The 57,671-nt window shown below is 69.8% G+C and carries 52 protein-coding genes (1 of these 52 running past the window's edge); 51 read left to right on the top strand and 1 reads right to left on the bottom strand.

Translation table 11 applies throughout. The features are described from left to right. The first annotated feature begins 223 nt into the window (after positions 1 to 223). The 44 genes from recJ (at position 224) to VMJ70_04740 (ending at position 49,214) form a co-directional block, all read left to right on the top strand. Positions 224 to 1,936: a single-stranded-DNA-specific exonuclease RecJ gene (gene recJ / locus VMJ70_04525; GenBank protein HTO90373.1), complete on the top strand. Its 1,713-nt coding sequence runs from the start codon at positions 224 to 226 to the stop codon at positions 1,934 to 1,936. Next, positions 1,933 to 4,125 carry a bifunctional (p)ppGpp synthetase/guanosine-3',5'-bis(diphosphate) 3'-pyrophosphohydrolase gene (locus tag VMJ70_04530; GenBank protein ID HTO90374.1) on the top strand — a complete coding sequence of 731 codons (2,193 nt, stop codon included), beginning with the start codon at positions 1,933 to 1,935 and terminating at the stop codon, positions 4,123 to 4,125. The genes recJ and VMJ70_04530 overlap by 4 nt, the downstream gene beginning before the upstream one ends. Next, positions 4,122 to 4,583, top strand: coding sequence for a D-aminoacyl-tRNA deacylase (gene dtd / locus VMJ70_04535; GenBank protein ID HTO90375.1), 462 nt, complete (start codon positions 4,122 to 4,124; stop codon positions 4,581 to 4,583). Before VMJ70_04530 ends, dtd begins: the two co-directional genes overlap by 4 nt. Next, positions 4,580 to 5,173: a Maf family protein gene (locus VMJ70_04540; GenBank protein ID HTO90376.1), complete on the top strand. Its 594-nt coding sequence runs from the start codon at positions 4,580 to 4,582 to the stop codon at positions 5,171 to 5,173. The genes dtd and VMJ70_04540 overlap by 4 nt, the downstream gene beginning before the upstream one ends. A 160-nt stretch (positions 5,174 to 5,333) precedes the next feature. Beyond that, positions 5,334 to 5,768 (top strand): 50S ribosomal protein L13, encoded by a 435-nt coding sequence (rplM, locus tag VMJ70_04545; GenBank protein HTO90377.1) that lies wholly within the window; start codon positions 5,334 to 5,336, stop codon positions 5,766 to 5,768. An 11-nt stretch (positions 5,769 to 5,779) separates the two neighbouring features. Then, complete coding sequence (gene rpsI / locus VMJ70_04550) at positions 5,780 to 6,178, top strand: 30S ribosomal protein S9 (GenBank protein HTO90378.1); 399 nt, start codon at positions 5,780 to 5,782, stop codon at positions 6,176 to 6,178. 139 nt (positions 6,179 to 6,317) lie between these two features. Then, a complete protein-coding gene (gene rpsB / locus VMJ70_04555) occupies positions 6,318 to 7,070 on the top strand; it encodes a 30S ribosomal protein S2 (GenBank protein HTO90379.1) in 753 nt (250 codons plus the stop codon). An 82-nt stretch (positions 7,071 to 7,152) separates the two neighbouring features. Continuing rightward, positions 7,153 to 7,746, top strand: coding sequence for a translation elongation factor Ts (gene tsf / locus VMJ70_04560; protein ID HTO90380.1), 594 nt, complete (start codon positions 7,153 to 7,155; stop codon positions 7,744 to 7,746). 7 nt (positions 7,747 to 7,753) lie between these two features. Next, positions 7,754 to 8,467: a UMP kinase gene (pyrH, locus tag VMJ70_04565; protein HTO90381.1), complete on the top strand. Its 714-nt coding sequence runs from the start codon at positions 7,754 to 7,756 to the stop codon at positions 8,465 to 8,467. Next, on the top strand, positions 8,464 to 9,027 hold the full coding sequence (gene frr / locus VMJ70_04570; GenBank protein ID HTO90382.1) for a ribosome recycling factor: 564 nt from the start codon (positions 8,464 to 8,466) through the stop codon (positions 9,025 to 9,027). Before pyrH ends, frr begins: the two co-directional genes overlap by 4 nt. An 86-nt stretch (positions 9,028 to 9,113) precedes the next feature. Next, on the top strand, positions 9,114 to 9,857 hold the full coding sequence (locus tag VMJ70_04575) for an isoprenyl transferase (protein HTO90383.1): 744 nt from the start codon (positions 9,114 to 9,116) through the stop codon (positions 9,855 to 9,857). Further along, on the top strand, positions 9,854 to 10,747 hold the full coding sequence (locus tag VMJ70_04580) for a phosphatidate cytidylyltransferase (protein HTO90384.1): 894 nt from the start codon (positions 9,854 to 9,856) through the stop codon (positions 10,745 to 10,747). The genes VMJ70_04575 and VMJ70_04580 overlap by 4 nt, the downstream gene beginning before the upstream one ends. Then, positions 10,744 to 11,910 carry a 1-deoxy-D-xylulose-5-phosphate reductoisomerase gene (dxr, locus tag VMJ70_04585; GenBank protein ID HTO90385.1) on the top strand — a complete coding sequence of 389 codons (1,167 nt, stop codon included), beginning with the start codon at positions 10,744 to 10,746 and terminating at the stop codon, positions 11,908 to 11,910. The genes VMJ70_04580 and dxr overlap by 4 nt, the downstream gene beginning before the upstream one ends. Further along, a complete protein-coding gene (locus VMJ70_04590) occupies positions 11,907 to 12,317 on the top strand; it encodes a hypothetical protein (GenBank protein ID HTO90386.1) in 411 nt (136 codons plus the stop codon). Before dxr ends, VMJ70_04590 begins: the two co-directional genes overlap by 4 nt. Beyond that, positions 12,314 to 13,354: a glycosyltransferase family 9 protein gene (locus VMJ70_04595; protein HTO90387.1), complete on the top strand. Its 1,041-nt coding sequence runs from the start codon at positions 12,314 to 12,316 to the stop codon at positions 13,352 to 13,354. The genes VMJ70_04590 and VMJ70_04595 overlap by 4 nt, the downstream gene beginning before the upstream one ends. Further along, a complete protein-coding gene (locus tag VMJ70_04600; protein ID HTO90388.1) occupies positions 13,311 to 14,078 on the top strand; it encodes a glycosyltransferase family 2 protein in 768 nt (255 codons plus the stop codon). Before VMJ70_04595 ends, VMJ70_04600 begins: the two co-directional genes overlap by 44 nt. Beyond that, the gene (locus tag VMJ70_04605) at positions 14,075 to 15,139 is read left to right on the top strand and encodes a glycosyltransferase (GenBank protein ID HTO90389.1); all 1,065 of its coding nucleotides are present in this window, start codon (positions 14,075 to 14,077) and stop codon (positions 15,137 to 15,139) included. The genes VMJ70_04600 and VMJ70_04605 overlap by 4 nt, the downstream gene beginning before the upstream one ends. Then, positions 15,136 to 16,239, top strand: a complete 1,104-nt coding sequence (locus VMJ70_04610) for a glycosyltransferase (GenBank protein ID HTO90390.1) — start codon at positions 15,136 to 15,138, stop codon at positions 16,237 to 16,239. The genes VMJ70_04605 and VMJ70_04610 overlap by 4 nt, the downstream gene beginning before the upstream one ends. Before the next feature lie 132 nt (positions 16,240 to 16,371). After that, positions 16,372 to 17,751, top strand: coding sequence for an RIP metalloprotease RseP (rseP, locus tag VMJ70_04615; GenBank protein HTO90391.1), 1,380 nt, complete (start codon positions 16,372 to 16,374; stop codon positions 17,749 to 17,751). Positions 17,752 to 17,902: 151 nt separating this feature from the next. Then, the gene (locus VMJ70_04620; protein HTO90392.1) at positions 17,903 to 19,750 is read left to right on the top strand and encodes a BamA/TamA family outer membrane protein; all 1,848 of its coding nucleotides are present in this window, start codon (positions 17,903 to 17,905) and stop codon (positions 19,748 to 19,750) included. Beyond that, on the top strand, positions 19,751 to 23,866 hold the full coding sequence (locus VMJ70_04625; GenBank protein ID HTO90393.1) for a translocation/assembly module TamB domain-containing protein: 4,116 nt from the start codon (positions 19,751 to 19,753) through the stop codon (positions 23,864 to 23,866). Positions 23,867 to 23,969: 103 nt separating this feature from the next. Beyond that, positions 23,970 to 27,167 carry a hypothetical protein gene (locus tag VMJ70_04630; GenBank protein ID HTO90394.1) on the top strand — a complete coding sequence of 1,066 codons (3,198 nt, stop codon included), beginning with the start codon at positions 23,970 to 23,972 and terminating at the stop codon, positions 27,165 to 27,167. A gap of 167 nt (positions 27,168 to 27,334) precedes the next feature. Further along, complete coding sequence (locus tag VMJ70_04635; protein HTO90395.1) at positions 27,335 to 29,560, top strand: UvrD-helicase domain-containing protein; 2,226 nt, start codon at positions 27,335 to 27,337, stop codon at positions 29,558 to 29,560. Continuing rightward, the gene (gene gatC, locus VMJ70_04640) at positions 29,544 to 29,843 is read left to right on the top strand and encodes an Asp-tRNA(Asn)/Glu-tRNA(Gln) amidotransferase subunit GatC (GenBank protein HTO90396.1); all 300 of its coding nucleotides are present in this window, start codon (positions 29,544 to 29,546) and stop codon (positions 29,841 to 29,843) included. Before VMJ70_04635 ends, gatC begins: the two co-directional genes overlap by 17 nt. After that, entirely contained in the window at positions 29,840 to 31,315 is a 1,476-nt protein-coding gene (gene gatA, locus VMJ70_04645) for an Asp-tRNA(Asn)/Glu-tRNA(Gln) amidotransferase subunit GatA (protein ID HTO90397.1), read from the top strand. The genes gatC and gatA overlap by 4 nt, the downstream gene beginning before the upstream one ends. Then, positions 31,297 to 32,754: an Asp-tRNA(Asn)/Glu-tRNA(Gln) amidotransferase subunit GatB gene (gatB, locus tag VMJ70_04650; GenBank protein HTO90398.1), complete on the top strand. Its 1,458-nt coding sequence runs from the start codon at positions 31,297 to 31,299 to the stop codon at positions 32,752 to 32,754. Before gatA ends, gatB begins: the two co-directional genes overlap by 19 nt. A gap of 52 nt (positions 32,755 to 32,806) precedes the next feature. Further along, a complete protein-coding gene (gene purD, locus VMJ70_04655; protein ID HTO90399.1) occupies positions 32,807 to 34,108 on the top strand; it encodes a phosphoribosylamine--glycine ligase in 1,302 nt (433 codons plus the stop codon). 1 nt (position 34,109) lies between these two features. Further along, entirely contained in the window at positions 34,110 to 34,604 is a 495-nt protein-coding gene (gene purE, locus VMJ70_04660; GenBank protein ID HTO90400.1) for a 5-(carboxyamino)imidazole ribonucleotide mutase, read from the top strand. Position 34,605: 1 nt separating this feature from the next. Next, complete coding sequence (locus tag VMJ70_04665) at positions 34,606 to 35,253, top strand: L-threonylcarbamoyladenylate synthase (protein HTO90401.1); 648 nt, start codon at positions 34,606 to 34,608, stop codon at positions 35,251 to 35,253. A gap of 59 nt (positions 35,254 to 35,312) precedes the next feature. Continuing rightward, positions 35,313 to 35,804 (top strand): hypothetical protein, encoded by a 492-nt coding sequence (locus VMJ70_04670; protein HTO90402.1) that lies wholly within the window; start codon positions 35,313 to 35,315, stop codon positions 35,802 to 35,804. Positions 35,805 to 35,844: 40 nt separating this feature from the next. After that, on the top strand, positions 35,845 to 36,792 hold the full coding sequence (locus tag VMJ70_04675; protein ID HTO90403.1) for a branched-chain amino acid transaminase: 948 nt from the start codon (positions 35,845 to 35,847) through the stop codon (positions 36,790 to 36,792). A gap of 7 nt (positions 36,793 to 36,799) precedes the next feature. Next, positions 36,800 to 37,264 (top strand): ribose 5-phosphate isomerase B, encoded by a 465-nt coding sequence (rpiB, locus tag VMJ70_04680; protein HTO90404.1) that lies wholly within the window; start codon positions 36,800 to 36,802, stop codon positions 37,262 to 37,264. Beyond that, on the top strand, positions 37,261 to 38,517 hold the full coding sequence (gene glyA / locus VMJ70_04685; GenBank protein HTO90405.1) for a serine hydroxymethyltransferase: 1,257 nt from the start codon (positions 37,261 to 37,263) through the stop codon (positions 38,515 to 38,517). The genes rpiB and glyA overlap by 4 nt, the downstream gene beginning before the upstream one ends. Before the next feature lie 211 nt (positions 38,518 to 38,728). Beyond that, complete coding sequence (locus VMJ70_04690) at positions 38,729 to 39,127, top strand: hypothetical protein (protein ID HTO90406.1); 399 nt, start codon at positions 38,729 to 38,731, stop codon at positions 39,125 to 39,127. Positions 39,128 to 39,302: 175 nt separating this feature from the next. Then, a complete protein-coding gene (locus VMJ70_04695; protein ID HTO90407.1) occupies positions 39,303 to 40,286 on the top strand; it encodes a MoxR family ATPase in 984 nt (327 codons plus the stop codon). After that, the gene (locus VMJ70_04700) at positions 40,283 to 41,176 is read left to right on the top strand and encodes a DUF58 domain-containing protein (GenBank protein HTO90408.1); all 894 of its coding nucleotides are present in this window, start codon (positions 40,283 to 40,285) and stop codon (positions 41,174 to 41,176) included. Before VMJ70_04695 ends, VMJ70_04700 begins: the two co-directional genes overlap by 4 nt. Then, the gene (locus VMJ70_04705; protein ID HTO90409.1) at positions 41,173 to 42,207 is read left to right on the top strand and encodes a hypothetical protein; all 1,035 of its coding nucleotides are present in this window, start codon (positions 41,173 to 41,175) and stop codon (positions 42,205 to 42,207) included. Before VMJ70_04700 ends, VMJ70_04705 begins: the two co-directional genes overlap by 4 nt. Then, a complete protein-coding gene (locus VMJ70_04710; protein ID HTO90410.1) occupies positions 42,207 to 43,184 on the top strand; it encodes a VWA domain-containing protein in 978 nt (325 codons plus the stop codon). The genes VMJ70_04705 and VMJ70_04710 overlap by 1 nt, the downstream gene beginning before the upstream one ends. A gap of 7 nt (positions 43,185 to 43,191) precedes the next feature. Next, positions 43,192 to 44,973, top strand: coding sequence for a VWA domain-containing protein (locus tag VMJ70_04715; protein ID HTO90411.1), 1,782 nt, complete (start codon positions 43,192 to 43,194; stop codon positions 44,971 to 44,973). After that, positions 44,973 to 47,234, top strand: a complete 2,262-nt coding sequence (locus VMJ70_04720) for a BatD family protein (protein ID HTO90412.1) — start codon at positions 44,973 to 44,975, stop codon at positions 47,232 to 47,234. Before VMJ70_04715 ends, VMJ70_04720 begins: the two co-directional genes overlap by 1 nt. Then, positions 47,231 to 47,818, top strand: a complete 588-nt coding sequence (locus VMJ70_04725; protein HTO90413.1) for a phosphatase PAP2 family protein — start codon at positions 47,231 to 47,233, stop codon at positions 47,816 to 47,818. The genes VMJ70_04720 and VMJ70_04725 overlap by 4 nt, the downstream gene beginning before the upstream one ends. Before the next feature lie 56 nt (positions 47,819 to 47,874). Further along, on the top strand, positions 47,875 to 48,339 hold the full coding sequence (locus tag VMJ70_04730) for a PTS sugar transporter subunit IIA (protein ID HTO90414.1): 465 nt from the start codon (positions 47,875 to 47,877) through the stop codon (positions 48,337 to 48,339). Beyond that, a complete protein-coding gene (locus VMJ70_04735) occupies positions 48,336 to 48,674 on the top strand; it encodes a hypothetical protein (GenBank protein HTO90415.1) in 339 nt (112 codons plus the stop codon). The genes VMJ70_04730 and VMJ70_04735 overlap by 4 nt, the downstream gene beginning before the upstream one ends. Before the next feature lie 120 nt (positions 48,675 to 48,794). Next, positions 48,795 to 49,214 (top strand): hypothetical protein, encoded by a 420-nt coding sequence (locus VMJ70_04740; GenBank protein ID HTO90416.1) that lies wholly within the window; start codon positions 48,795 to 48,797, stop codon positions 49,212 to 49,214. 9 nt (positions 49,215 to 49,223) lie between these two features. Here the strand turns inward: VMJ70_04740 and VMJ70_04745 are convergent, their stop codons facing one another. Beyond that, complete coding sequence (locus VMJ70_04745) at positions 49,224 to 49,559, bottom strand: hypothetical protein (protein HTO90417.1); 336 nt, start codon at positions 49,557 to 49,559, stop codon at positions 49,224 to 49,226. Between the two features lie 65 nt (positions 49,560 to 49,624). Between VMJ70_04745 and VMJ70_04750 the strand changes: the two genes are divergently transcribed. The 7 genes from VMJ70_04750 to VMJ70_04780 all read left to right on the top strand — a co-directional run. Then, positions 49,625 to 51,040 (top strand): HDIG domain-containing protein, encoded by a 1,416-nt coding sequence (locus tag VMJ70_04750; GenBank protein HTO90418.1) that lies wholly within the window; start codon positions 49,625 to 49,627, stop codon positions 51,038 to 51,040. A gap of 88 nt (positions 51,041 to 51,128) precedes the next feature. Next, positions 51,129 to 52,103: a polyprenyl synthetase family protein gene (locus VMJ70_04755; GenBank protein ID HTO90419.1), complete on the top strand. Its 975-nt coding sequence runs from the start codon at positions 51,129 to 51,131 to the stop codon at positions 52,101 to 52,103. A 26-nt stretch (positions 52,104 to 52,129) separates the two neighbouring features. Further along, on the top strand, positions 52,130 to 52,513 hold the full coding sequence (rsfS, locus tag VMJ70_04760; protein HTO90420.1) for a ribosome silencing factor: 384 nt from the start codon (positions 52,130 to 52,132) through the stop codon (positions 52,511 to 52,513). Further along, a complete protein-coding gene (argS, locus tag VMJ70_04765) occupies positions 52,491 to 54,212 on the top strand; it encodes an arginine--tRNA ligase (protein HTO90421.1) in 1,722 nt (573 codons plus the stop codon). The genes rsfS and argS overlap by 23 nt, the downstream gene beginning before the upstream one ends. Continuing rightward, on the top strand, positions 54,209 to 55,138 hold the full coding sequence (locus VMJ70_04770) for a PfkB family carbohydrate kinase (GenBank protein HTO90422.1): 930 nt from the start codon (positions 54,209 to 54,211) through the stop codon (positions 55,136 to 55,138). The genes argS and VMJ70_04770 overlap by 4 nt, the downstream gene beginning before the upstream one ends. Before the next feature lie 120 nt (positions 55,139 to 55,258). Beyond that, positions 55,259 to 56,143, top strand: a complete 885-nt coding sequence (locus tag VMJ70_04775; GenBank protein ID HTO90423.1) for a hypothetical protein — start codon at positions 55,259 to 55,261, stop codon at positions 56,141 to 56,143. 236 nt (positions 56,144 to 56,379) lie between these two features. After that, a protein-coding gene (locus VMJ70_04780) for an HD-GYP domain-containing protein (GenBank protein HTO90424.1) crosses the window boundary here: on the top strand, positions 56,380 to 57,671 show its 5' portion. Its footprint extends 34 nt past the window's final position; the window shows 1,292 of its 1,326 coding nt (coding positions 1–1,292); the start codon lies at positions 56,380 to 56,382; the stop codon falls past the right edge of the window.

Here is a 57,671-nt window from a genome sequence, read left to right on the forward strand (position 1 = left end):
CCAGCGCCAGCCGATCCCGCTAGTGCGGTGGTGGCAACAGGATGGGTTGGGGCAGAATGGGGGCGAGAAGCGACCCGCTGGCGACATGCAGGGTCAGTCCCTGCACGTCCTGCACCATCACCAATCTTCGGAGCATGACCCAAGTCTTGCTTCACCCTGGGGCCGCTGTTAGCGTGGCCAATCACGTGTCCCCCACTCCATACCCCTTCCCCCGGGGAGAATCGTGATCATTCCCACCCAGGTGCCTCAATGGGTTCACCATCCGCGCCGTGATCCCGAGCGGGCGGCGGGCCTGGCGCGCGCCCTCGGCGCGCCGCTACCGGTGGGGCACGCTCTCGTGCACCGCGGGGTTTCCGATCTCGAGGACGCGCGCCGCTTCCTCGACCCGGCGCTCGAGGACCTGCACGATCCGCTTCAGCTTCTCGACCTCGAGCTGGCGGTGCAGCGCATTCGCGCCGCGCTCGACAACGAGGAGCCGATTCTGATCCACGGCGACTACGATGTGGATGGCATCACCTCGACTTTTCTCCTCTTTTCCGTGCTTCGCGAGCTGGGCGGGCGCGTCGAATGCCGGATTCCGCACCGCACCCGCGACGGCTACGGGCTCTCGCTCGGCGCGATCGATGAAGCCGAGCGGCGCGGCTGCCGGCTGATCGTCACGGTCGACTGCGGGATTACCGCCGTCGAGCCGGTGCGCGTGGCGCGCGAGCGCGGCATCGAGACGGTGATCATCGATCACCACGAAGTCCCCGCGGCGCTGCCCGAAGCCGCGGCGGTCGTGAATCCGCTGCGCCGCGGCTGTCCCTACCCGTTCAAGCCTCTGGCCGGCGTGGGCGTCACCTTCAAGCTGGTCGAGGCGCTGCTGCGCCGGCGCGGCGGGCTCGATCGCGCGCGAGACTTTCTCGACGTGGTGGCGCTCGGAACGATTGCCGACGTGGTGCCGCTGGTCGGAGAGAATCGCGTGCTGGCGCGCCTCGGCCTCGAGCGCCTCAATCAGTCGCCGCGGCTCGGGCTGAGGGCGCTCATCGAGGTGGCGGGACTGGCCGGCCGTCGCATCAGCAGCGGACAGGTGGCGTTCGTGCTGGCGCCGCGCATCAATGCCGCCGGCCGCATGGGCAACGCCGAGCAGGGGCTACGCCTGCTGCTGGCGCGCGAACCGGGCGAGGCGCGCGTTTGCGCCGAGAGCCTCGAAGAAGACAACGACACGCGCCGCCGGTACGACGAAGCCGCGCTGCTCGAAGCCTCGCAGCGAGTCGAGAGCGAGCTCGACTGGCCCAATTGCTCGTCGATCCTGCTGTGGTCCGAGCAGTGGCATCCCGGGGTGATCGGGATCGTCGCGTCCCGCCTGGTGGAACGCTATCAGCGGCCGACCATCCTGGTGGCGGTGGACGGGGATCGCGGGCGCGGTTCGGGACGGAGTCTGCCCGGTCTCGATCTCAACCATCTCCTGAGTCGCTGCGCGGATCTGCTGGAGGGCTACGGCGGCCACGCCTTCGCTGCCGGTCTGACGGTGCGCCGCGATCGGCTGCCCGAGCTGCGCCAGCGCATCGAGGCCCTGGCGCGCGAGACGCTCGCCCCCGAGGATTGTGTCCCGCGCCTCACACTCGACGCCGAGGTCCGGCTCGCCGAGTGCGACTTCGAGCTGATCGAATGGCTCGAGCGACTGTCGCCGCACGGGCTCGACAATCCCGAGCCGGTGTTGTGCTCCCGCGGACTCGCCGTGGCGCAGGTCGGCACGGTGGGCGGCGGCAAGCACCTGCGGCTGACGGTGCGCGATGCCTCCGATTCGGTCGAGGCGATCGGGTTCGGCATGGGGGCGCGCGCCGTGGAGCTGACGCGCGGTGGCGGGGTGGACCTGGCGTTCGTTCCCACTCGCAACGAATGGATGGGCCAGGCCCGCGTTCAGTTGAAGCTCAAGGGAATGCAGCCGGCATGAGCGGGGAGAGCGGCCATCCCGAGCTGCGCGCCGCCCTGCTGGCGGCACTCGATGAGCGGGCGGCCCGAGTGGATCGCGATCGCGTCGCGGCCTGCTTCGATTTCGCGGCCGCCGCCCATGGCGATCAGAAACGCGAGTCCGGCGAGCCGTTCGTCACCCATCTGGTGGCGGTGGCGCTGATCCTGGTCGAGCTGCTGGAGAACCGACTCGATACCCCGCTGGTATGTGGAGCGCTGCTCCACGACGTGGTCGAAGACACTCCGGTCACGCTGGACGAGGTGGAGAAGCGCTTCGGACGCGAGATCGCTTCCCTGGTCGAGGGGGTCACCAAGCTCCATCGGCTGCACTTCGACAGCCGCGAAGCGGCGCAGGCCGAGAACTTCCGGCGGATGCTGTTGTCGATGGCGCGCGATCTGCGCGTGGTGTTCATCAAGCTCGCCGATCGTTTGCACAACATGCGCACGCTCGAGCACCTGCCGCCCGAGCGCTCCCATCGCATCGCGGAGGAGAGCCGCGACATCTACGCGCCGCTCGCCCACCGGCTGGGCATGGCCGGCATTAAGCGCGAGCTCGAGGACTTGAGCCTCAAGGTGCTCGATCCCGAAGCCTATCGCGAGATCGCGCAGCGGGTGGCCGCGCGGCGCGAGGAGCGCGAGGCTTTCCTCGCCCGGGTGCGCGAGAAGCTCGGCGAGGGCCTGAAGGCTGCCGGCATCAAGGCCGAAGTGGTCGGACGGCCCAAACACTTCTACTCGATCTACTCGAAACTGCGCGGCGGACGCGACTTCGAGAGCATTTACGACCTGTTCGGCGTGCGCGTCATCACCCACACCCGCAACGATTGCTATCGCGCGCTCGGGGTGGTGCACGACCTGTTCACGCCGGTCGCCGACCGGTTCAAGGACTACATCGCCACCCCCAAGAGCAACATGTACCAGTCGCTGCACACCACCATCCTCTCCGAGAAGGGCGAGCTGGTGGAGGTGCAGATCCGCACCCGGGAGATGCACCGCACCGCCGAGACCGGCATCGCCGCCCACTACGTCTACAAGGAGGGCGGGCGGGTCGACGAAGAGCTCGACGCGCGTCTCGGCGGCTTCGTGGCGCAGACCGCCGACTGGCAGCGCACCGCCAGCGACGACGAGTACATGGACTTCCTGCGCACCGCGCTCTATCAGGAAGAGGTGTTCGTCTACACCCCGCGGCGGGAATTGAAGCGCCTGGCCAAGGGCGCCACACCGCTCGATTTCGCCTACCAGATCCACACCCAGGTGGGCGAGCACACGGTCGGCGCTCGCGTGAACGGCGAGCTGGTCCCGCTGCGTTACGAGCTTCGCAACGGCGACACCGTCGAGATCATCACCTCGCCGCACGCGCGCCCTCACGAGGACTGGCTGCAGGTGGTGCGCACCACCGGCGCCCGCAGCAAGATCCGGCACTGGCTGCGCCAGCAGCGTCACGAGGACAGCGTCACACTCGGCCGCGAGATGCTCGAGCGCGAGCTGAAGCGCGTGCGCCACGAGCCGGGGCCCGCGGCGCTGGCCGAGATCGCGGCTGCGCTGGGCTGCGCCGACGTGGATCAGCTCTACGCCCGCATCGCCGAGGGACAGATCTCGCTCACCCAGGTGCTGCGCCGGCTGGCGCCCGAGAAGGAGGGTTTCGCGGAGCGGCTGGCCAAGCCGCTCGAGGCACTCGGACTCGGTCGGCGTCCGGCGGGCGGCGTGCGCATTCACGGCATCGACAACGTCATGATCCATTTCGCGCGCTGCTGCCAGCCGGTGCCGGGGGATCGCGTCATCGGCATCGTCTCGGTGGGCCGTGGCGTCACCGTGCACCGGCAGGACTGCCCGAACACCTTCGCGGGCCGGGTCGCGCCCGAGCGCCGGGTGCCCGTGGAGTGGGACGCCGGGCTCAACGACACGTTTCCGGTGCGGCTGGTGGTCTACGGACAGGACCGCACTTCGCTGCTCGCCGACATCGCCAGGACCATCGCCACGGTCGGCGTCAACATCCGCCAGGCCGGCATGGCCAGCGAGGATCGTACGGCGCGCGGAGTCTTCGTGGTCGAGGTGCCGAACCTCTCGCGTCTTCAGGACCTGATCTCGGCGATCCGGAAGGTCAAGGGCGTGACGCGGGTCGAGAGGCGCCAGCGTGTGTTGCGCCCGCCGCGGGCCGGCGGCGAGGTGGCGTGAGGGCGCTGGTGCAGCGCGTGAGTCGCGCGCGCGTCACGGTGGACGGCCGGGAGAGCGGCGCGATCGAACGCGGGTTGCTGGTGTTCGCCGGCGTCACCCATCGCGACGCCGCGGCCGACGCCGACTGGATGGCGGTCCGCCTCGCGGGACTGCGCGTCTTTCCCGACGGCGAGCAGCCCATGCACCTCGACGTGCGCCAGGTGAACGGCGCGGCGCTGGTGGTGCCGCAGTTCACGCTCTACGCCGACGCGCGCCGCGGCCGCCGCCCGGACTTCACCGCCGCAGCCCGGCCCGAACAGGCGGCGCCATTGATCGAGAGACTGTGTACCTCGCTGGCGGGCGAGGGGGTTCGGGTCGAACGTGGCATCTTCCAGGCGCACATGCGGGTCGAGCTCGAGAACGATGGCCCGGTGACGTTGATGATCGAATCGCCCGAGCGGGCGGAGCCGAAGCCATGAAAGGCAGGACCCCTTCGCTGTTCTGGAGAGGGCGCCGGCCCCTGGTGCTGGCATCGGCCTCGCCCCGGCGCGTGGCCCTGCTGCGCCAGGTCGGCGCGAGCTTCACGGTGGTGGACCCCGGGCCCGATCGGGTCTGGCCGGGCGACGCCGAACCGCGCCACGGTGTGCGCGCGCTCGCGATCGACAAGGCGCGCCGGGTGGCGGTGCGCCGTCCCGATAGCGTGGTGATCGGCGCCGACACGGTGGTGGTGGCGCGCGGCGTGCGGCTCGGCAAGCCCGCCCACCGGCACGAAGCCATCCAGATGCTGTCACGGCTGCAGGGTCGCACCCACGAAGTGTGGACCGGGCTCGCGGTGGTCTCGGGGCGCGACGAGCGGACCGCGGCCGAGTGCACTCGGGTCCAGTTCGCGCGCCTCACGGCCGAAGAGATCGAGAGCTACGTGCGCGCCGGCGAGCCCCTCGACAAGGCCGGCGCGTACGGCATCCAGGGACAGGGCGGCATGTTCGTGCGGCGCATCGAGGGCGATTACTCGAACGTGGTGGGCCTGCCGCTCGCCCGGCTGCGTGCCGTGCTGGAGGAGTTCGAGTAGCTTCACCCGCGCGCCGCTCGCGCGCGGGCCGGCGCTTGACACCCCGAAAAGCAGGTTGATAGTCTCCGTCGCTTCGCTCGATGGAGGATGACGCCCGCCCGCCGCGCCGGCAGCACCTGGCGCCCCGCCGGCGAGGCCTTTCCGAGGCTGGGAGGAGTTCATGAAGACGTATTCGGCGCGTGAGGCCGACATTCAGCGGCAGTGGCTGGTGGTGGATGCCGCGGGTCAGCCGCTCGGGCGCCTCGCGTCCCAGGTGGCGATGGTGCTGCGGGGCAAGCACAAGCCCATCTACACCCCGCATGTCGACACCGGTGACCACGTGGTGATCATCAACGCCGCGAAGGTCGGGTTGAGCGGGCGGAAGGGACAGGACAAGAAGTACTTCCATCACACCATGTATCCGGGCGGGGCGACCTGGACCTCGATCGTGGAAATGATGGAGAAACATCCGGAGCGCGTCGTCGAGCGGGCCGTGCGCGGGATGGTGCCGCGCAATCGGCTCGGCCGCGCCATGATGAGGAAGCTCAAGGTCTACGCGGGCGCGGAACACCCCCACGCGGCGCAGCAGCCGGTGGCCTGGGTGCCGCGCGGTTAGGAGAGGAGCCGATGGCATTGGTGACGAGCGCCGCACCCCGCACCGGACGCCGGAAGGAAGCGGTGGCGAGGGTCCGGCTCCTGCCGGGCATGGGCAAGCACACCATCAACGACCGCACCCCGCTGGAGTACCTGAAGCGGGAGTCGCTGGTGCAGTCCGCGCTTCACGCGCTGACCCTTTCCAACCTGGCCGGCAAGTACAACGTGGTCGCGCGCGTGCGCGGTGGCGGGCTGACGGGTCAGGCGGGAGCGTTGCGCCTGGCGATCGCCCGGGCGCTGGTGCGCGAGGACGAGACGCTCAAGGGCATGCTCGGCCGCGAAGGGCTGTTGACCCGCGACCCGCGCATGAAGGAGCGCAAGAAGTACGGCCGCCCCGGAGCGCGCAAGCGGTTCCAGTTCAGCAAGCGCTAGAGAAGTCGCAGCAGCCAACTCAATCACTCACGCTCCGGATCCGACGCCGGGGTCCCTCGACCAGGGTAGAGGCGTCGATGTCCAGGGATCGGAGCGGAGGTCACAACCCCATCGGAGGCTCGCAGTGTCGGATATTGGAATGAAGGATCTGCTCGAAGCGGGAGTTCACTTCGGGCACCAGACGCGACGCTGGAATCCGCAGATGAAGAAATTCATCTTCATGGAGCGGAACGGCATCTACATCATCGATCTGCAGAAGACCCTCAAGTGCCTGCAGGACGCGCGCGCCACCATCGAACGCGTGGTGCGCGGCGGCGGTCACATCCTGTTCGTGGGGACCAAGAAGCAGGCCAAGCAGATCGTGGTCGAGGAATCGCAGCGCTGCGGCATGTACTCGGTGACCGAGCGCTGGCTGGGCGGGATGCTCACCAACTTCAAGACCATCCGCACCAGCATCAAGCGGCTGCACGACCTCGACAAGATGGCCGAGGACGGTACCTTCGAGAAGCTCGCCAAGAAGGAAGTGTCGCGGCTGTCCCGGGAGCGTGCCCGCCTGCAATTCGCCTTCGCCGGGATCAAGGAGATGCCCGGATTGCCGGCGCTGGTGTTCGTGATCGACACCAAGAAGGAGAAGATCGCGGTCAGCGAGGCGAGCCGCCTCGGCATCCCGATCGTCGGGGTCGTGGACACCAACTGTGATCCCTCGCCGATTCACTATCCGCTCCCCGGAAACGACGACGCCATCCGCTCGATTCGCCTCTTCGCCAAGATGGTGGCCGACACGGTGATCGAATCGCGCGCGTTCGCAAAGGAAGGTTCGGATCAGGAGACGGTCTCGTTCGGCGGCGACGCGACCGAAGCCGAAGGCGAGACCTCGGCCGCAGCCGTCTGACGCCCGTCACCCAACGACTCGAGATCCAGCGCCCGCCCGCGCGCCGAGCGCCGGCGGGCGTTCCAACACGCGGAGGAAACCGGTGGTCACAGCCGACAAGGTGAAGGAGCTCCGGGAACGGACCGGAGCCGGCATGATGGAATGCAAGAAGGCGCTGGTCGAAGCCGACGGCAACTTCGACGCCGCCGTCGAGGCGCTGCGTAAGAGCGGGATCGCCAGGGCCGAGAAGCGCGCCGAGCGCGCCGCCACCGAAGGCCTGGTCGAGTCCTACATTCACCCCGGCAATCGCGTCGGCGTCCTGATCGAGGTCAATTGCGAGACCGACTTCGTGGCTCGCACCCCCGAGTTCGCCGAGCTGGTGCGCAACCTGGCCATGCAGGTGGCGGCGGCCGGCGCCGAGTACGTGCGGCGCGAGGATGTGCCCTCGGATCGCATCGAGCGCGAGCGCCGCATCTACGCGGGCCAGCTCGAGGGCCAGGGCAAGCCGGCGCAGATCGTCGAGAAGATCGTCGAAGGCAAGCTTGGCAAGTTCTTCGAGGAGGTCTGCCTGCTCGACCAGCCCTACATCCGCGACGACAAGCAGAAGGTCGGCGATCTCGTGCGCGGGGCGTCCTCGAAGACCGGCGAGAACATCGTGGTCCGCCGCTTCTCGCGTTTCCGGCTCGGACAGGACTGATCCCGGGATGGCGCGCTTCCAGCGCATCCTGCTCAAGCTGAGCGGGGAGATTCTCGCCGGACCCGCCGGGCACGGCATCGACGAGACCGTCATGGCCGCGCTCGCCGACGAGATTCGCGACGTGCACGCGCTGGGCGTGCAGGTCGGCATCGTGACCGGCGGTGGCAACATCTTCCGGGGACTGGCCGCCAGCACCCGCGGCATGGACCGGGTGGGCGCCGACTACATGGGCATGCTGGCGACGGTCATTAACGGCCTCGCCCTGCAGCACGCGCTCGAGCATCGCGGGCTCTACACGCGCGTGATGTCGGCGATCGAGATGGCCCGCGTGTGCGAGCCCTACATCCGGCGCCGCGCGGTGCGCCATCTCGAGAAGGGCCGCATCGTGGTGCTGGCGGCCGGAACCGGTAATCCCTATTTCACCACCGACACCGCCGCCGCGCTGCGGGCGATCGAGGTCGGCGCGGACGTGATCCTCAAGGCCACGCGGGTGGACGGCGTCTACAGCGGCGACCCCGAAAAAGAGCCGACCGCCACCTTCTTCCCTCGCATCAGCTACCTCGATATCCTGACACGCGGACTCAAGGTCATGGACTCGACCGCGATTTCTTTGTGCATGGACAATCGTCTGCCGTTGATCGTCTTCAACGTGGGAACCCGCGGCAACCTGCTGCGCGTGGTGCAGGGGGAGCCGGTGGGCACCGAGGTGGGGGCAACATGAGCGTTCCAAGCCGCCTGGTACACGATGCCGAAGAGCGCATGAAGAAGTCGCTCGAGGCGACGCGCAAGGAGTTCTCCGCGATTCGGAGCGGCAAGGCGACCCCGGCGCTGCTCGACACCGTGAGGGTGGAAGCGTACGGAAACGAGGTGCCGATCAAGGAAGTCGCGAGCGTCAGCGCGCCCGAGGCACGGCTGCTGGTGGTGCAGCCCTGGGACAAGTCGCTGATCAAGGCGGTGGTGCGCGGGATCCAGCAGTCCGAGCTCGGGCTCAATCCGGTGGACGACGGCACGGTGGTGCGAGTCCCGCTTCCCACGCTCACCGAGGAGCGCCGCAAGGATCTGGTGAAGCTGGTCGGCAAGCTCGCCGAGGAGGGCCGCGTTCACGTGCGCCAGATCCGGCACGATCTCATCAAGGAAGTGCACGCGCAGCAGAAGGGCCACCAGCTGTCGGAGGACGAAGCCAAACGCCACGAGACCGAGGCGCAGAAGCTGACCGATCGTTACATCGCGCAGATCGAGGAGCTGCTCAAGAAGAAGACCGCCGAAGTCCTGGAGGTCTGATCGCTCCGCGCGGCGCGGGCGGCGCGGAGCTCGCGCCCCGCGCGAACCCGGCGCCGTCCGATCGGCCGCGTGACGAGGGAGGAGCGGTGTCCGCGCGTACCCCCACGCCCGAAGAGCTTCGCGACAGCGGCGAGCTGCCGCGTCACATCGCCATCATCATGGATGGGAACGGACGCTGGGCGAAGGCGCGCGGCGTTCCGCGCTTGATGGGGCATCGGGCCGGCCGAGAATCGGTGCGCGAGGCGGTCAAGGGCTGCGTCGAGCTGGGCGTCGACGTGCTGACGCTCTACACCTTCTCGATCGAGAACTGGAATCGACCGCCCCGGGAGATCTCGGCGCTGATGGCGATCCTGCGGCAGACGCTGCGCGCCGAGCGCAAAGAGCTCAAGTCCAACAACGTCCGCCTGCAGATCATCGGGCGCGCCGCCGACCTGCCGGGACCGGTGCGCGACGCGATCGAAGAGACCCAGGCCTATCTCTCGGGCTCGACCGGCCTGCTCCTCAACCTCGCGCTGTCCTACAGCGGGCGCGCCGAGATGGTGGACGCGGTGCGCCGAATCCTGCGCGAGCAGCATCGAAGCGGCATCAGCCCGGCCCGGGTCGACGAGGAGTTCATCGCTCGACATCTCTACACTTCGGGGCAACCCGACCCCGATCTGCTGATCCGGACCAGCGGCGAAATGCGTCTCTCGAACTTCATGCTCTGGCAGCTCGCCTACACCGAGCTGTGGATCACCGACACGCTGTGGCCCGACTTCCGGCGGCGCCATCTCTATCAGGCGGTCGCCGACTATCAGCGGCGCGAGCGCCGATTCGGGCGCGTGGATTGAACGCCACCGCCCCGGCGACGCCGCAGGCACCGGCCGACCCGGCGCCGAAGTCCTCCGGCTGGTCGCTTCGTCTCCGCATCGCCAGCGGCCTCCTGTTCGTGCCGCTGCTGATCCTGCTGGCGCGGGCGGGCGGGCTTGCCTTCACCAGCTTCGTGGCGCTTCAGAACATCCTGGGCCTGCGCGAGTTCTTCCGCATGATGCGCGCCAAGCGCCTCGAGCCGAACGTGACGCTGGGCATCACTGCCGGCGCGCTGATGCCGTTCGTCTGCTATCGCCCGCACTGGATCCCGGGGGACTTGCTGGTGGCGGGACTGGTGATGCTGCAACTGGCGCTCGGGCTGCGGCGGCCCAATCGCGAGCGCCTGGTCGAGGGCATGGCGGTCACCATGTTCGGCTTGCTCTACGTGGGCTGGCTCGCCTCGCATCTGGTGCTGCTGCGGGAGCTGCCGTGGATCGCGGGACTCGACTACGCGAGCGGCTGGAGGTTCGTGCTGCTGGCCTTCTTCGTCACCTGGAGCTGCGACACCGGCGCCTACGCGTTCGGCCGGATGTTCGGCCGGATTCGGCCGTGGGCTCAGATCTCGCCCCGCAAGTCGCTGGAAGGTTCGCTCGGGGGCCTCGGCACCGCGCTGATCGCCGCGTTCATCGCGCGTGCGTGGTTCGCTCCGTTCCTGTCGATTCGCGACGCCGCGGTGCTCGGACTGCTGGTCGGGATCTGCGGTCAGGTCGGTGACCTGGTGGAATCGCTGCTCAAGCGCGACGCGAGCCACGGGGACTCCTCCGACATCATTCCCGGGCACGGCGGGATCCTCGATCGCTTCGACAGTCTGTATTTCGCGGCGCCGCTGATTTACTACTACCTGCGCATGGTGGTGTTCCGGGTGCCATGAGCGCATCGCCCGCATCGGCGCGCGTGACCGTGCTGGGCGCCACCGGTTCGATCGGCCGGCAGGCGCTCGAGGTCATCGCGCATCATCGCGATCGTCTGATGGCGGTCGGGCTTTCCGCCGGCGCCGATCTCGAGGGTTTGATCGCGCTGGCCCGCACCGTTCGCCCCGAAGCGCTGGCGCTGGAGCGGAGCACGGATGAATCCGCGGCACGGGCGGCGCTGCGCGCGGCCGCGCCGCAGGCCGAGGTGCGGGTGGGCGCCGGTTCGGCGGAGTGGCTGGCGGCCTCATCCGGCGCCGCGGTCATCGTCAACGGCATCGTCGGCTCGGCCGGCCTCGGCGCCTCGCTCGCCGCGCTCGGGACCGGCGCGCGCCTCGCGCTCGCCAACAAGGAATCGCTGGTGGTCGGGGGCGCGCTGGTGCGGCGCGCACTGCAGGTCGGGGGTGAACTGGTGCCGGTCGACAGCGAGCACAGCGCCGCGTTGCAGTGCCTGTGCGGGCGCCCGCCGGTCGAGGTCGAGCGCCTCGTCATCACGGCCTCGGGCGGCGCGTTGCGCGCGCATCCCGACTGGCGGCGTGCGAGCCGATCCGAAGTGCTGGCGCATCCGGTGTGGAAGATGGGACCGCGCATCACGGTGGATTCGGCGACGCTCTTCAACAAGGGGCTCGAGCTGATCGAGGCCCGCTGGCTGTTCGATCTCGACTGGCCGAAGCTCCAGGCGGTGCTGCATCCGCAGGCGCGCATTCACGCCATGGCGATCTTCCGCGACGGATCGAGCGTGGTGCAGGCGGCCTCGCCCGACATGCGCCTGCCGATTCAGCTGGCGCTCTCGTGGCCCGAACACTGGATCGGCGAGGTCGCGCCGCTGACACCCGAACGGCTCGCAGGGCTCGAGTTCGCCCCGATCCCGGACGGCCGCTTTCCCTGCTTCGATCTGGCCCGGCAGGCGGGCGAGGCCGGCGGCACCCTGCCCTGCGCGCTCAACGCCGCCGACGAGGTCGCGGTGGCGGCGTTCCTCGACGGCGCCCTGAGCCTCGGCCAGGTGCCCGAGTGCATCGCGCGCGTGCTCGATCAGCACCTCCGCGAGGAAGTCGAGTCGCTCGAGCAGCTCCGCTCGGTCGACCGCCGGGCGCGCGAGGCGGCGCGCGCCGCGGTGCCGGCATGACGGAACAGCGCGTGGTGACGCGCGAGCACATGCGGCTCGAGGCGGCCGCGGCCCGCCGGGCCGGCGAGCGCGTGACGCTGGTGGAAGGCGATTTCGATCTGCTGAGCCTCGCGGCCGCGCGCTTTCTCGCCGGCGCACGCGCGGCGGGCGGGCGGCTGCTGGTCGCGGTGAGCGGCGATCGGGCGAGTGCGGCGCGTCTCGGCCCGGGTCGGCCGCTGCTCTCGGCCGTCGAGCGCGCGCGATTGGTGGCCGGCCTGCGCGGCGTGGACCTGGTCGCGATCGACGACGATCCGGAATCGGGTGCGCTGGCGCGCGAACTGAATGCCGATCTCCGCCTCGAGGCGCCGGTCGAAGTCGAACGCGCGACGTTCGAGCGGGTGCTCACGGCGCGCCGAGCGGCGGAATGAGCGCCGGAATCCTGGCGATCCGGCCGCGCAACCTCGGCGACGTCGTGCTGCTGACGCCGGCGCTGCGGGCGCTCGGTCGCGGGCATTCCGATGCCGAGCTGCACGTGATTACGGATCCGCCGTTTGCGACGCTGGTCGCCGCTCAGCCTGGAGTCACCCGGGTCTGGACGACCCCGCGCTCCGCCGGCGAGACGCTCGGATTGCTGGCCCGCCTGCGAGCGCGCCGCTGGGATTGGGCGATCGATTTCTTCGGCAATCCGCGCACCGCGTTCCTGGCCGCCGCCTGCGGAGCGCGGCGGAGCGCGGGCTACGACCTGCGTGGGAGGGGACGCGCCTATCGGGTGAGGGTGCCGCGCGGCGCGGAACGCGGCGGCCACCGCGAGTACGCGGCCGCCACCCACGTGCGGCTGGCCGTCGCGGCCGGCGGCGTCGCGGACGGAGTCGTCCCCTCGCTGTCCCTCCCGGCGCACGCCAGAGCGAGCGCCATGCAGCTGCTCCAACATGCCGGAATCCGCGAGCCGCAGCGGGCAGTGGGCCTGGTGGCGGCCGGCAGCTGGCCGACCAAGACCTGGCCCGAGGCGCATGCCGCACTGCTGGCGCGGCTCCTGCGCGAGCGCGGCCGCGAGGTGTTGCTGCTCGCCGGTCCGGGCGAGGAGCGGGTGACACGGGCGATCACGTCGCTCGCGCCCGGGCTCGCGCTGCTGCCGCCCTGCGACGTGCCCGCGCTCGCCGCCGTGATCGAGCGGCTCGGCGCCGTGGTCGGAACCGACAGCGGCCCGCGGCATCTGGCGGTGGCGCTCGGTGTTCCCAGCTACTCCTGGTTCGGTCCGACCCATCCCGACAACTGGACGCCCGAAGATCCGCGCCACGGATACTGGCGATCGCCGCTGCCCTGTGCGGGCTGCGATCGCACGCGTTGCCCGCACTGGAACTGCCTGCCGGGGCTCGACCCCGCAGAAGCCGGCGAGCGCGTGCTCGTCCACCTGGAACGCCATGAGCGACACGCTTCCGATTTCCGTCCTGCTGCTGGCGCGTGACGAGGGGCCGGCGCTCGAAGCGCTGTTGCCCCGGCTGGCGTTCGCGCGCGAGGTGGTGGTGGTGTGGGACGCGAACGGCGATGCGGCGACGCGCGCGATCGCCGAGCGGCTGGGGGCCCGCGTCCATTCGCGCGCGCTCGACGGGTTCGGCGCGCAGCGGCGCTTCGCGCTCGAACACTGCCGGGAGCCCTGGGTGCTGTGGATCGATGCCGACGAGCTTCCGGCGCAACCCCCCGGACCCTTGCTCGCTCCGCTGATCGCGTCGCCCGATCTCGCCGGCGCGACGATCACGCGTCGCGGCTTCTTCCTGGGCCGGCGCATCCGCTACTGCGGCTGGCAGAGCGAGCGACTGGTGCGCCTGTTCCGCCGCGATCGAGCCCGGTTCGACGACGCCGCCGTCCACGAGCAGGTTCATGTCGAGGGCCGGATCGCGCGCTCCGAACTCGCGTTCGATCACCATTCCTACCGGTCCTGGGACGCCTGCGTGGACAAGCTGCGCCGCTACGCCGGCGCCGGCGCCGCGAAGGCCTGGCAGGAGGGCCGGCGCGCTGGTGCCCTCGACGTGGCGCTGCGACCGCCGCTGCGCTTCGCGCGCCAGTACTTGCTGCAGCTGGGCTTCCTGGACGGTGGCTACGGCGCGGTGTTGTGCGCGCTGGCGGCCGCGCAGGTCGCGCTCAAGTACGCGGAGCTGTGGGCGCGGACACGCGGTGTCCCGGTTCGATGAGGCGGGTCTGCTTCTTCGGCGCCTACGATCCCGCCTATCCGCGCAACCGCATTCTCCGCCAGGGCCTCACGCTCGAAGGCTACGAAGTCGGCGAGGCGCGAGTGCGCGAGACCCGCGCCTTCCGGCGCTGGCCGGCGCTCGCCGCACGCTTCTCCGCGGCGGCCCGCGGCGCGTCGGTGGTGCTGGTGCCGGAGTTCCGGCACAAGGACGTGCCGCTGGCGCGCGCGCTGTGCGGGCGGCGCGTGCTGGTGTTCGATCCGCTGGTCTCGCGTGTGGACACGCTGGTCGAGGACTGGCGACTCCATGCGCCGGGATCGGCCCAGGCGCGCTGGAACGCCTGGATCGATCGGATCGCACTGTCGCTCCCCGACCGGGTGCTGTGCGACACCTGGGCGCACGGGCGGCTCTTCGAAACGCTGGGGGCGCGTCGCGATCGGCTGCGGCGCGTGCTGGTGGGAGCGGAGGACGCGTTCTTCGCGGTGCCGCCCCGCGACATCGAGAGCGAGGTGCGCGTGCTGTATCTCGGGGGTTTCCTGCCGCTCCATGGCGTCGGGGTGCTGATCGACGCCCTGGCGCGACTCGAGCAGCGCCGCGATCTTCCCCCGTGGCGGGCAACGCTTGCCGGACGCGGCATCGAGTGGGAGCGGTCGCGGCAGTCGGCACGCGAGCGCGGCCTCGCTCGCGTCGAGTTCCCGGGCCCGGTGGACTACGCCGAGGCGCCGCGCTGGATGGCGGCCAGCGACGTGGTGCTGGGCGCGTTCGGAGCGGGAGAAAAGGCCGGACGTGTAATCCCTCACAAGGTCTACCAGGGACTGGCGGCGGGCCGGGCGGTGCTGACCGGAGCGGGTGAAGGGTTGAACGAGGTGTTCGAGCCGGGTGTTCACCTCGAGGCGGTGACGCGTGGTGATGCCGCGGCACTGGCCGGAGCGCTCGGCGAACTGATTGCCGATCGCGATCGCCGCGAGCTTCGCGCGCGAGCCGGCCGCGAGCGAGCGCTCGAGGTGGCGAGCCCGCGCCGCATCGGAGCGGAGCTCGCCGCCATCCTCGCCGAGCGGGAATGAAGGTCGCCCATCTCGACACCGGTCGGAGCTGGCGCGGCGGCCAGCAGCAGGTGCTGTTGCTGCTCGAGGGCCTGAGGGCGCGCGGAGTCGAGAGCCTGCTGCTCGCGCCGCCCGGGCCGTTGCTCGAGCGCGCGCACGCGGCGGCGTTCGAAGCGCGCGAATGGCGCTCGGCGGGCGAGTGGGATCTGGCGGCGGTGGTCACGGCGCGCCGGCACCTGAGCGAGTTTGCGCCCGATCTCGCCCACCTCCACAGCGCGCACGCCCATACCCTCGGAGTTCTGGCGGCCCGCTTCGCCGGAGGAATTCCTTCGGTGGTCTCGCGGCGAGTCGACTTCGCGGTGGCGACGACGCCCTGGAGCTGGCTCAAGTACCGGCTCCCGGTGGGTCGCTATTTCTGCATCAGCCGCGGGGTGATCGAGGTGATGAAGCGCGGCGGCGTGCCGGAGGAACGGCTGGCGCTGGTGCCGAGCGGGGTGCGCTTCGCGAGCGAGGACGAGGTGCGCGCCGCTCCGGATCTGCGCGCGGAGCTGGGCCTCGCGCGCGAGTCGCGGCTGATCGGCACGGTTGCGGCGCTCGCGCCACACAAGAACCACGCCGATCTGATGCGGGCCGCGGCGCGGGTCGTGGCCGAGCGCGCCGACGTGCATTTCGTCTGGCTCGGTGAAGGTGAATGCCGGCCGGAGCTGGAGGCCCAGCGCCGCGCACTGGGGCTCGAATCGCGCGTCCATCTGCTCGGCTTCCGGGCCGGAGCTCGCGCGTTCGTTCCCCAGTTCACCCTGTTCGCGCTGGCCTCCTATCTCGAAGGGCTCTGCACCTCGATCCTCGACGCTCAGTCGCTTGGAGTTCCGGTGATCGCCACTCGAACCGGGGGCATCCCGGACCTGATCGAGGACCGGGTGAACGGCCGGCTGGTTCCGGTGCGCGATCCCGCCGCGCTGGCCGCCGCCCTGCTCGAGGCCCTCGACCACCCGGATCGGCCGCTCGCCTGGGCCCGGGCGGCCATGAGCAGCGTGCTGGAATTCAGCGCCGACCGGATGGTGGAACGCTCGCTCGAGGAATATCGGCGGCTGATCGGCCCGGGGCAGCATCCCAAGCCCTAGAAACCGCGGTTTCGGCCTGCCGTTTGCCTCGGTCGGGTCGAGGAGGTACCGGAGCCCCTCCGGAGCCGTCCTTGACGCTCTCAAAGGCGCGGCGCTAGCCTGCCGAAGACCTTCTCATCCAAGGAGTTGAGCTTGCACTGGAATGCCATCGTGCCCGGCGTGGTGCTGCTCGGGCTGGTGATCTTCATCCACGAGCTGGGCCACTTCCTGGCCGCCAAGTGGCGCGGGGTCAAGGTCCTGCGCTTTTCACTGGGTTTTGGACCGGCGATGTTCGCCTTCACCATGGGCGAAACCGAGTACCGGATCTCCTGGTTTCCGCTCGGGGGCTACGTCCAGATGGCCGGCGACACTCCCGGTGAGCAGGGCGAGATGCCGAGCGGACCCGAGCAATATCTTTCGCATCCCTGGTACGGGCGAATCGTGATCGCCGCGGCCGGGCCGGCCGCCAATCTGGTCGGCGCCTTCCTGGTGCTGGTGATCACCGGGGTGGTGGGAGTCTCCTATCCGGATTATCCCAACCGCCTGGGCGCGACGCCCGACACCAGCTTCGCGTACCAGATGGGACTGCGCGAAGGCGACCAGATCGTCGCGGTCTCGGGCAAGCCCACCAGCAGCTGGGTCGCGATCTTCCTCACCAACTCGCGCATCGGCGGCAAGAATCCGGTGGTCCTCACCGCGCAGCGGGCCGGCAGTCATTTCGAGGTGCCGCTGACTCCCGCTCAGCGCGAGCCGCTTTTCTCGAGTCTGCATCGCCCCGAGGACCCGCCGGTGGTGGGCTCGGTGATGACCGGGATGCCCGCTTACAAGGCCGGCCTCCGCGATGGCGACCGGATTCTGGCGGTGAATGGGAAGCCGGTGAACGTCTGGGACGATCTGCCTGCGGCGCTGCACGGCCAGGTCGACAAGCAAGTGACGCTGCACGTGTCGCGCGGCGGTCAGGAGTTCGACGTGATGGTGAAGCCGATCAATGCCGACGGCGGATCGGGCGGGAACGGCGTGATCGGCATCGAGGCGCCCCGCCACGGCACCTATGTCGAGAAACATTCGCTGTGGGAGAGCATCCCACTCGGGTTCGGGGCGACGCTCGATCTGGTCCCGGCGGTGTATCGACAGATGTGGCTCACCATCAGCCGGCCCATCTACTACCGCGAGTACCTCGGTGGCCCGCTGTTCATCGCGCAGGCGGCCAGCGAGCAGGCGTCGCGCGGACTCGATTCCTGGCTGCAACTCCTGGCCTGGATCAGCGTGGCGATCATGGCTTTCAATCTGCTCCCGCTGCCGATCCTCGACGGGGGCCACATTCTGCTCGCACTGATCGAGGCGGTGCGGCGCCACGCCATCTCGGCAGCCACCTACCTGCGGTTTCAAAAGGTGGGCTTGCTGGTGGTCGGGGGGCTGTTCGTTTTCATTCTCGCCAACGACTTCAATCGGCTGATTCAGCGTCAGCGTGCGCTTGACCATGCTCCTCGCCCGGCTCCCCGGGAGAATACGGTTGCCCCCTCGCCGCCCTAGAGCATTCTTGCCGGCGCCGCGGCACGAGGTTCGTTCAGCGGCGCCGCTTCGCAAGCCGGGCAGGCCATGGACGGCCGGTTGGAGATTCGTCTTCGGTTGCATCGCGATGGCCGCCCTGGCCGAGTGCGCCCGCGCGCAGGGAGTGGACGACGTGCCTACCGAGCTCAAGACCATCGCCTCGGTCCGGCTCGAGGGGCGGCATCACGTGTCCAGCAAGGACATCTGGCCGGTGATGAAGACGCGACGCCCATCGATCTGGCCATGGCATGACCGCCCGCGGCTGCGCGTGGATTTCCTGCGCGCCGACACCTCGTCGATCGCGGCGGTATTCCGCCAGCGCGGCTTCCTCGACGCCACCGTCACCTGGAAGATCCTGCCCGGGCCCGAACCTTCGCAGGCGGACGTTCGCTTCGTGATCGCTGAAGGCCGTCGATCGTACATTCAGAGCATCGATTGGCTGGGCGTCACGGCGGTGTCGGTGGACGGACTGCGCCATCACATCTACGCGAAGGTGAAGCAGCCGTTCAATCCCGCCTATCTGGTGGCGGACACGCTACGCATCGAGCGCTACTACCAGGATCGCGGCTATCTGCCGCGGGTGCGCGCCTTCGCCAGCCGTGAGTCGCTGGCGGTGACCGTGACCTACGAGGTGAACGAGGGGCCGCCCTATACCTTCGGCAAGGTCTATCTGTCCTCGCCGACCGAGCTGCACACTCGCGAGTACCTGGTGCGCCGCGAGCTGCTCATCAAGGACGGCGATCCCTTCAAGATGGAGCGGGTCGAGCGCTCGATCGACCGGATCTACGGCACCGGGCTGTTCAGCCAGGCCCAGATCACGCTGCTCCCCGACAGCGCCCGGCGAAAGATGGAGTTCGATCTGCGCGTTCGCGACAAGAAGACGCGCTGGGTGGACGCCGGCATCGGCAGCGGCACCAGCGAACGCTTCCGTTTCACCGGGGAGTGGGGGCACCGCAATCTGACCGGTCACGGCCAGCAGATGACCCTCAACTCCAGGCTGGCGTTCGACGGCAACGGGAAGTTCCTGCTGACCCGCACCGAGTTGTCGCTCCTCGAACCCTGGCTGTTCAAGACCCGCACCCGTGGCGAGGTCACCGGGTACTTCGAGGACCGCAACGATCGCGCCGACCCGCGCTGGGTCGTGGAACAGACCGCACGCGGCGTGAGCCTTCAGCTGAGACGCGAGCCGAGCCCCACCGTGCTGCTGCGCGCAACCCTCGACAATACGTTCGTGACCCAGGCGCTGCAGATCCTGGCGACGGGCATTCCGCAGAACACCATCGACTCGCTCCAGCTCGAGACCCGGCCGTCGTACACGACCCACCGGCTCCAGCTCGGCTTCGACCACAATTCGCGAGACAACCCTCTGAATCCGACCCGCGGCACCGTGCAGTCGGTGCTCGGGGAGATCGCCGGTGGACCGCTCAAGGGCACCAGCAGCTTCTACAAGCTCGGTGGGGCGATCGGGGGCTATCAACCCAACCGCAACGGGACGGTGTTCGCCTGGCGGGTGCGAATCGGCGGCATCCACCCGTTCGGCGAGGGCCCGCTGCTCACCCCCACGGTGGGTCTCGACAGCCTGGTGGCCCAGGTGCCGCTCGAAGACCGCTATCGGATCGGCGGCGTGAACACGGTTCGCGGTTACTCCGAGAACTCGATTCCCACCACCGGCGGGCTCGCGGTGATCTTCGGCAACGTCGAACTGCGCGTGCCGGTGATCGGTCCGTTCGGGCTCGAGATCTACGCGGACGCCGGCAACGCCTGGGAGCGGACCGCGCGCATCCGAATCGAGAACTTCAAGCCGGTGTTGAGCCACGAGTCGATGGGCAAGGATGACGTCCGTTATGTGTTCGGCATCGGCCCGCGCATGAATCTTCCGATCGGGCCGCTCCGGCTCGATTTCACCTGGAGTCTGCGACCGGACGCCACCGGTCCCGCCCTGGTCGCCGAACCCCAGTTCGCCATTGGTCCGAGCTTCTGAATGTGTCCTGACGACCCGCTTTCGCCCTCTCCCGAAACGCCGGCCCCGCCGCCGGAGCATGAGCCGCACTCCGCCGTCGAGCAGGTGCAGGAGCAGGTGCACGAGCTGGTCGAAGAAATCAAGGAAGAGATCCACGAGGTCGTGGAGCACGTTCCGCAGCCGGTGCGCTGGACGGTGGCCCGCATCGCGATGCTGGTGGCGTTCGGGCTGGTCGGACTGGTGGCGCTGATCCTGGTGAGCACGGCGCTGTACCTGGCCCATCGCACCGTGTGGGTGGCGCAGGAAATCACGGTGGTGCTCAATCAGGCGCTCGCCACGCGCACCGATCTGGTGCTCCAGATCAGCGATTTGAAGGGCAATCCGCTGACCGGCGTGCATGTCGTTCATCCGGTGGTTCGATTCCGGGACGGGCACGGGCCGCCGCTGCTCGAAGCGCGCGAGATGCAGCTTCGCTACCCGGCCTGGGGCCTGGCGACGGGAGGCCCGGGGCCGATCGAGATCGAGCTGGATCGTCCGGTCGTGCACCTCACCCGGGCTGCCGACGGTTCTCTGCGGCTGCCGCAGTGGCGAAGCGGGCTCATTCACGGCGGCAAATCGAGACACCTCGATCTCGGAATCACGATTCGGGACGGCTCGATCGAGCTGCCCATGAAGCAGCCGGGGATCGCGGGGCTCGAAGCCCGCGCGCGCGTACAGATGGGGGACGAGACTTCGGCGGCGCTCGATCGGCTCAGCTTCCGGAGCGGCCCGTGGGGATCGGCGCTCGATCAGCTGCGAGGCAGCTATGCGTCGGGCGACAGCGTGCGGATCCGGGTCGACGAGCTGCGCGGGCCGGACGTGATGCTGTCGGCGCGCGCCACCTGGAAATCGGACGCCCGGGAGCGCTTCGTTCACGCCAACATCGATCGCGTGCGCTGGGCGTGGCTGGCGAAGGTATTCGACAACGGGGTCTTCGACGTGCCGGGGCTCGGCCGCTTCTCGCTGGACGCGGTCGGGGATCGCGACTGGCGCGCGGATTTCCGCGGCGACCTGACCTGGAACGGACTCGCCGCCAACGGCAGCGGCCACCTCACCTATGCTCGCGGCAAGCTGGTGGTGGAGCCGCTCGACGCGGTCACGCCTTCCGGAACCGTGCATGGGAGATTCGACTGGGCGGGGGGGCGGTGGACGCTGGCCGCCGCGGCCGACCGGGTCGATCCGCGCGCCTGGCATGCGTTCAAACTCGACGGCTGGCCACAGGGAAACCTGAATGGCTCCTTCGCGTTGACCGAGAACGACAAGCACGATCTCGATCTGCGCGCTCGCCTGCTCGGCTCCGAGCTCGCGGGCTGGCGCGCCGACAGCGCCGAGGTGCTCTACCACGCGCCGGCCGCCACCACCGACACCTTCACCGTGGACTACTTCCGTCGCGGCGGCGAGTTCTCGCTGCGCGCCGGCACCCGCTCGTGGGGCTGGTTGGGGAGCTGGAGCGCGATGCACTTCCCGCTCGAGGAGTGGCCGGACGGGCGCGCCAGCGGGCTCAAGGGCACCCTCGCCGAGGGGCGCGGCGGCGTGGTGAGCCGCGGCAACGCCCTGACGGTGGACGGCTCGCTGTCCGGCAGCCAGAGCGAGTGGCTCGGCGCGCATTTCGCGAACTGGCGTCTGGATCAGCTCCATGGCCGTTTGCTGCCCACCCCCGATCTCGACGCCGGCGGCGAGATGCGCGACCTGATGTTCCTGGGACTGCACTTCGACAGCAGTCGAGTGGCGGTTCACCTGCTCGATCAGCGCGCCAGCCTCGACAGCGTGACGGCCTGGGCCGGCGATACCACGATCGCGGTGGGAGGCGATGCCAGCTGGACCCGCGACGGCTGGAAGATGCGACTCGATCGCGCCGCCGCGAGCAGCAGCCAGTTCCGGTGGATCGCGGATCCCCCGCTCGATCTGGCCGGAGACCCGCGCGGCGTCGACTTCGATCGGCTGATCGCGCACGACGGGAGTTCGCGCCTCGAATGCACCGGGCGTTGGGCGGCGCCGGGAGGCACCTACTCGTTCGACGCACGCGCGCACGCGCTCCAGCTCTCGCGCCTGGGCTTGCCGCTCGACTGGCGGCTGGGGGGCAGCGCGGATGCGCAACTCTCGGTGCGCGGCGTGAACGGCGACCCCAGCTGGAGCTTCGACGCCGACTGCACCGGGCCGGAAGAGGGCGGCCATCGCGCCGACTCGCTCGACGTCGCGCTCGAAGGCATGAAGCGCCAGCTGGTCGTGAAGAACCTGGTGCTCGGGGTGGGCGGCGGCGAAGCGCGCGCCAGCGGGCGCGTGGATCGAACCGCGAGGGCGTGGCCCGACACTCTCACGGCGGACGGCGTGGTGCGCTGGCTCGCCGAGGGCGCAAGCTGGGAGGGGAGCGCGCGCGTGAGCCAGATCGCGCTCGAGCAGGCCGAGCACCTGCTGCCCAAGCCGATGGGCTGGTCGGGACGCCTGGATGCCAGCCTGCAGCTGAACGGCAGCCCCGCCCATCCCGAGTTCACGCTCAAAGCCGATGCTCAACCCTTCGGCTGGCGCGATTTCAAGGTGGATGCCGGAGCGCTCGAGTGCTCGTACGCGTCGGAGCGATTGCGCGTCAATCAGGCCCGGGTCACGCGCGGTTCGGTGGTGTCCACTGCTTCCGGCAGCCTGCCGCTGGCGCTGGCCCTCGGCCGTCCCGCCCGGATCCCCGATCAGCCCATGGACTGGAAGGTGCAGATCCCGAACGGCGATCTGGCGCTGCTGCCGGTGTTCGTGCCGCCGCTCGGCTGGGCGCGCGGGCGGTTCGCGCTCGAGGCACGGGTCGCGGGCACCGCGCGATCGCCGCGGCTCTCGGGCACCACGCGGATCCGCGACGGAGCGATTCGCATGGCGGGCCGCGAAGAGGTGCTCGACAAGCTGTCGGCGGATTTCCATTTCGATGAAGCGCGCGTCACGCTCGACAGTCTGCGCGCACGCCAGGGCCAGGAAGGCACGGTGTTCGGCAAGGGCGTGGTCGAACTCGACGGTCTGGCGCTCAAGGGCTACCGGTTCGATCTGCAGCTGCGTCAGTTCACCGCCGTCGAGGAAGGGCTCTACGCCGCGCAGTTCGACGGTGATTTCGTGGTGGGCAATGGCCCGAAGGTCCAGGGTTCCACGCTTCCCGAGGTGACGGGCAACGTGCAGTTGCGCAGCGCCGCGGTGCTGTTCGATTTCGCCAATCAGAGTCAGGCGCAGCAGCTCGCCGCCACCACCCAGCCGCTGTTCTGGACCTATCGCGTTCAGGTGGCCGCGAGCCGAAACCTCCACTGGCAGCCGCCCGACGGTGACATCGAATTCAGCGCCGATTTGACGCTCGAGCAGACCCCCGATTCGCTGCAGATCTACGGGGACCTGCAGAGCTTGAAGGGCACCTATTACTTCCTCAGCAACAAGTTCGACATCTCGCGCGCGAACCTCACCTTCGACAACGAGACCGGGGTCAATCCCCAGCTCGACATCGAGGCGACCACCCGGATCACCTCGTTCCAGGGGGCGGCCTCGAGCGCCGAAGAAATGAGCGCCGATTCCTCGGGAGCCCCGCACGTGATCACCGCCACGATCACCGGCCGGGCGAACGAGCCGGTGGTGGATTTCGCGAGCGATCCGCCCGACTGGGACCAGCCTCGAATCCTTCGCGAGCTGACGGTGGGGCGCTTCTACGACCCCAAGCAGGGTGGGGTCCAGCTGGGGGACCCGCTGGACAGCTACCTGACCCAGGCCATCAATCGGACCATGTCGGCGGAAATGTCACGAGCGTTCAAAGGCTACATCAGCGACTGGGAAATCCAGCGCGAGCAGGGCGGATTGCTGCGCGGAGAAGGGGACGTGGTGCTGGGGCTTGGCACCCAATTGACACCGAATATTTCCCTCCACTATCGACAGCGATTGCCGGGATTCACCCGCACCGGCCCCACCACCGACCCCGGTGAGGCCTTCGAGCGCGACGTGGAGGCCGAGTACCGGCTGAATCGATTCGTCTATCTTCAGACGGAGCTTACGCAAAGGCGATCGCTGGGCGGGACCTCGAACACCACCACCGCCAACTGGCCGGATTTCAATGTCAACCTGAAGGCCCGCTGGGAGTACTAGCACTGAAATTGCGGGCAACTGGGTGGAACCCATTGCGTCGGAACGGGTGTATCGTGTCTGAGGGCGGCCGCCACCAGAAGCCGAACGGGGGGGAGTTTTCTTGATGCGTCGCGGGTGGATCGCCGGACTGGTCGCCGGATGGCTGCTGGCCCTGACCTCGGGGACGGCTTCGGCTCAGTACTTCGGCCAGAACAAGGTCCAGTACCGGCAGTACGACTGGCGGTCGATCACCTCGGACCATTTCGACGTCTACTACTACTCCGGTCTCGACAGCCTGGCGATGCGGGTGCTGGACCTGGCCGAGAAGGCGCACGCCTACCTCGCGCCCCGGATCGGGCACAACCTCGGCCGCCGCGTCCCGATCATCCTCTACGGCTCGCACAACGATTTCTCGCAAACCAACATCACGCCCGAGCTGATCGACGGCGGCACCGGCGGATTCACGGAAGCGCTCCGCAATCGCGTGGTGATCCCGTTCACCGGCTCCTACGACGAGCTTCGCCACGTGGTCGTGCACGAGCTCACGCACGCCATCATGTTCGACCTGCTCTATGGCGGCTCCGCGGCCGCGATGATCGCGCGCCAGAGCTTCTTCTCGATGCCGTTGTGGTTCGCGGAAGGCTCGGCCGAGTACTTCTCGCTGGGCGGCGACGAATCGAACGAGGAGATGTTCCTGCGCGACGGCACGATCGAGGGCTACCTGCCACCGCTCGAGTACTCGGGCGGCTACATCGTCTACAAGCAGGGGCAGTCGGCGGTCGGCTACCTGATCGATCGCTTCGGCGAGGATCGGTATCGCGAGCTCATGCAGCGGATCCACAATTATCGCAACTTCGATCGCGCCTTCCAGCGCACCACCGGCATGACGGTGTCCAAGTTCGACGAGCAGTGGCGCGAGTACCTGAAGCGCCGCTACTGGCCGACGATCGCGATCAAGCAGCAGCCGGACCGGTACGGGCGCGCGCTCACCGACCACCGCCACGATCAGAGCAATCTCAACACCTCGCCGGCGGTCTCGCCGCAGGGCGACCGGATCGCGTACTTCTCGGACCGCAAGGAGTACACCGACGTCTTCGTCATGTCGGCGATCGACGGGCACGTCCTGACGCGGCTGATTCGCGGCGAGCGCGGCGTCAAGTTCGAGAACATCCCCTCGTTCCGCAGCTCGCTGACCTGGTCGCCCGACGGCAACAGCATCGCGTTGACCGCGAAGAGTGCGGGCCACGACGTCCTCTACGTGGTGAACGCCGACAACGGCGACGTCCAGGAGCGGTTCGATCTGCGCTGCGATGCGCTCGCCTACCCGGCCTGGTCGCCGGTCAGCGACGACATCGTCGTGGCGGGCGTGAAGGACGGGCGGTCGGATCTCTACCTGGTGAACTCGAAGACCGGAAAGGTGCGCCGGCTCACCAACGACGCCTATGACGAGACCGAGCCCTGCTGGACGCCCGACGGCAAGACCATCACGTTCTCCTCGGACCGGCTGGTTCCGGTGGTGATGCACGCCCAGCACACCCCGCAGGGCCCGGGCACCTACGCGCTCTACAACCTCGACCTCACCACCGGCGAGATCAGCAAGGTGCTCGAGATGTGGGGCGCCGCGCATTCCCCGGCCTGGTCGGGCGACGGTCGCAAGCTGGTGTTCATCTCGGATCGCAACGGCACGCCCAACGCTTACGTGTGGGACAGCGCCGATTCGCTGGTTACTCAGCTCACCGACGTCCTCGGAGGTCTGATGAGCGTGAGCTGGTCGCGCCAGGGGGATCGCGTCGCCTACTCGGCGTTCACCCATGGTGGCTTCGACGTCTACGTGGTGCGCGAGCCGCTCTCCCTCGACGGCGTGCTTCGCCGACTCAAGCAGCATGCGCCGCAGACGGTGCTGACCATGGACGTGGCGGCGAGCGCGCCGCGTGACACCATCACGCGTTTCGCGCCCGCCAGCGGGGCGCTGGCCGTCAGCTTCCCCGACAGCGTCTCGGGCGCCCCCAAGGACACGCTGCTGGCGGGAACGCCGCCGGCCGGTCATGGCGAAGGCGAGGGGGCGCGGCACGGTGGCCACGAGCCCTCGTTCGGCGGTGAGCCCCCGGCGTGGACCGGCGAGCCGGGCCGCATGGTCGAGCGCGAGGAACCGAGGAGCGCCGAGCGCGACAGCGCGCTGGCGCTCGCCACCACGGTTCCGCTCCAGGAGCATGGCGGCCCGTTCGCGCTTCCCGATTCCCTGTTGGGACAGCCGTCCACGCCGTATCGCGTGAAGCTCGCGCCCGACTACGCTGGCGGCGGCTTCTACGCGTCGACCGGATACGGGTTCGTGGGCAGCACGCAATTCGCGTTCAGCGACTTCCTCGGCAACCACGAGCTGTACATTTCGACCGACGTCTTCAGCAGCTCGCTCGATCAGACCAACGCGCTGGTGGTCTACAACTACCTGCCGCGCCGCTGGGACTACAGCTTCGGTCTGTTCCACTTCAAGAACTACTACTCGTCGTCGGTGTCGTCGCTGGGCGAGGAATTCGGGGCGCCGCGGCTGTTCTCCGAGCGTAACTTCGGCGGGATCGGATCGGCGTCCTATCCATTCGACAAGTTCTGGCGGGTGAGCTTCAACCTCACCCAACTGTTCGTCGAACGGCAGTTCTTCGCCGAGGACGTGTTCGGCAATTTCTACCAGCAGAACCGGCAGTACCGCTCGGTCACTTCGCCCAGCGTCTCGCTGGTCGCCGACAATTCGCTGTTCGGCTACTACGGCCCGGTCAACGGGCATCGCTACAACCTGACCTACGCGCCCGCACTCGGCGTCCTGCCCAACGCGCTTTCGTACCAGACCGTGACGCTCGATGGCCGCCGCTACACCGATTTCGGCCACGGCTACTCGTTCGCGAGCCGGCTGCTCGCCGGCGCCAGCTTCGGCCCCAACGCGCAGTCGTTCCACGTCGGCGGCGCGGCGACGCTGCGCGGCTATCAGGATCTCACCCTGATCGGCACGCGCATGGCGATCTACAGCGCCGAAGTCCGGTTCCCGTTCATCCAGCAGATGGGAATCGTCGGCCCGCTACCGATCGGCCTGATGAACCTGCACGGCGCGATCTTCGGGGACGTGGGCGGGGTATGGGACAACAGCTTCAGCCCGCGCCTGAGCGTCGTCGGTCCCTACGGGCGTGTGCTGAGCGCTCCCAGAGTCGGGTTCGGCACCGGGCTGCGCACCTACTTCTATTACATGATCATGCGACTCGATGTCGCGTGGCACACCGACATGCACTTCACCAGCCAGCCCCACTGGTACTTCACGATCGGCCCCGAATTCTGAGGCGCGCCACCGCCTTCGATCACTGTGTTGCCGAGGTCGCTCCTCGCCGTGAAGTCTCCGAGGGGATACGCCTCGCGCGTCGCTTCTCCGGCGCCCGGTGCTCGAACGCGCTGACGCGCCTCCTGGGTTGAACCTTCATCGCGGGGTGCCGTAGATTGCGAGGTCCTGTGGATCTCGCCAGCCCCCGCACGAACTCGTTCTCCAACGCTCTCGCCGCCTCGCTCAACGAGGCGCAGCGCGCCGCCGTGCTCCACGAGGGTGGTCCCCTGCTGGTGGTGGCGGGAGCCGGAAGCGGCAAGACCCGCGTTCTGACCGCGCGCATCGCGCGGCTGCTCGACCACGGGATCGCACCGGGCGCGATCCTCGCCTTCACCTTTACCAATCGCGCCGCCCGGGAAATGCGCGAGCGGTTGCGGGCCATGGCCGGCGACGCCGCCCAGTCACTCTGGGTCGGCACCTTTCACGCCACCGCGGTGCGCATCCTGCGCCGCGAAGCGGCCCGGCTCGGCCTGCCCTCGAGCTTCGCGATCTACGATCGCGAGGATCAGGAGAGCGTGCTGAAGCAGGTGATCGCGCGTCTCCAGCTCCCCGAGGACGCCTATCGCCTGCCGGTGGTGCGCGAGCGGATCTCCTCCGCCAAGAACGCGCTGATCGACCCCGATGCCATGGAGCGCTCGGCCGACTCGCCATTCGAACGGCGGATCGCCGAATGTTATCGCGCCTATCAGGAAGCGCTGCGCTCGCACGGGGCGCTCGATTTCGACGACCTGATCGCCGAGACCGTCCAGCTGATGCGTGATCATCGCGAGGTAGGCGAGGCGTGGGCGCGCCGCTTCCGTCACGTGCTGGTGGACGAATACCAGGACACCAATCACGCCCAGTTCCTGCTCGTGCACGCCCTGTCCGCCGCGCACCGCAATCTGTTCGTGGTGGGCGACGACGATCAGTCGATCTACGGCTGGCGGGGCGCCGATCTCTCCAACGTGCTCGACTTCGAAACCGCGTTTCCCGGGGCGTCGGTGATCCGGCTCGAGCAGAACTATCGCTCCACGTCGAGGATTCTCGCCGCCGCCAACGCGGTGATCGCGTGCAATCGCCACCGCAAGGGGAAGACTCTGTGGTGCGAAGGGCCGGAGGGCGACCCGATCCGCTTCGCGCTCGCCTCCGACGAGGCCGAGGAAGCGCGGCGCGTGCGGCGCTGGATCGAGTCGTGCCGCTCGCGCGGCCGGCGGCTGTCCGACTGCGCGGTGCTCTATCGAACGCACGCGCAATCGCGCGCGCTGGAAATCGAGCTGCGTCAGAGCGGGATCGGCTATCAGATCGTGGGCGGCATCTCGTTCTTCCAGCGCCGCGAGGTGAAGGACCTGCTCGCCTATCTGCGGCTCGCCGTCAATCCGGTGGATCTGGTGTCGTTCTGGCGGGTGTGGAATCTGCCGCGTCGCGGTCTGGGACCAGGGGTGCGCGCTCAGGTCGAGGCGGCGCTCGAAGCCGGCGCCGCGACGCCGCCCGAGGCGCTGGCGCGCGTCGCGGCCGAGGGTCGTCTGCCGCGTCCGGCGCGCGCCGGCGCCGAGGCCTTCCTCGCGCTGCTCGAAGAGATCCGCACGCGCCGCGCCGAGAGCGCGGAGACGCTGCTGCGGCTGGTGCTCGAGCGCACCCGCTACCTCGACACGCTCGACGACGAAGAGGCTCGCGAACGCGAAGAGCGCCGGGGCGTGATCGAAGAGCTGGTGGCGGCCGGATCGTACACGCCCGATCTGGATTCCTTCCTGGCCGAAGCCGCACTGGTGACCGACGCCGATCGGCTCGAGGAGGGCGCGGATCGCGCGTTGCTGCTCACCATGCACAACGCCAAGGGCCTCGAGTTCCCGGCGGTGCTGGTGGCGGGCCTCGAAGAGGGCTTGCTGCCGCACGCGGCTTCGCTCGACGACGAATCGCGGCTCGAGGAGGAGCGCCGCCTGTTCTACGTGGCGCTGACCCGCGCGCGCGAAGAGGTGATGCTGACCGCGGCCGCCTACCGCCGCCGGTGGGATGGTCCCGGCGGAAGCCAGATCTCGCGCTTCGTCGACGAGATCCCGGCTGAGCTGCTCGAGCGCGAGGAAGAGCGCCCGGCTTTCGGATGGCGCATCGACTCCGGGGATACCGGAGACTGGCGTGGCGGGCGCCGCCGCGCACACGGCTTGCGCAGCGGCGGGGCGGAGGACGGCGCGGCGTTCGCCTCGACTCGACATCGCGCGGTGGGGCGCACCGTACACCACGATCAGTTCGGGCGTGGCGTGGTGATGGCGGCCGACGGCGAGGGCGAATCCGCGCGCTTCACGGTTCGATTCGGCACCCAGATCAAGCGGGTGCTGGGGCGATTCCTGAGTGGAGGGGACGATGGCGATCCGGCGTGACGAAGTGGAGCGCATCGCCGAACTGTCGCGGCTGCGGCTGTCTCCCGAGCAACTCGACACCATGGCCGGACAGCTCTCGAGCGTGCTCGAGTTCGTGGCCGCGCTCAATCGGCTCGATCTTTCCGCGAGCGAGCCGGGCACCTTCGCCTCGTCCGAAGGAGCGCTGCGTTCCGATGTGGTGAACGGCCGCCGCCTCGGTGCCGAGGTCGCCACGCGCGAAGCCCCCGAGTCCGAGGACGGATTCTTCCTGGTGCCACCGATCGTGGAGAACCTCAATCCATGACCGCCTCCGAGCTCTGGCGGCATTCGGCGCGTGCGCTGACCGGGCGTGTGCGCTCCGGTTCGACCGGCGTCAACGATGCGGTGGAGTCAGGATGGGAGGGGCCGGCTGCGAGCTGGGAAGCCGAGGTCCACGCCATCGTCCACGCCGATCGCGCGGCGCGCGAGAAGGCGTGCGCGGGCTCGCGCTCGGGCGCGCTTGCCGGTGTGCCGGTGGTCGTCAAGGACAACCTCTGTACCACCGAATATCCGACCACCTGCGCCTCGCGGATTCTCGGCCGCTGGACCTCGCCCTATGACGCGACCGTGGTCGCGCGGCTCCGGGAGGCGGGAGCGATCGTCACCGGCAAGGGCAACATGGACGAGTTCGCGATGGGCTCGTCCACCGAGTTCAGCGCTTTCGGTCCAACCCGCAATCCCTACGACCTGACGCGAGTGCCGGGGGGCTCGAGCGGCGGGCCGGCGGCCGCGGTCGCCTACGGGCTCGCGCCGCTCGGGCTCGGCTCGGACACCGGCGGCTCGGTGCGGCAGCCGGCCGCGTTCTGCGGCGTGTTCGGGCTCAAGCCGACCTATGGACGCCTGTCGCGTTACGGGCTGGTGGCATTCGGTTCCTCGCTCGACCAGGTCGGCGTGTTCGCGCGCCATGCCGGCGACGCGGCGCTGGCCTACGAGATCCTGGCCGGCCCCGATCCCTTCGACGCCACCACTCGCCCCGGCCCGGCCCCCGACGTGAGCGGCTGGGATCGCGGCGTTCGCGGGCTCCGCTTCGGCTGGCCCGCCAATCTGTGGAAGGAGGGAGTCGAGCGCGAGGTGATCGCCGGACTCGAAGACGCCGCCTCGTGGCTCGAACGCGCCGGGGCGGTGCGCGTCCCGTTCGACTTCCTCCCCGGCGAGTATGCGGTTGCCACCTATTACCTGGTGGCCACCGCCGAGGCCAGCTCGAATCTCGCGCGCTTCGACGGCGTGCGCTACGGCTTCCGCCACGCCGACACCCCCGAAGTGGCGGAGCTCTACAGGCGCACCCGCAGCGAAGGGTTCGGCCCCGAAGTCCAGCGCCGCATCCTGCTCGGAACCTATGCGCTCTCCGCAGGCTACTACGACGCCTACTATCTCAAGGCCCAGCGGGCGCGCACGCGCATCCGCCAGGAATACGAGGACGCCTTCCGGCGCTGCGACTTCATGCTGCTGCCGGTGTCGCCCACCCTGCCGTTCCGTCTCGGCGAGAAGACCGACGATCCGCTGGCCATGTACCTCAGCGACATCTTCACCATCGGCGCCAATCTCGCCGGCATCCCCGGGCTCACCTGCCCGGTGGGGCTGGCGGCCTCCGGGCTGCCGCGCGCCGTGCAGCTGCTCGGACCCTACGATTCCGAGCCGGTGCTGCTGCGAGCCGGTCGCGCGATCGAGGTGGGTGGCGAGGAGGCGCGGCTCGACCGCGAGCACGAGCAGGAGTTCGCATGGCCCGCGAAGCGGTAATCGGGCTCGAGTGTCATATCCAGCTCCGCACCGCGAGCAAGATGTTCTGCGATTGCCCGGCCGAGTTCGGCGCGCCCCCCAATGCCAACACCTGCCCGGTGTGTCTCGGCCTGCCGGGGGCGCTGCCGCGCGCGAACCGCGAGGCGATCGACGCCGCCATGCGGCTCGGCCTGGCGCTCGACTGCGAGATCCGCGAGCGCAGCGTGTTCGCGCGCAAGCATTACTTCTATCCCGACATGCCGAAGAACTATCAGATCACCCAGTACGACCGGCCGCTGTGCGAGGGAGGAGCGCTCTCGGTCCAGACCGCCGATGCCGAGCGCGAGTTCGCCCTCACCCGCGTTCACATCGAGGAAGACACCGGCAAGTCGTTCCATCCCGAGCGGCACGGCGACCGGCGCATTTCGAGGGTGGACTTCAACCGCGCCGGGGTGCCGCTGCTCGAGCTCGTGACTCAGCCGGTGTTTCGCACGCCCGAGGAGTGCGGTGCGTTCCTCGGGGGACTGCGGCGCCTGGTGCGCTGGCTGGGCATCTCGGACGGCGACATGGAAAAGGGACACTTGCGCTGCGACGCCAACGTCAGCCTGCGCGAGGTCGGGGACGCGAAATTCGGCACCAAGACCGAGCTCAAGAACCTGAATTCGATCAAGGGTGTCGAGAAGGGCATTGCCGCCGAGATGGCGCGGCAGTCCCGCGCGCTCGACGCCGGCCAAAGAATCGAACAGGCGACGCTGCTCTACGACGCCGACCACGACAGGCTGGCGGTGATGCGCTCCAAGGAACACGCGCACGACTACCGCTACTTCCCCGATCCCGATCTACCCGAGCTGGTGGTGGGGCGCGCCTGGGTGGACGCGGCGCGCGCCTCGCTGCCCGAGCTGCCGTGGGCGCGTGAGCGGCGCTTCGTCGAGGCCTTCCGCCTGCCGGCCTACGACGCCGCGGTGCTTTGCGAGGGGAAGGAACTTTCCGACTATTTCGAAGCGCTGGCCGCGGCCGCGCCCCCCAAGCTCGCCAGCAACTGGGTGATGACCGAAATGCTGCGGGTCATGAAGGCCCGGGGCGTGACGCTCGGCGAGTGGGCCGTGAAAGTGCCGGTGGCCCGCTTCGCCGATCTGCTCAAGCGACTCGAGGCCGGCCAGCTGACCGGCCCAAACGCCAAACAGGTGTTCGAGGAGATGGCCGAGACCGGCGACGATCCGGGGGCCATCGTCGCGCGCCGCGGTTTCCGGGTGCAGGCGTCGGCCGACGAGTTGCTGCCGGTGGTTCGCGAGGTCCTCGAGGCGCATCCCGGCCCGGTGGCCCAGGTGCTGGCCGGCAAGACCGCGACCATCGGATTCCTCGTCGGCCAGGTGATGAAGCGCACCGGGGGGCAGGCCGCGCCGCAGGTGGTGCAGGAGCTGCTGCGCGAAGAGCTGGCGCGGCTGGCGTCGAAGCTCTGACGGTGGCGCGCGGGCTTGCCGCGCGCCGAGCGCCATCGCTACAGTCCCGGGCATGAGTGTCCGGCGGATTCTCGTCATCGGCTCGGGAGGTCGCGAGCACGCGCTGGCCTGGCGGTTGAGCCGCGATCCCGAGCGGCCCCAGGTGCGCGTGGCGCCCGGCAATCCCGGCATCGCCGCTCGCTTTGACTGCCTTCCGATCGATGGGGCGAATCCCGAGGCGGTACTTGCGGCGGCGCGCGCGTACGCGATCGAGCTGATCGTGGTAGGTCCCGAGGTGCCGCTCGCCGCCGGCCTTGCCGACGTGCTCGAGTCGGCCGGCATCCCGACCTTCGGCCCCTCCGGCGAGGCGGCGCGGCTCGAGAGCAGCAAGTGGTTCGCCAAGCAGGTGATGAGCGAGGCGCGCGTGCCGACCGCCCGCGCCGAGGCGTTCGACGACGTGCACGCCGCGCGTGAGGCGCTCCCGCGCTTCGGCCCGCCGTGGGTGATCAAGGCCGACGGGCTCGCCGCGGGCAAGGGCGTGCGGGTGACGGGAGACCGACGCGAGGCCGAGGACTTCCTCGCCGACTGCTTCACCCGCCGGCGCTTCGGCGCGGGCGGGAGTCGCGTGGTGCTGGAAGAGTTCCTGGCCGGCGAGGAGGCTTCGGTGATGGCGGTGTGCGACGGGAATCGCGCGCTGCTGCTCCCCGCGGCTCGCGACTACAAGCGCGCTTTCGATTCGAATCGCGGCCCCAACACTGGCGGCATGGGCGCGCTGGCGCCGCACCCCGGCGTGGGGCCGGCGCTGGAATCCGAGATCGAGCGGCGGATCGTCTCGCCATTGCTGGGCCGGATGCGGGAGCGCGGAACTCCGTTCCGCGGTCTGCTCTATTGCGGACTCATGCTGACCGGAACCGGGCCGCGCGTGATCGAGTTCAACGTGCGCTTCGGCGATCCCGAGGCGCAGGTGGTGTTGCCGCTGCTCGAGGGGTCGCTGAGCGAGCTGCTGCTCGGCGCGAGCCGGGGCGCTCTCGACGCCGGAGCGGTTTCGCGGGCGCCCGGCGCCGCAGTCGCGATCGCGCTCACCGACGCGGGCTACCCGGATTCCACCGCGGGCGCCGGCACGATCGTCGGGCTGGAAGCGCTCGAGTCCGATCGGAACGTCGAGATCTTTCACGCCGCCACCGCTCCCTCGCCGGGAGGCTGGCGCGTCACCGGGGGTCGCGCCGCCTACGTGATCGGGCGTGGCGCCGATCTCTCGGAAGCGAGGGCGGCCGCCTATCGCGCGGTGGATCGGCTGTCCGGAACCGGCTGGCGCGCGCGGCGTGACATCGCCGCCGACGTCGGCGCATCGAACGCCACCACACGGGGAGCTTGAAATGGCGAAGAGCGGGGAGGCCCGGGCGATCCGGGTCGGGATGGTGATGGGCAGCGAGTCCGATCGCGCGGTGATGGAAGAAGCCGGCCGCGTGCTGGACGAATTCGGCGTGGGATGGGAGCTGGTGGTGCGCTCGGCGCACCGAACGCCGGAAGCCGCCGCGGAGTGGGCGCGATCGGCGAAGTCGCGCGGAATCCAGGTGATCGTCGCCGCGGCCGGCGGCGCTGCGCATCTCGCCGGAGCGATGGCCGCGCATTCGCGACTGCCGGTGCTGGGCGTGCCGCTGGCCAGCTCGCCGCTCGGCGGATTCGACGCGCTGCTCTCGACCGTTCAGATGCCGCCGGGCGTGCCGGTGGGAACGCTCGGGGTGGGATCGTGGGGCGCGCGCAACGCCGCGCATCTCGCGCTGCGCATCCTGGCGCTGGGCGACGCGGCGCTCGCGCAGCGGCTCGAGGAGCACGCGCAGCAGGTCGCTGCGGCGGGAGGGAAGCGCTGACGTGGAAGTGCTGAAGGTGGATCCCGAGCATCCCGACGACTCGGCGCTGCGGGCGGCGGCGGAAGCGGTGCTGCGCGGCGGCGTGATTGCGTTTCCAACCGACACCCTCTACGGGCTCGGTTGCTCGCTGTTCGACGTCGCCGCGGTGGAGATGGTGGCGCGTCTCAAGCGACGCGACCCGTCGCTGGCGGTGATCTCGCTGATCCCCGATCCGCTCCAGGCCTACGGACTCGCCTCCGACGTGAACGAGGTCGCGGCGCGTCTGATCGAGCGCTGCTGGCCGGGGCCGCTGTCGCTGATCTTCCACGCCGGGCCGATCGTCCCGGTGCGGGTGCGCGGCGCCGGCAGCACCGTGGCGCTTCGCTGCCCGCGCGACACGCTGTGCCAGAAGCTGCTGGATCGCATCGGCGGTCCGGTGGTGTCGAGCAGCGCCAACCTGTCGGGACAGCCGCCCGCCGAGACCGCCGAAGAGGTGCTGCGCATCTTCGGCAACCAGCTCGACCTGGTGCTCGACGGCGGGCCGCGACGCGGCAATGTTCCCTCGACGCTGGTGGACGTGAGCGGGACGCGCCCGCGCCTGCTGCGCAAGGGGGCGCTCGACGTGACCGCGCTGCTCGGCGACTTCGAGGATGGCACGCGCGAAGGCTGACGATTCCCGGACGACGGCGGTTGACGCTCGCTCGACCAGCGGCCTATCCTCGTTTCGACATGTCTCGCACCACACCCGGGCTTCGCGTGCTGTTCGTCTGCACGGGGAATACCTGTCGCAGCCCGCTGGCCGCGGCCGCGCTGGTGGCCGAGCTGGGCGAGGAGGCCGCGCGGGTGGTGGTGGAATCCGCCGGGACCGGAGCCTGGGAAGATCAGCCGGCGAGCCCGCTCTCGGTGGAGGTGGCGGCCGGCGACGGGATCAGCCTGCGCGAGCACCGTTCGCGCCGGCTCACCGCCCCCATGGTTCGAGAGGCCGACTGGATCGTGGTGATGGAGAGCGCGCATCTGGGCGCGGTTCGCGCGCTCGGCGCCGATCCTGCGCGCACCTTCGTGCTCAGCGAGTGGCCGGCCCCCGGCGAGCCGATGCTGACCATCGACGACCCGTTCGGTGGCTCGCGCGAAGCCTATGAAGAGTGCTGGCGCAGGATCCGCCATCACGTGAAGCGGCTGACTTCTCAGGTGCTGGACGTGCTGCGCACCCGGTCAGCCTGAGCGCAGTCCTGATTCCTGGCCGACGCCGGCCGGAGGTCCTATGGCGATTCAGAAGGCCAGAACGATCTGGATGAACGGGCGCTGGGTGCCCTGGGAGGACGCCCGCATTCACGTGCTCGCGCACGTCGCCCACTACGCGTCGAGCGTGTTCGAGGGCCTGCGCGCCTATCGCACTCCGCGCGGCGCCGCCATCTTCCGACTCGACGAGCACATGGATCGGCTGATGTTCTCTGCGCGCGTGTATCGGATGGAGCCCAACTTCACGCGTGAGCAGATTCGCGAAGTCTGTCTCGAGGTGGTGGCACAGAACGAGCTCGGCGACTGCTACGTGCGACCGCTCATCTACCGCGGCTACGAGAATCTCGGCGTCAATCCCTACGGCTGCCCGGTCGAAGTTTGCGTCGCGGCGTTCCCGTGGGGCGGCTACCTGGGCGAGGACGCGCTGCAGCGAGGCGTGCCGGTCAAGGTCAGCTCGTGGACCCGGATCGCCCCCAACACGCTGCCGGCGATGGCCAAGTCGTCGGCCAACTACATGAACTCGCAGCTCATGAAGATGGAAGCGCTGGTGGACGGGTACAGCGAGGCGCTCGCGCTCGACGCCAACGGCTTCGTGAGCGAGGGGAGCGGCCAGAACGTGTTCGCGGTGCTGAAAGGCGAGCTGGTGACGCCGCCGCTCTCGAGCAGCGTGCTGGCCGGGATCACCCGCGATACCGTGATGGTACTGGCGCGCGAGCTGGGGCTCCAGGTGCGCGAAGAAGTGATGCCGCGCGAGATGCTCTACGCCGCCGAGGAGCTGTTCTACACCGGCACCGCGGTCGAGATCTCACCGATCGCGTCGGTGGACCGCATCCCGGTGGGTGGCGGCGAGCGCGGCCCGATCACGAAGAAGATTCAGGACGCGTTTTTCGCGATCGTGCGGGGCGAGACCCCCGATCGCTTCCACTGGCTGACCGCGGTGCCGGTTCCGGCCGGTGCGCCCAAGGTCTGAGAGGTCCGTGCGCGTCGCGCTGGGGAGTGATCACGCCGGCTTCGAACTCAAGGGACGCCTGATCCGCGAGCTCACCGCCCTGCGTCACGATGTGCAGGATCTCGGCACCTGGTCCACCGAGCCGTGCGACTACCCGGACTTCTGCTTCCCGGTCGCCGAGCGCGTCGCCCGCGGCGAGGCCGACCGCGGGATCGTGCTCGGCGGCAGCGGCATCGGCGAGAGCATCGCCGCCAACAAGGTGCTGGGGATCCGCGCCTCGGTGGTCACCAGCGACGAAACCGCGCGACTCACCCGCCAGCACAACGATTCGAACGTGCTGGCGCTCGGGGGCCGCACCAACCGCCACGAGGACGCGGTGCGCTGGCTCAGGATCTGGCTGGAGACCCCGTTCGAAGGCGGCCGGCACGTCCCGCGGCTCGAGAAGATCCGAGCCTACGAGCTCTCCCATCTCTCACCGCGGCAGGTGCCATGACGACTTTGCGGGAACAGGATCCGGCGATCGCCGACGCCATTGCGGCCGAGGAGCGCCGCCAGCTCGGCACCCTCGAGCTGATCGCGTCCGAGAACTTCGTCAGCCCGGCGATACTCGAGGCGCAGGGCAGCGTGTTCACCAACAAGTACGCGGAGGGGCTCCCGCGCAAGCGCTACTACGGCGGCTGCGAGTACGTGGACATCGCCGAGGAGCTGGCGATCGAGCGCGTGAAGAAGCTGTTCGGCGCCGATCACGCCAACGTGCAGCCGCACTCGGGGGCCTCGGCCAATCTCGCCGCCTACCTCGCCTGCTCGCAGCCCGGTGACGTGCTGATGGGAATGAGCCTTGCCCACGGCGGGCATCTCACGCACGGACACCCGGTCTCGATCACCGGCCGGCTGTGGAAGGCGGTGCAGTACGGCGTGCGTCCCGAGGACGGCCGCATCGACTACGACGCGGTGGCGGCGATGGCGCGCGAGCACCGGCCGCGCCTGCTGGTCGCGGGCGCCAGCGCCTATCCGCGGCTCTTCGACTTTCCGCGGCTCGCCGAGATCGCGCGCGAGGTGGAGGCGGTGCTGGTGGTGGACATGGCGCACGTCGCCGGGCTGGTCGCGGCGGGGCTCCATCCCAGCCCGGTCCCGCACGCCGACTTCGTCACCAGCACCACGCACAAGACGCTGCGGGGCCCAAGGGGCGGATTCGTGTTGTGCAAGAGCGCGTGGGCGGAGAAGCTCGACAAGTCGGTGTTCCCCGGGCTCCAGGGCGGTCCGCTGATGCACGTGATCGCGGCCAAGGCGGTGTGCTTCGGCGAGGCGCTCGACGACAGCTTCGTCGGCTATCAGAAACGGGTGGTGGCCAACGCCCGCGTGCTGGCGGAGACCCTGTTGCTGCACGGTTTCGAGCTGGTTTCGGGCGGAACCGACAATCACCTCCTGCTGGTGGACCTGCGGAAGCGCGGGCTCACCGGCAAGGTGGCCGAAGAGGCGTTGCATCGCGCCCGCATCACCGTCAACAAGAACGCGGTCCCCAACGATCCGCAGAAACCCTGGGTGACGAGCGGCATTCGCATCGGGACACCGGCGCTCACCACGCGCGGCATGGGTGAGGAAGAGATGCGGAGGATCGGCGGCTGGATCGCGCGCGTGCTCGAGCGCCCCGACGACCTCGAGAACGGGCGCGCCGTGGAGCGCGAGGTGTCCGAACTGGCGGCGGCGTTCCCGCTGTTCGCTCGCGAGGCGGCGCTGCGCCGATAGGGCCGGGCGAGGCGTGCAGGCTGATTGGCCCGCACGACGCGGCCGCAATCCTCGCCTCGAGTTCCGCGAATCGCGAGGCGGTGGGTCAAATGCCCCCGCGCAACCGCAGCGACTTGCGGCGCCTTTCTTTCGCGCCCCGGAGCGTCGCCCGCGGCATCGAACCTGCACCGGTTCCCGCGGCCACTCGCGCTCGCACCCCGGGACCTCCACCATGCTCGACGCCCTGGATTTCTGGGATCTCGCCTCCCGCGTTCCCTACCTGTTCCCCGGCCGGATCCTGCATCGCGCCGCGCTGCTCGCCGCCTTCGGCCGCCGCTTCCCGCTCGCCGAGCGGCTGTTCGAATCCGCGGCGCTGCGCTATCGCACCCGCCTCGCGGTTCCGGCGCTCGCGCGCTTGCGCGCGCATCAGCTGATCGCCCGCGCCCAGGCCTGCCTGGCTTCGGACCGCGCGCGCGCGCTCGAGCTCGCGCACGAGGTCGAGACGCGTCTCAGCCGGCTCGACGATCTCGAGGACCTGGCGCCACCATTCGCGCTGACTCGAACGCGACAGGTTCGCGAGCGCTACCTCACCGAGTGGGTTCTCCCCGAACCCGAGAGCAAGGCGGCCTAGCGGTCGGGGCGGGTGGCCCCTGGTTGCGTGCCGGTCTCCACGCGTCAGGTCTTCGACAAGCGCTCCGCCGCGTCCCCGCAAGAACGAGTCTTCCGCGGTGGAGGCTGGCATGAGCTTCGGCTAGACTGCCGCACTGCGGAATCGCCGCCGTCCGATCTGGGGAGGGAGCCCGCGAATGATGGACAAGCAGGAAGCCGCGCGGCGCATCGAAAGCGCCGGCAACGTGCTCGCGAAGGTGCGCGGCGAAGTCGGCCGCGCGGTGGTGGGACAGCGCGACATGGTGGACCGGCTGCTGATCGGTCTCCTCACCGGCGGTCACGTGCTGCTCGAGGGCGTGCCCGGCCTGGCGAAGACCCTGGCGATCAAGAGCCTCGCCGACTCGCTCTCGCTCACCTTCCATCGCGTCCAGTTCACGCCCGATCTGCTGCCCGCGGATCTCACCGGCACCCTGATCTACAACCCGCGCGACGGCTCGTTCACCGCCAAGAAGGGGCCGTTGTTCGCCCACCTGGTGCTGGCCGACGAGATCAATCGCGCCCCGGCCAAGGTGCAGTCGGCACTGCTCGAGGCCATGCAGGAGAAGCAGGTGACGATCGGCGACCAGAGCCACCTGCTCGAGGAGCCGTTCCTGGTGATGGCCACCCAGAATCCGATCGAGCAGGAAGGGACTTATCCGCTGCCCGAGGCGCAGAGCGATCGTTTCATGCTCAAGGTCAAGGTCGGCTACCCCGAGCGCAACGACGAGAAGGAGATTCTCAAGCGCGCCGGGCTCGCCTCGCTGCCGTCGCTGCAGCCGCAGGCCAGCCGCGCCGACCTGCTCGAGGCGCGCGAGGCGCTCGGCGGCGTCTACGTCGACGACAAGATCCAGGAATACGTGCTCGACCTGGTCTCGGCGACGCGCCGCCCCCGTGACTTCGGCCTGTCGCTCGACGGCCTGATCGAATTCGGCGCTTCCCCCCGCGCCACGCTGTTCCTGGTGCGCGGCGCGCAGGGTCACGCCCTGCTCGAGAGCCGCGCCTACGTGCTGCCCGAGGACGTGAAGGCGATCGCGCCGGACGTGCTGCGCCACCGCATCCACGTCTCGTACGAAGCCGAGGCCGAAGGGGTCGACGGCGAGGAGGTCGCCCGCCGTATTCTGGAGCAGGTGCGGGTGCCGTGACCGAAGCGGTCGAGCTGCTGAAGAAAGTGCGGCGGCTCGAGATCCGCAGCCGCCGGCTGGTGGAAGACGTGTTCGCCGGCAGCTCGGAGAGCATCTTCAAGGGACGGGGGATCGAGTTCGAGGAAGTGCGTCCCTACGTTCCCGGCGACGAAGTGCGTACCATCGACTGGAACGTCACCGCCCGGCTCGGGTCTCCCTACGTCAAGCGTTTCGTGGAAGAGCGCGAGCTGACGGTGATGCTGGTGGTGGACGTGTCGCGCTCGATGCGCTTCGGCACCGCCGGCGGCGAGAAGCGCGAGCTGGCCGCCGAATTGGCCGCGGTGCTCGGCTTCGCGGCGATTCGCAACAACGATCGCGTCGGTCTGGTGCTGGCCGGAGAACGCGTCGAGCATTTCGTGCCCCCGTCCCGCGGGCGGACTCATCTGCTGCGGCTGCTGCGCGACGTGCTGGCGGTGACGCCGAGCGGCGCCGGCACGCGGCTGGGCGAAGCGGCGCGTTTCGTGGTGCGCGCGGCGCGGCGCCGTTCCCTGATCTTCTGGCTCTCGGATTTCGAAGACCGGCTGAAGGTGAACGACTGGCGGCTGCTCGGCCGCCGTCACGAGGTGACGGCCATCGCGCTCCACGATCCGCGCGATCAGATGCTGCCGTCGGTGGGCTGGGTGGAGATCGAGGATCTCGAGTCCGGCGAGCGCCGCCTGGTGGACACCTCGAACGCCCGGGTGCGCGCCGCCTACCATCGCGAGGCCGCGGCGCGCCGCCACGCCAACGAGAAGGTGTTCGATCAGGCGCGCTGTCCGCTGCTCACGCTGCAGATGGACCGGCCGTGGATGCCGGTGCTGATGCGCTACTTCGCCGCCCGGCGCCGCGGGCGAGGAGGAGCGGCGGCGTGATGCCACCGGCGGCCGGAGGCGTCCGCGCCGCGTTGGGCGCGGGCGCGGAGCGGCCCGGCGCCGCGGTGGGCGTCGTCGCGCTGCTGGCGATCGCGGCCGTGTGCCTCGCGCCGCATGCCGAGGCCACAGCCGACTATCCGATGCACGCGGGCGTCACTCCGGCGGCGGTCCGCCTCGGCGAGCCCATGACCTATCACGGCTGGATCGGAGTGCCGCGCGGCGCGGTGGTGCGGTGGCAGGCGCCCGCGACCGGCGGCAACTTCACGTGGGGTCCGATGCGCAGCGGCCGCAGCCCGCTCACGCGCGGCCACGGACTGGGAACGGTCTTCCCGGGCGACAGCGCGTGGGTCGAAATCCCGCTCCAGGTGTTCGACACCGGACTGATCTCGATTCCCGGACTTGCGTTCGACTATACCGGCCTCGCAAACGGGGAGCTCCACGAGGGCCGTCTGCCGCTGGTTCCGCTCGTGGTCACGCCGATGATCGCCGCCAACGACAGCTCGGCGCGGCTTCGTCCCGAGCGCGGTCCCCTCGCCGCGCCGTGGTGGGAACGGGTGCCGTGGGCGTGGGTGGTGGGGACGCTGCTGCTCGTCGCCGGCGTCGTCATCCTCGCCCTGTTCCTGCGCCGCAAGAAGCCGGTGGCGGCGCCGGTGGTCGCGGCGCCGGTGCGGCGGCGTGATCCGACCGCCGAAGCGCTGGCCGAGCTGGCGGCCCTGAAGCGCCTCGGGCTGCCCGAACGCGGGCGGTTCGGCGAGCACGCCTATCACCTCGGCCGGATCCTGCGCCGCTACTTCGAGGCCACGCTCGGCCTCACTCGACCGGGCGACACCACGCCGGAGCTGATCGCGCATCTTCAGCTCGCCGGACTCTCGGCCGACGACGTGGCGCGACTCACCACGCTGCTGCGACGCTGGGATGGCATCAAGTTCGCGCGCATGGATTCGAGCCTGGACGAAGCCACGCGTTGCGAAGACTCGGTGCGCGAGCTGGTCATGAAGCGCGCGGCGCCGCCGGCGGGAAAGGCGGCCTGATGCGCTGGGAATGGCCGTGGATGCTGCTCCTGCTGCTGGTGATCCCGATCGCGCTGTGGCGTCGGAGGAGACCCGCGGGTCGCGCCGCCGCGGTGCTGTGGGTGCGCGTCGGGAGCTGGGGCGGAGGATTCGTCGCCGCGCTGGTGCGGGCGGTCGCCATCCTGCCGTGGCTGGCGTTCGCGCTCGCCGTGGTCGCGCTGGCGCGCCCGCAGCAGGGGCTCAAGCAGAGCGAGGTCGAGACGCGCGGCGTCGACATCATGATGTGCATCGACATTTCGCCGAGCATGGCGGCCGAGGATTTTCGGCCGCTCAACCGCCTCTACGTCGCCAAGGAGACCGCGCACGAATTCGTGAAGCAGCGCCCGCACGATCGCATCGGGCTGGTGGGATTCGCGGCCACCGCCTTCATGCAGTGTCCGCTGACGCTCGATCACGACGCGCTCAACGAGTTGATCGAGTCGCTCGATTTCGGGCTGGCCGAAGACGGCACCGCGATCGGCATGGGGATCGCCACCGCGGTCTCGGGCCTGCGGCGCAGCCAGACCCCGAGCAAGGTGATCGTGCTCCTGACCGACGGCGAGAACAACCGCGGCGCGATCGATCCGCTGACCGGCGCGGAGCTGGCGCGCGCGCTCGGCGTGAAGGTGTACACGGTGCTGGTGGGCCGCGGCGGAGTGGTGCCGGTGCCGGTGGACGATCCGCTGCGCGGGCGGCACGTCGAGATGGTGCGGATGGACGTGGACGAGACCACCCTGCGTCAGATCGCGGACCGCACCGGCGGGAAGTTCTTCCGCGCCCACGATGCCGCGGCGCTGGCCGACATCTACGCCAACATCGATCGGCTCGAGCGCGCGCCGATCCGCTCGATCGAATATCGCGAGTACAAGGAGCTGGGCCCGCAGGTGCTGGCGCTCGCCGCGCTGGTGCTCGGCGCCCACGCGCTGCTCTCCTCCACCCTGGCGTTCCGACTGCCATGAGGCGCGCATGACCTTCTCCGACATCCGCTGGTTGTGGGCGCTGCTGGCGCTGCCGGCGCTCATCCTGCTCGAGTGGCGGGCGGTGCGCCGGGCCGAACGCGCGCTCGGCACCCTGGTGGGCGGTCGCCGCGACAGCGTTCTGCTGGCCCAGCGTCGCCCCGGGAATCGCCGGTTCAGCCTCCTCATGCGGCTCGCCGCGCTGGCGCTCCTGATCCTCGGCGCGTCGGGTCCCGAGTGGGGGAGGGAGCTGGCGCGCCGCACCGCCAGCGGCTCGGACCTGGTGCTGGTGCTCGACGTGTCGGGCAGCATGGAAGTGCGCGACGTTCCTCCCACGCGTCTCGACGAGGCGCGTCGCGAGGCGCTCGGCGTTCTCGATCACCTCGAGGGAAGTCGAGTGGGCGTGGTGGCGTTCGCCGGCGACGCGGTGCGGCTCTGCCCGCTGACGCAGGACGTCGCCACCGCGAGGCTGGTGCTCGAAGGCCTGTCGACCGGATCGGTGAGCGATCCCGGCACCGATCTGGGGCGCGGCCTGCGGCTGGCGGCCAAGCTGATGCCGCCCGGCCGGCGCGAAGAGCAGGCGATCGTGCTGTGGACCGACGGCGAGGATCTCGAGCAGGGCGCGCGCGGCGCCATCGACGAGCTGGCGAACACCGGCATTCGCGTATTCGCGGTCGGAGTCGGCACTCCGGCCGGGGACGTGGTCCCGGTCACCGACGAGCAGGGCCGCACCGTGGACATCAAGCGTGACGAAAACGGCGCCGCGGTTCGCAGCCGTCTCGACGAGGGACTGCTGCGCACGCTGGCGCGGCGGACGCGCGGCGGCTATTTCGCGGCCTCGCGCCCGGGCGGTGAATTGCCCCGCCTGGTCGGAGCGCTCGGCTCGCTGGCGCGAGGCGCCCGCGGGCAGCGGCTGGTGGAGCGTCCCGTCGCCCGCTTCCCGCTGTGCGCGGCGGGCGCGGCGCTGATGCTGGCGTTGCTGGGCTTGCGCGCGCGGCGTCGCGTCGAGCGCGCGCAGTTGCGCGAGGGAACGCGTGGCGGGCGATCGCATGCAGGTCGCGCTCGCCCGCCGCGCAAGCCGAGCCGGGCCGCGCGTCCGGCGGCGGCGGTCGCCGCGCTCCTGCTGACCTTCGTTGCCGGCCGGGCGCAGGCGCAGAGCGCGTGGGCGCGAGGCGACGCGGCGTTCCGCCGTGGCCAGTTCGCGCAGGCCGAATCGCTCTACTCGCGCCGCTTCGGGCGCGGCGGTCCGGCGGCGGTGGCGGTCAATCGCGCCACGGCCAGGGCGCTGCGCGGCGAACGCGACGCGGCCGAGCAGGAGCTGTCGCGCTACTTCGACGCACGCGGCGCGACCGGCGACAACGCCCGATTCAACCTCGGCACCGTGCTCGGGGAGGAGAAGAAGTACGACCAGGCACTGGCCATGCTGCGCCGCGCACTCGAGCGGAGCCCCGCGGACGAGGATGCGCGCTGGAACTACGAATGGATCAAGCGGCAGAAGGAGCAGGAGCAGAAGCCCGAGCAGCGGCAGCAACAGCAGCAGCCGAAGCCATCGCCGCCGCAGCCCTCGGGCGGGCAGCCGCAGCCGCAGAACCCGCAGCCGCAGAACTCGCAGAATGCCCCGCCGAATCCGGGCGGCAATTCCCAGAAGCCGCAGAACGGCGGCGGTACCCAGCAGATGACGCGCGAGCAGGCCGACCAGCTGCTCGGGGCGCTTCAGGAGCTGGCCCGCGCCGACCAGCAGCGCCAGCGCAAGGTGCGGGTGCTGCGCGACCGCCGCGGCAAGGACTGGTAGTGACGCGGCGCCGGTGGGTGTTCCTCGTGGCGTGTCTGGCGCCGGTCGCCGTCGCCTCGGCCGCCCGCGGCGCGGTGACGATCAACGTTCAGGTGTCCAAGAGCTCGGTGACGATCGGCGAGTCGATCACCATGGAAGTGAGCGTCGAGGGCGCCAGCGGCGGCGTCGGCGAGCCGGATCTCAATCTTCCCGGCGGATTCGAAGTGCTGGCCAGCGCGCGCGGCCAGAACTTCTCATGGATCAACGGCCGCAGCTCGAGCACGCTCACATTTCAGTACGAGATCGCGCCCTCTCAGGCCGGGAAGTTCAAGCTCGGGCCGGTGCGGGTCAAGGTCGGCGGTCAGAGCTACGAAAGCGAGGCCGTGGACGTCGAGGTGACGGCCGCACCGCGCCAGCTCTCCGGCAGCACGTCGGGCGCGGCATCGCTGGTGGCGGAGGTGACGCCCGCCAACCCCTATGTCGGCCAGCCGGTGGTATTGCGCGTGCGCCTGATCCTGCACGCCACGCTCGCCGAAGATCCGCAGTACACCGCGCCCGCCACGACCGGCTTCTGGGCCGAGCGGGTGAGCGATCCCGAATCCTACTTCGCCCAGCAGGGCGGCGAACGCGTGCTGGTGACCGAGACACGCCAGCGGCTCTACCCGCTCGCGCCTGGCACGGTCACGATCGGCGAGGCTTCGGCGAGCCTGGTGCTCGCGGACGAGAGCTCGCCATTCTCGATCTTTGGCGGCGCCCGGCACATGCAGGTGGCGCGCAGCGCACCGGTCTCGGTGAACGTGCAGGCGCTACCCTCGGGAGCCCCGGCCGGCTTCGATGGCGCGGTGGGAACGCTCACGCCCGGCTGGACCGCCGATCGAGCGAGCGGCCCGCAGGACGTCCCGGTCACCGTGCGTCTGGACGTTCGCGGCGCCGGCAATCTTCCGCTCCTGCATACGCCGTCGCTCGATCTTCCCGATTTCGAGATCTTCGGCAGCACCCTCGAGGACAGCCTGCCCGCGCCCGGAAGCGCCGGCGGCGGGCGGCGACGCTTCCAGTGGACGCTGTTGCCGCGCCACAGCGGCACGCTCGCGATCCGCGCGCCGAACTTCTGCTGGTTCGATCCCGAAGCGCGGGCGTATCGCACGCTCCGCGCGCCGGCGTTGACGCTGGTGGTCGGACCGCCGGTCGGATCGAACGCTTCCTCGGGCGACGAATCGTTCCCGGGAGTCTTCCTGCGGAATCCCGCCGATCCGGGAGCGTCGCCGGGCCGGCCGTGGGGCCTGGGCCTCGCGGGACTGCTGCTCGGCGGCGCGCTGCTGCTGTGGCGGCGGTCCATCCCTTCCGCCGGCGACGCTGCCAGCCAGGCGCAGCAGCGCGAATGGCTGCGCGCCATCGGGCTCGCGCACGGCCCCGAGTTCTGGGACGCCGCCGATCGCGCCGCGACCTGGCTCGAGCGGGAGGGTCGCCCGGCCGGGTCGCTGCCGCGCGAAGTTTCGGCGGCGCGCTACAGCGGCGTCTCGACCGACGAGAGTCGGATTCGTCGCCGGCTGGTGGAGCTGTTGTCCTCGACGCTCGAGCGCGGCGCCGCCCGGCAGGGGCCGCGGTGGGCCGCCGCGGCCCTCGCGCTCGCGGCGCTGGCGCTGGCGGTGTGGGCGGCGCCTCACGGCGGCGACGATCGCGACCGCTTGCGCGCTCAGCAGGCCGACGAACTGGCGAAGCAGGGCGATCTCGACGGCGCCCGCTCCGCCTGGCTCGAATTGTGGCGCTCGCACCATGCGGCGTCGCTGGCAGCTCGACTGGCGTGGGTCGAGATCCGCCGCGGCCGCGTGGGGGAGGCGGCGGCCTGGGTGGTGCGCGGCGACGCCGGAACCCCACGCGATCCCGCGCTCCGGTTCGTCGCCGAGCGCGTGCGCGAGGCGGGCGGGCTGTCGGGAGAGCGCGCGACTCCCGTACCCATACGTCCGCTCGAATGGGGAGTGATGTCGGGCCTGCTCGCGCTGCTGGCGCTCACCGCCTGGCCGCGCCGGGCGTGGGTGCTCGCCGGCCTGCTGCTGAGCGTGGCGCTGGCGGCGGGGCCGTGGATCGGGCGCGCGCTCGATGGCGGGGCCGAACGCGCCGTGCTGCTCCGCACGGCCACTCTGGAAGGCTCCGACGTCGAGCTCGAACCCGGCCAGGTGGTGCGGGTGATCGCGAAGCAGCCGGCGTCGTTCGTGGTGCGGGTGGGTGCGCTCCAGGGGACTTTGCCCGCCGACGCGCTGGCCAGCGGAACCGCGGCCCCATGAAGCCGGCCTCGTGGCTGCTGGCGATCGCGTTGCTCGGGCCGATCCAATCGCTCGACGTGGCGATCGAGGCGCGGATTCAGGAGACGAGGCGGCCGTGGCTCGAGCGACCCATGCACGAGCTCACCGAGATCGGGAGGCCGGTCTGGGTGCTCTCGGGCCTGCTGGCGGTGGCGCTTCTGGATGGGGGAACGGGCGTGGCGACGGTCCGCGGGTGCGTCGCGGTGCTGATTCCGGTCAACCTCATGGTGGAAGGGCTGAAGTGGGGCGTGGGGCGCACGCGCCCCGATGGCGACACCCGGCGCGCCAATTCATCCTTTCCTTCGAGTCACGCGGCCAACGCCATGGCTCTGGCGTGGATGCTCTCGCGACGCTGGCCTCGAGGCCGGCTCGCGTTCTGGACCCTGGCTCTGCTGATCACCTGGTCCCGGATGTACCTGAACCGGCACTATCCGACCGATTGTCTGGCGAGCGTCGTGATCGGCATCGGCTGCGCGATTCTGATTTGCAGTCGCTGGCCGCGGCTGGACCCGGCGCGGGCGCGAGCGATCGTGAAATCCGCAGAGCGAGCCTCCGAATCGCCGTAGCGAGGCGCCTGGGGCTCTGCTAGTCTCCACTTCGCCGTGAGGAGGTCTTTCGGGCGATGTCGATTCTGCTGTTGCCACCACTGCTCGACACCTCGCTCTGCATCTCCGATCTCAAGTCCCGAACTCGCGAAGCGGCGCTCGCCGAGCTGGTGCATGCGCTGAACGGCGGCGCGGTGCGAGACGGCGGATTGCTGCGCGAGTCGCTCGCGCGGCGTGAGCGCCTCGCCACCACCGCGATCGGGAAGGGCTTGGCCTTTCCCAACGTGCGCAGTCTGAGCGTGGGAGAATCCCGCCTGGTGCTGGCCCGCTCCTCTCGCGGAGTCGCATGGGATGCGGGCGATCGCCAGCCTGTGCATCTGCTGTGCGCGGTGCTGTCGCCCGCCGAGTGGACCGAGGAAATGCACCACGAATCGCTGACCCGGGCGGTGAACGCGCTGAAACTCCAGCGCAGCAGGCAGCGGCTGCTCGACGCCGAGGGCGAGCGAGCGCTCCGCGATCTGTGGCGGGAGCTGCTCGCATGACCGAGGCGCACGCGCTGCTCCAGGTGCAGGAAATCGACCTCCTGCTGCAGGAATGGTCGCTGCCCGTGAGCCGGGTGAGGCTGGTGAGGATGGGGTTCCCCACCGGCGACGACCGATCGCTTCAGCGCGCTCGCCAGAAACTGTTCACGGGGCTGGAGCGCCGCTGGCAGCGGCTTTACGAGCGGGCGCTGCTGCGCTACGGCCGAGGGGTGGTGGGGGTCCGGGAGCGGGTCTGCCAGGGCTGTCGGATCACGCTGCCGACATCGGCGGCCCCCGGACCGGGGGAATCGCTCACGCTTTGTGAATCCTGCGGCCGGATCCTCTACTGGGGCTAGCCCCCGCCTCCGATTTCGGCGTCTTTCCGCGCCTTCCCCCATCCAACTGGGTCTCCCCGCTCCCGATGGGCTATTCTTGTCATGGCCGGGCGTTGGCCGTGCAGGCAGGAGGAGTCACGCATGAGACAGCCACGCGCCGCGGCTCTCGCGGTGTTGATGGTGTGGGGAGCAGGCTCGGGCTGCACCGCTCTCAAGGAAATCCCGCCCAAGGACTACGTCGGCCACGGCGATCTGAAGTCGGTTCGCCTGATAACGCGCGACAGCCTCGAATACGAGTTCGATTACGCGAAGGTTCAGGGCGATTCGATCACCGGCTACCGCCGCCGCGATGACAGCGGACCGGCCCCCGAGTACGCGAGCCTGGCGCTGCCGCTTCAGGACGTCCAGAAGCTCTCGATGCGGCAGACCGACTGGACTCGCACGATGCTCATCGGCGGGCTCGGGGTCCTGCTGGTGGCCACCGCGGGATTGGCCGCCAAGAACAGCAACTCGATCGGAGGCGGCAACGACTCCTCGGGGGGCTCGGGACGGCTTCCCTGAGCCGCGCGGTCACGGTTTCCAGCTCACCGTGACCAGTGCCGCCGCTCCCGCACCGATCAGGCTCGCGGAGAGGTCCAGGGGATCGAATCCGCCGGTGCGCCGATCGGCGATCTCCTTGCCCAGCGCCAGAACGCCGACCCCGGTGAACGCGGCCCACGGTTGCCGGGTCGCGATGCCGATGGCGAGCCCGGCGGTGAACCCGAGAGAGGCGTGCTGGAGACGGTCGCTGCGCAGCAGACCGGTCTGCCAGGCGCGGTCGGACGGGGCGGGGAGCGGCGCGGCAGGTCGCGCTTCGGCGCGACACGGAAGTGGGCTCGCGATCAAGGCCAGCGCCAGGATCAGCATCAGCGCCGCGACTCGGAGGCCTGGCGGAGATCCAGCGGGTGTTTCGTTCATCTCGGGAATCTAGCATGCCGACCGCGCACGAAGCCGCCGAACGCCGGCTGCGTCAGCATCTCTGGCCCGATGCGCTGGTCGAATCGCTCGACCGTCTCGCCAAGGACGGACATCGCGCGGTGCTGGTCGGTGGCACGGTCCGCGATGCCCTGCTCGAGCGACCGGCCCACGATGTCTACGACGTCGCCACCGACCGCTTGCCCGAGGAGGTGACGAGGGCGTTCTCCCGCGTCGAGCCGCTCGGAATCGCGCATGGAACGGTGCTCATCCTGGAGCGCGACCTGCGCATCGAATGCACCACGTTTCGCCGCGAGGGCGCCTACCTGGACGCGCGCCATCCCGAGCGCGTCGAGTTCACGCGCGAGCTCGAGCAGGATCTCGCCCGCCGCGATCTGACCGTGAACGCGATGGCGTTCGAGGTCCGCGCCGGCCGGCTCTCCGATCCGTTCGGGGGCGTCGAGGATCTGGCGCGCCGGTCGCTTCGCGCGGTCGGCGATCCGGTCGCGCGCTTCCTCGAGGACGCCCTGCGGCCGGTGCGACTCGCCCGACTCGCGGCCACTCTCGAGATGGATCCGGACCCGGCGACCGCCGCGGCCATGTCGTCGGCGCGCGAGCGGGTCCGGCAACTGGCGGTGGAGCGGGTGCGCGTCGAGTTCGAAAAGCTGATGACCGCGCCTCGTCCGTCAGTGGGCTGGAATCTGCTGCGCGCCTCGGGGCTGCTCGAGGTCTGGATGCCGGAGCTGACGCGCTGCTATGGCGTGGTGCAGAACCGCTTCCACGCCTGGGACGTCTGGGACCACAGTCTCTACACCTGCGACGCGGCGCCTGCCGACAAGCCGGTGGTGCGCTGGGCGGCCCTGCTCCACGACCTCGGCAAGGTGGACACCCGCGCCGAGCGCGACGGCGACTTCACCTTCTACCAGCATCAGGTGGTGGGGGCGGAGCTGGCGGATCGCTTGCTCCTCCGCCTGAGATTTCCGAACCAGATGCGCGAGGACATCGTCCTCCTGGTGCGCGAGCACATGTTCGATTACCGGCCACAATGGAGCGACGCCGCGTTGCGGCGCTGGCTGCGCAAGATCGGCGTGGACCACGTCGCCGACCTGTTCGACCTGCGGATCGCCGATGTGATCGGCAACGGTCTCAAGACCGGATTTCCCTCCCAGCTCGAGGTGATGCGCGAGCGGATCGAAGAGTTGATGCGACACGACCAGGCGTTGCACCTCGGCGATCTCGAAGTGGACGGCCGTGACGTGATGCGCGTGCTCGGCATTGGGCCGGGTCCGCGCGTCGGACTCGAGCTGGAAGCTCTGCTCGAGGAGGTGCTCGAGAATCCCGAGCGGAATCGTCGCCAGCGACTGCTCGAGCGACTCGAGGGGAGACGCTCGGAATCCGCGCCTCCCGCGACCTCCGGCGACGCCGGAGCTTGACACTGTTTTCACAAGGCCCCTATCCTGCGGCGCCTTGACGCTTCTGACCTCCCAGGCTGCGCTGCGCTCGGGTGCGCCCGCGCTCTCCATGTCCGCGGTCCAACGACCCGTGCGGCGCGAGCTCGAACGCGTCCAGACCATGCTGCGCGAAGCGTTTCGGACGCCGATTCCCATTCTCAATCAGGTCGGTGGCCACGTCCTGGCCACTCGCGGCAAGAAGTTCCGGCCGACGTTGCTGCTGCTGGTGGCCAAGCTGCGTGGCGAGGCCAGCGAAGACGCGGTGCGCTGCGCGACGGTGATCGAGATGGTGCACGCCGCCGCGCTGATCCACGACGACTCGGTGGACAAGAGCGACCTCCGTCGCGGCCGCCCGACGGTGAACGGCCTGTGGACCGACGAGATGGCGATCATCGTCGGCGACTACCTCTACGCCCAGTCCATGAAGGTGCTGGTCGAGCACGAGCTGCACCTCCCGATGGCGATCCTGGCTCAGGTGGTGTCGCAGATGACCTGCGGCGAGGCGCTCGAGTTCCAGTACGCGCACGATCTCGACGTGAACGCCGAGCAGTACGAAGAGCTGATCCGCGCCAAGACCGGCTCGCTGATCGGCGCGGCCACCGAGATCGGCGCCTGTCTCGCGGGCGCGGCGCGCGATCCCCGCCGCCGCGAGCGCTTCCGGGTGTTCGGCGAGCGGGTGGGCGTGGCGTTCCAGATCGTGGACGATCTGTTCGACTACATGAGCGACTCGGACGTGACCGGCAAGCCGGTCGGCTACGACCTGGCCGACGGCAAGGTCACCCTGCCGTTGATCGCCGCGCTGAGGAACGCCGACGAGGCGGACGCCAGGCGCCTGCGCCGATTGGCCTCGCGCACGCGCTGGACCGCGCCGCAGTGGGAGCAGCTCAAGGAGCTGATCGCCTCCTCGGGCGGCTTCGACGCCGCGCGGCAGCGGGCCTTGATGCTTGCCGAAGAGGCGCGACAGGTGCTTCGAGACGAACCGGCTTCGCCGGCGCGTTCGGCGCTCGAGGCGGCGGTGGACTACTGCGTCCACCGCGACCACTGATCGCGCGAGCGGTCGGACCACTTGCCTTGAAGCCTCGCGTGCGTGAGGGCGGACTGCCGGCGCCGGCCCTGCTGCGCCTGGCCGCCGAGACCGCGGTCGCCAAGAAAGCGCGCGACGTGGTGGCGCTCGACCTGCGGGAGCTGGACGGCGTCGCCGACTACTTCCTGATCTGCTCGGGCGGCAGCGAGGTCCAGGTCAGGGCGATCGCCGACGCCATCGATGAGAAACTGCGCGAACGAGGCGCCCGCGCCTGGCATGTCGAGGGCTTCGAGGGCCGCCGCTGGGTGCTCCTCGATTTCGTGGAGGTGGTGGTGCACGTCTTTCACGAGCGCACTCGCGAGTACTACATGCTGGATCGGCTGTGGGGTGACGCCCGGAGCGTGGATCTTGGTCTGGAAGCCGCTGACTGACGGCCTGCTCGAGGCCATGCGTCGTTGTGGGTTCGACGAGCGCGGAATCCGCGTCGAGCTCGCCGTACCGCGCGAATCCTCCCACGGGGACTGGACCACCAATCTCGCGCTGACGCTGGCGAAGCCGCTCAAACGGCCGCCCCGCGCCATCGCCGAGGCGCTGGCCGCGGCGTTCCCGGCCGGTGAGACGTTTGCGCCCCCGGAAGTCGCCGGACCGGGATTCCTCAACTTTCGTTACCTCAAGTCCTACCTGGAGTCGCTGCCGTCGAGGATCGCGGTCGCGGGCGAGAGCTTCGGACGCTCGGAGTTCGGCGAGGGCGAGAAGATCCTGGTGGAATACGTGAGCGCCAATCCGACCGGACCGCTCAACATCGTGAGCGCGCGGGCCGCCGCGGTGGGAGCGGCGCTGGTGCGGTTGCTGCGCGCGACCGGCCATTCGGCGGATGGCGAGTTCTACGTCAATGACGCCGGGCGGCAGGTGGATCTGCTGGGTGAGTCGATGGCGGCGCGCTTCGCCGAACGCGTGGGCGCCGAGCGCGAGCTGCCCGCCGACGGCTACCGCGGCGAATACGTGCGCGAGCTCGCGGCGCGCCTGCCGGAGTCCGAGGCGCGCGCGGCGCTGGCAGCGAAGAACGGCGCCGAATGGTTCCGCGACCACGCGCTCGAGCACATGCTGGCCTGGCAGCGCCGCGATCTCGACGACTACGGCGCGGAGTTCTCGCGCTGGTTCCGCGAAACCGAAGTGCACGATTCGGGCGCGGTCCAGGCGACCCTGGAGGAGCTGACGCGCCGCGGCGAGACCTATCGCGCCCGCACCCCCGAGGTCGACCGGAGCGGCGCTCCGCCCGATGCCGAGGAACGCGCCGAGGCCTCGGGTGAAGCCACCTACCTGCGGACTTCGCGCTACGGCGACGACAAGGATCGCGTGATCGTGAAGAGCAGCGGCGCGCCGACCTATCTGCTGCCCGACATCGCCTATCACCGCGACAAGCACGCGCGCGGCTACCGGCGCGCGATCGATCTGTGGGGTCCGGATCATCACGGCTACGTGCCGCGCATGAAGGCCGCGATGCAGGCGCTGGGGTACGGCGAGGACTTCCTCGAGGTGCTGATCGTCCAGCAGGTCAACCTGCTCTCGGGTGGACAGCCGGTGCGGATGAGCAAGCGCGCCGGTGAATTCATCACGCTTCGCGACCTGATGGACGAGGTGGGTGCGGACTGCGCCAAATTCTTCTTCCTGCTGCGATCCACCGGCGCCCATCTCGATTTCGACCTGGACGTGGCGAGACAGCAGAACGACGAGAACCCGGCGTACTACGTGCAGTACGCCCACGCGCGGATTTCGGCGGTCCTGCGCTTCGGAGCGGAGCGCGGACTGACCGCCTCGACCGAAGCGCGCATCCCGATCGAGGCGCCCGAGGAAATCGCGCTGGTGAGAACGCTTGCGACGTTCCCCGAGGTGGTGCGGGGTGCCGCCTTCGCGCGCGAACCGCACCGGATCCCCACTTTCCTGATCGAGACGGCGGCCGAGTTCCATCGCTTCTATCACGCCTGCCGCGTGGTGACCGAGGACGCCGAGAGGTCGCGTGCCCGGCTCCAGCTGTGCCGGGCGGCGCGATGCGTATTGCGGAACGGGCTCGCGTTGATGGGCGTGAGCGCGCCCGAGCGCATGGAGCGCGAGACGGAGCCGGCGGTGTGAGCGAGACCCGCGAGATCCTGGTAGTGGGCTCGGTCGCGCTCGACAGCGTGCGCACGCCGTTTGGCGAGGTGGTGGAGGGGCTGGGGGGCTCGGCGTCCTACTTCTCGGTCTCGGCCAGCCACTTCGCTCCGGTGCGCATGGTCGCGGTGGTGGGCGAGGACTTTCCCGAGGAGCATCGCCATACCTTCTCGCGTTTTGGCGTCGACCTGAGCGGGCTCGAGACCGCGAAGGGCCGCACCTTCCGCTGGCGTGGCGAGTACGCCGCCGAACTCGGGCATGCCCATACGCTCGAGACCCAGCTCAACGTGTTCTCCAGCTTCCATCCGAAGCTCGACAGCCGTCATCGCGCCTCCCCCTACGTGTTCCTCGCCAACATCGATCCCGATCTCCAGCTCGAGGTGCTGACGCAGATGCGCCGGCCGAGGCTGGCCCTGTCGGACACCATGAACTACTGGATCGCGCGCAAGCCCGACCGCGTGCTGGAGGTGCTTCGCCAGGTCGACATCGCGCTCCTCAACGAGGAGGAGGCTCGGGCGCTGGCCGCCGAGACCCAGGTGATCCGCGCCGCCGAGCGGCTGGTCGAGCAGGGCGCGAACGCCGTGATCGTGAAGAAGGGCGAGCACGGCGCGCTCTACCATTCGCGCGAGGAAACCTTCATCACGCCGGCGTTCCCGGTCGAAGTGCTGCGCGATCCCACCGGGGCGGGCGATTCGTTCGCGGGCGGCTTCCTGGGCTGGCTCGCGCGGTGCGGGCGCACCGAGAGTCGCGCCCTTCGTCAGGCGCTGGCCTGCGGCACCGCCATGGCGTCGATCGCGATCGAGAGCTTCACCCCTCGCCGGCTCACCGAGACCGGCCCCGAGGAGATCACCGCCCGCGTCGAGCGGCTGCACCGGATGGTGCACTACGAGCTGGAGCCCCTGTTCTAGCTCGCCGCACGGATTCTCCGGAAGAAATTGACCGCGTTCCGGTCTGGACTTAGCCCGGTGCGACTGTGCTAGCATCATGTTCGAGATTGAGGCCCCGTACCCCCCGGAGGTGCCTTGCCGATGGACATTGCCCGCGCCAAGTGGGTCGAAGAGGCGGAAGCGAGCCTGCGCTCGCTCCGTGATGTCCAGGCCGTGAGCATCCTCGCGGAGGACCAGAACATCCGCGAGATCCACGTCCTCGCGAGCCCCGGGCGGAGCGCCAAGCAGCTGGTGCGGGACGTCGAGACCTGTCTTCGCACTCGCTTTTCGATGGGGATCGATCACCGCGTGGTCTCGGTCGCGTTCGCGAAACCGCTGCCTGCGCCCTCGGCCGAGCCGGCGAGGCCTGCCGCCACGCCCTCGCCGCCGGCGCCGCAGGTGGTCGCGCCACCCGCGCCACCCGCGCCACCGCCGCCCGTCGCCGCCCCGGTCTCCGGCGCAGCGCCGAGCCCGGCAAAGAGCTGGCGCGCCGCGGGTTCCGCGATCCCGGCGCGGGCTCCGCGACCCGCCGAAGACGCCCGAATCCGCTTCGCCGGCGTCAACCTCTACGTCTCGGGGCCCCGGGTCCAGGCTCAGGTCGAGCTCCGCTGGAAGGGCATGGGCCGCATGGGGAGCGCCTCGGGCTGGAGCAGTCGGGACGGCGCCTATCGCCTGATCGCAAGCGCGACCCTGGCGGCGGTGCAGGAGTTCCTGGAGGAGGCCTGGGCCCTGAGCCTCAAGGAGATCGAGTTCGTCCGGATGGGCCGGCAGGAGGTGGTGGTGGTAGGGTTGTCGCTGATCACCCACCGCCACGAAAAAATGCTGGCGGGTTGTTGTCCGGTGGAACAGGATGCACAGCAAGCCGTCGTGCTGGCGACCCTGGGTGCGGTCAACCGCGTGGTCGGCGGGTTGCCCACCCGCGAGCCGACGGAATACGTTCTGAGGCCGGCATCGCGCCAGGAGGAGAGCGAAGCGAAGAGGTTCTGATCAGCGAAGCGAACCCACCTGTGGACAGCGGTTTCCCGCAGAGTCCTGATTACCCTAAAGGAGGTGGCGTTCGTGGACATCATTCTCGATCTGATCAATATCCTCGGGAAGGCTGGCTGGTAAGCTCGCCTGCTTGAGCACCGCGTCTTCGGGACGCGGTGCGATTTCCTTCGGCGGTGCCGGTCCCAGAACGGACCGAACCAGGGATGGACACCCACCCCGCGCGAGATGTGAGCGTGAAGGATTCAGCGACCCCGCGCAGGCCCCTCCAATTCAGGCTTTATTACGTTGCGCTGCTGATCGCCGCCGCGGTGACGCTGGCCCTTGCCACCCCGCACGCGAAGCCGCCCTCGCTGGCGCTCGGCCTGATCGTCGCGGCGCTGATGATCCTGGTGGATTTGAACCCGACCGCGCTGCCGAGCGGCGGGGCCGCGACCGCCAGCGGCGTGCTCGATCTGCCCGCGCTGGTGATCCTCGGCCCGGCGTGGACCTCGTGGATCTCGATCGCCAGCACCGTCGTCACCGAGGGGCTGGTGCAGCGGCGCGGCGCCCGCAAGGTGACCCACAATCTGGCGCTCTACACGCTCACCTACTTCGCGGGCGGGCTGGGGTTCACGCTGGCCGGCGGCCGGTACGGCGCCTTCAGGCTGCCGCACGACTTCTTGGCGCTGGCCGCGTGCGGCGCCGGCTACTTCCTCGTCAACTCGGCGCTGGTCTCGGTGGTGATCGGGCTCACCTCGGGCCCGAGCCCGTGGCGCGTCTGGCAGAGCAACTTCATGCGCGGGCTGCTCCATCACATCTCGTTCCTCGCCCTCGGCGCGCTGGTGGTGGTGGTCTATACGGGCGTCGGGCCCTGGGGGCTGATCCTGTTCGGCATTCCCTATCTGGTCTCGCGCCACTCGTTCGCGCTCTACATGGAGATCCGCTCCGACCTCAAGGAGTTCGTGCGCGCGCTGACCGAGGTGCTCGAGGAGGTGGATCCCTACACCCGGCATCACTCGGTGCGGGTCTCGCAGTACTCGGTGCGACTGGCGCGCGGGATGCGGCTCACCGAGTCGCAGGTGGAGGAGGTCGAGTACGCGGCGCTGGTGCACGATCTCGGCAAGATCGGCCCGCATCATCAGCACATCCTGCAGAAGCCCGGATCGCTCTCGCCCGAAGAGCAGCTCACCATTCGGTTGCATCCTGCCGCCGGCGCCGAGATCGTCGCCAAGGTGCGCGCGCTGCGCCGCGCGGCCGAGATCGTGCGCAGTCATCACGAACGCCCCGACGGCCAGGGCTACCCCTACGGCCTGCGCGCTGACGACGTCCCGGTCGGCGCCCGAATTCTCAACGTCGCGGACTCCTTCGACGCCATGACTTCGGACCGGCCCTACCGGCGCGCGCTGGCGGTGAAACAGGCGCTCGGCGAGCTGGAGCGGGGCGCCGGCACGCAGTTCGACGCCGGCGTGGTGGAGTGCCTGCTGCGGCTGCACGCCAGCGGGGATTTCCCGCTGATTCCCAGCCCGAGCAGCGAGGACCTGCTGAT

The organism is Candidatus Sulfotelmatobacter sp., assembly GCA_035498555.1.
GTDB lineage: Bacteria > Eisenbacteria > RBG-16-71-46 > RBG-16-71-46 > RBG-16-71-46 > DATKAB01.

Bases quoted from the DNA above. Each gene is read 5' to 3' on its own strand.
- VMJ70_04530 (HTO90374.1), top strand. From the start codon at position 1,933: ATGAGCGGGGAGAGCGGCCATCCCGAGCTGCGCGCCGCCCTGCTGGCG.
- VMJ70_04540 (HTO90376.1), top strand. From the start codon at position 4,580: ATGAAAGGCAGGACCCCTTCGCTGTTCTGGAGAGGGCGCCGGCCCCTG.
- rplM (HTO90377.1), top strand. From the start codon at position 5,334: ATGAAGACGTATTCGGCGCGTGAGGCCGACATTCAGCGGCAGTGGCTG.
- rpsI (HTO90378.1), top strand. From the start codon at position 5,780: ATGGCATTGGTGACGAGCGCCGCACCCCGCACCGGACGCCGGAAGGAA.
- rpsB (HTO90379.1), top strand. From the start codon at position 6,318: ATGAAGGATCTGCTCGAAGCGGGAGTTCACTTCGGGCACCAGACGCGA.
- pyrH (HTO90381.1), top strand. From the start codon at position 7,754: ATGGCGCGCTTCCAGCGCATCCTGCTCAAGCTGAGCGGGGAGATTCTC.
- frr (HTO90382.1), top strand. From the start codon at position 8,464: ATGAGCGTTCCAAGCCGCCTGGTACACGATGCCGAAGAGCGCATGAAG.
- dxr (HTO90385.1), top strand. From the start codon at position 10,744: ATGAGCGCATCGCCCGCATCGGCGCGCGTGACCGTGCTGGGCGCCACC.
- VMJ70_04590 (HTO90386.1), top strand. From the start codon at position 11,907: ATGACGGAACAGCGCGTGGTGACGCGCGAGCACATGCGGCTCGAGGCG.
- VMJ70_04595 (HTO90387.1), top strand. From the start codon at position 12,314: ATGAGCGCCGGAATCCTGGCGATCCGGCCGCGCAACCTCGGCGACGTC.
- VMJ70_04600 (HTO90388.1), top strand. From the start codon at position 13,311: ATGAGCGACACGCTTCCGATTTCCGTCCTGCTGCTGGCGCGTGACGAG.
- VMJ70_04605 (HTO90389.1), top strand. From the start codon at position 14,075: ATGAGGCGGGTCTGCTTCTTCGGCGCCTACGATCCCGCCTATCCGCGC.
- VMJ70_04610 (HTO90390.1), top strand. From the start codon at position 15,136: ATGAAGGTCGCCCATCTCGACACCGGTCGGAGCTGGCGCGGCGGCCAG.
- VMJ70_04625 (HTO90393.1), top strand. From the start codon at position 19,751: ATGTGTCCTGACGACCCGCTTTCGCCCTCTCCCGAAACGCCGGCCCCG.
- VMJ70_04630 (HTO90394.1), top strand. From the start codon at position 23,970: ATGCGTCGCGGGTGGATCGCCGGACTGGTCGCCGGATGGCTGCTGGCC.
- gatC (HTO90396.1), top strand. From the start codon at position 29,544: ATGGCGATCCGGCGTGACGAAGTGGAGCGCATCGCCGAACTGTCGCGG.
- gatA (HTO90397.1), top strand. From the start codon at position 29,840: ATGACCGCCTCCGAGCTCTGGCGGCATTCGGCGCGTGCGCTGACCGGG.
- gatB (HTO90398.1), top strand. From the start codon at position 31,297: ATGGCCCGCGAAGCGGTAATCGGGCTCGAGTGTCATATCCAGCTCCGC.
- purD (HTO90399.1), top strand. From the start codon at position 32,807: ATGAGTGTCCGGCGGATTCTCGTCATCGGCTCGGGAGGTCGCGAGCAC.
- purE (HTO90400.1), top strand. From the start codon at position 34,110: ATGGCGAAGAGCGGGGAGGCCCGGGCGATCCGGGTCGGGATGGTGATG.
- VMJ70_04670 (HTO90402.1), top strand. From the start codon at position 35,313: ATGTCTCGCACCACACCCGGGCTTCGCGTGCTGTTCGTCTGCACGGGG.
- VMJ70_04675 (HTO90403.1), top strand. From the start codon at position 35,845: ATGGCGATTCAGAAGGCCAGAACGATCTGGATGAACGGGCGCTGGGTG.
- glyA (HTO90405.1), top strand. From the start codon at position 37,261: ATGACGACTTTGCGGGAACAGGATCCGGCGATCGCCGACGCCATTGCG.
- VMJ70_04690 (HTO90406.1), top strand. From the start codon at position 38,729: ATGCTCGACGCCCTGGATTTCTGGGATCTCGCCTCCCGCGTTCCCTAC.
- VMJ70_04695 (HTO90407.1), top strand. From the start codon at position 39,303: ATGATGGACAAGCAGGAAGCCGCGCGGCGCATCGAAAGCGCCGGCAAC.
- VMJ70_04710 (HTO90410.1), top strand. From the start codon at position 42,207: ATGCGCTGGGAATGGCCGTGGATGCTGCTCCTGCTGCTGGTGATCCCG.
- VMJ70_04715 (HTO90411.1), top strand. From the start codon at position 43,192: ATGACCTTCTCCGACATCCGCTGGTTGTGGGCGCTGCTGGCGCTGCCG.
- VMJ70_04725 (HTO90413.1), top strand. From the start codon at position 47,231: ATGAAGCCGGCCTCGTGGCTGCTGGCGATCGCGTTGCTCGGGCCGATC.
- VMJ70_04730 (HTO90414.1), top strand. From the start codon at position 47,875: ATGTCGATTCTGCTGTTGCCACCACTGCTCGACACCTCGCTCTGCATC.
- VMJ70_04735 (HTO90415.1), top strand. From the start codon at position 48,336: ATGACCGAGGCGCACGCGCTGCTCCAGGTGCAGGAAATCGACCTCCTG.
- VMJ70_04740 (HTO90416.1), top strand. From the start codon at position 48,795: ATGAGACAGCCACGCGCCGCGGCTCTCGCGGTGTTGATGGTGTGGGGA.
- VMJ70_04745 (HTO90417.1), bottom strand. From the start codon at position 49,559: ATGCTGATCCTGGCGCTGGCCTTGATCGCGAGCCCACTTCCGTGTCGC.
- VMJ70_04750 (HTO90418.1), top strand. From the start codon at position 49,625: ATGCCGACCGCGCACGAAGCCGCCGAACGCCGGCTGCGTCAGCATCTC.
- VMJ70_04755 (HTO90419.1), top strand. From the start codon at position 51,129: ATGTCCGCGGTCCAACGACCCGTGCGGCGCGAGCTCGAACGCGTCCAG.
- VMJ70_04775 (HTO90423.1), top strand. From the start codon at position 55,259: ATGGACATTGCCCGCGCCAAGTGGGTCGAAGAGGCGGAAGCGAGCCTG.